53 protein-coding genes (2 of these 53 cut by a window edge) are annotated in these 57,671 nt (G+C 49.7%); 27 read left to right on the top strand and 26 right to left on the bottom strand.

The features are described 5' to 3' along the window. The 9 genes from ACNI29_RS09260 to ACNI29_RS09220 all read right to left on the bottom strand — a co-directional run. A protein-coding gene (locus ACNI29_RS09260; protein WP_419781924.1) for a methyl-accepting chemotaxis protein crosses the window boundary here: on the bottom strand, positions 1-1,824 show its 5' portion. Its footprint begins 411 nt before the window's first position; 1,824 of the gene's 2,235 nt are visible here — the first part of the coding sequence; its start codon is at positions 1,822-1,824; its stop codon lies beyond the left edge, outside the window. Between the two features lie 270 nt (positions 1,825-2,094). Next, a complete protein-coding gene (locus ACNI29_RS09255; protein WP_419781923.1) occupies positions 2,095-2,505 on the bottom strand; it encodes a MarR family winged helix-turn-helix transcriptional regulator in 411 nt (136 codons plus the stop codon). A 13-nt stretch (positions 2,506-2,518) separates the two neighbouring features. Then, complete coding sequence (locus tag ACNI29_RS09250; protein ID WP_419781922.1) at positions 2,519-3,247, bottom strand: sulfite exporter TauE/SafE family protein; 729 nt, start codon at positions 3,245-3,247, stop codon at positions 2,519-2,521. Positions 3,248-3,426: 179 nt separating this feature from the next. Further along, a complete protein-coding gene (gene ybaK / locus ACNI29_RS09245; RefSeq protein WP_419781921.1) occupies positions 3,427-3,891 on the bottom strand; it encodes a Cys-tRNA(Pro) deacylase in 465 nt (154 codons plus the stop codon). Positions 3,892-3,934: 43 nt separating this feature from the next. Next, positions 3,935-4,732, bottom strand: a complete 798-nt coding sequence (locus tag ACNI29_RS09240) for an energy-coupling factor ABC transporter ATP-binding protein (protein WP_419781920.1) — start codon at positions 4,730-4,732, stop codon at positions 3,935-3,937. Beyond that, positions 4,722-5,588: an energy-coupling factor ABC transporter ATP-binding protein gene (locus ACNI29_RS09235; RefSeq protein ID WP_419781919.1), complete on the bottom strand. Its 867-nt coding sequence runs from the start codon at positions 5,586-5,588 to the stop codon at positions 4,722-4,724. Before ACNI29_RS09235 ends, ACNI29_RS09240 begins: the two co-directional genes overlap by 11 nt. Next, positions 5,575-6,372, bottom strand: a complete 798-nt coding sequence (locus ACNI29_RS09230) for an energy-coupling factor transporter transmembrane component T family protein (protein ID WP_419781918.1) — start codon at positions 6,370-6,372, stop codon at positions 5,575-5,577. The genes ACNI29_RS09235 and ACNI29_RS09230 overlap by 14 nt, the downstream gene beginning before the upstream one ends. 12 nt (positions 6,373-6,384) lie before the next feature. Further along, positions 6,385-6,975 (bottom strand): ECF transporter S component, encoded by a 591-nt coding sequence (locus ACNI29_RS09225; protein WP_419781917.1) that lies wholly within the window; start codon positions 6,973-6,975, stop codon positions 6,385-6,387. Positions 6,976-6,998: 23 nt separating this feature from the next. After that, positions 6,999-7,391, bottom strand: a complete 393-nt coding sequence (locus ACNI29_RS09220) for a PPC domain-containing DNA-binding protein (protein ID WP_419781916.1) — start codon at positions 7,389-7,391, stop codon at positions 6,999-7,001. Positions 7,392-7,928: 537 nt separating this feature from the next. On the opposite strand from ACNI29_RS09220, the gene hpsG reads away from it, so the two are divergent. Next, positions 7,929-10,409 carry a (2S)-3-sulfopropanediol dehydratase gene (gene hpsG, locus ACNI29_RS09215; protein ID WP_419781915.1) on the top strand — a complete coding sequence of 827 codons (2,481 nt, stop codon included), beginning with the start codon at positions 7,929-7,931 and terminating at the stop codon, positions 10,407-10,409. 280 nt (positions 10,410-10,689) lie between these two features. Further along, positions 10,690-11,622, top strand: a complete 933-nt coding sequence (gene hpsH, locus ACNI29_RS09210; protein WP_419781914.1) for a (2S)-3-sulfopropanediol dehydratase activating enzyme — start codon at positions 10,690-10,692, stop codon at positions 11,620-11,622. Positions 11,623-12,006: 384 nt separating this feature from the next. Here hpsH and ACNI29_RS09205 read toward each other — a convergent pair whose 3' ends face one another. After that, entirely contained in the window at positions 12,007-13,188 is a 1,182-nt protein-coding gene (locus ACNI29_RS09205) for a mechanosensitive ion channel family protein (protein WP_419781913.1), read from the bottom strand. A 275-nt stretch (positions 13,189-13,463) separates the two neighbouring features. Between ACNI29_RS09205 and ACNI29_RS09200 the strand changes: the two genes are divergently transcribed. After that, positions 13,464-14,219 (top strand): HNH endonuclease, encoded by a 756-nt coding sequence (locus ACNI29_RS09200; RefSeq protein WP_419781912.1) that lies wholly within the window; start codon positions 13,464-13,466, stop codon positions 14,217-14,219. 58 nt (positions 14,220-14,277) lie between these two features. On the opposite strand, the gene ACNI29_RS09195 is transcribed toward ACNI29_RS09200, so the two are convergent. Together ACNI29_RS09195 and ACNI29_RS09190 are read right to left on the bottom strand one after the other, a co-directional pair. Beyond that, a complete protein-coding gene (locus ACNI29_RS09195; protein WP_419781911.1) occupies positions 14,278-15,717 on the bottom strand; it encodes a sigma-54 interaction domain-containing protein in 1,440 nt (479 codons plus the stop codon). Positions 15,718-15,735: 18 nt separating this feature from the next. After that, positions 15,736-16,461 (bottom strand): sulfite exporter TauE/SafE family protein, encoded by a 726-nt coding sequence (locus ACNI29_RS09190; protein WP_419781910.1) that lies wholly within the window; start codon positions 16,459-16,461, stop codon positions 15,736-15,738. 291 nt (positions 16,462-16,752) lie between these two features. On the opposite strand from ACNI29_RS09190, the gene ACNI29_RS09185 reads away from it, so the two are divergent. From ACNI29_RS09185 to ACNI29_RS09170, 4 genes are all read left to right on the top strand, one after another. Then, positions 16,753-17,589, top strand: a complete 837-nt coding sequence (locus ACNI29_RS09185) for an amidohydrolase family protein (protein ID WP_419781909.1) — start codon at positions 16,753-16,755, stop codon at positions 17,587-17,589. Between the two features lie 520 nt (positions 17,590-18,109). Then, positions 18,110-19,228, top strand: a complete 1,119-nt coding sequence (locus ACNI29_RS09180; protein WP_419781908.1) for a TRAP transporter substrate-binding protein — start codon at positions 18,110-18,112, stop codon at positions 19,226-19,228. Between the two features lie 81 nt (positions 19,229-19,309). Beyond that, positions 19,310-19,927, top strand: a complete 618-nt coding sequence (locus ACNI29_RS09175; protein ID WP_419781907.1) for a TRAP transporter small permease subunit — start codon at positions 19,310-19,312, stop codon at positions 19,925-19,927. 9 nt (positions 19,928-19,936) lie between these two features. Continuing rightward, positions 19,937-21,256 carry a TRAP transporter large permease gene (locus tag ACNI29_RS09170; protein ID WP_419781906.1) on the top strand — a complete coding sequence of 440 codons (1,320 nt, stop codon included), beginning with the start codon at positions 19,937-19,939 and terminating at the stop codon, positions 21,254-21,256. Positions 21,257-21,363: 107 nt separating this feature from the next. On the opposite strand, the gene ACNI29_RS09165 is transcribed toward ACNI29_RS09170, so the two are convergent. Then, entirely contained in the window at positions 21,364-22,227 is an 864-nt protein-coding gene (locus tag ACNI29_RS09165) for a YitT family protein (RefSeq protein WP_419781905.1), read from the bottom strand. Further along, positions 22,220-23,164: a DMT family transporter gene (locus ACNI29_RS09160; RefSeq protein WP_419781904.1), complete on the bottom strand. Its 945-nt coding sequence runs from the start codon at positions 23,162-23,164 to the stop codon at positions 22,220-22,222. The genes ACNI29_RS09165 and ACNI29_RS09160 overlap by 8 nt, the downstream gene beginning before the upstream one ends. A gap of 72 nt (positions 23,165-23,236) precedes the next feature. Between ACNI29_RS09160 and ACNI29_RS09155 the strand changes: the two genes are divergently transcribed. Then, positions 23,237-23,527 (top strand): hypothetical protein, encoded by a 291-nt coding sequence (locus ACNI29_RS09155; protein WP_419781903.1) that lies wholly within the window; start codon positions 23,237-23,239, stop codon positions 23,525-23,527. 235 nt (positions 23,528-23,762) lie between these two features. On the opposite strand, the gene ACNI29_RS09150 is transcribed toward ACNI29_RS09155, so the two are convergent. The 10 genes from ACNI29_RS09150 to ACNI29_RS09105 all read right to left on the bottom strand — a co-directional run bounded on the left by ACNI29_RS09150 (position 23,763) and on the right by ACNI29_RS09105 (position 32,829). Then, positions 23,763-25,232 carry a sigma 54-interacting transcriptional regulator gene (locus ACNI29_RS09150; protein ID WP_419781902.1) on the bottom strand — a complete coding sequence of 490 codons (1,470 nt, stop codon included), beginning with the start codon at positions 25,230-25,232 and terminating at the stop codon, positions 23,763-23,765. Positions 25,233-25,383: 151 nt separating this feature from the next. After that, complete coding sequence (locus tag ACNI29_RS09145) at positions 25,384-25,659, bottom strand: hypothetical protein (RefSeq protein ID WP_419781901.1); 276 nt, start codon at positions 25,657-25,659, stop codon at positions 25,384-25,386. Positions 25,660-25,671: 12 nt separating this feature from the next. Further along, positions 25,672-26,676 (bottom strand): DMT family transporter, encoded by a 1,005-nt coding sequence (locus ACNI29_RS09140; protein ID WP_419781900.1) that lies wholly within the window; start codon positions 26,674-26,676, stop codon positions 25,672-25,674. Between the two features lie 235 nt (positions 26,677-26,911). After that, positions 26,912-27,493: a hypothetical protein gene (locus tag ACNI29_RS09135; RefSeq protein ID WP_419781899.1), complete on the bottom strand. Its 582-nt coding sequence runs from the start codon at positions 27,491-27,493 to the stop codon at positions 26,912-26,914. Positions 27,494-27,574: 81 nt separating this feature from the next. After that, positions 27,575-28,006 carry an OsmC family protein gene (locus tag ACNI29_RS09130; RefSeq protein ID WP_419781898.1) on the bottom strand — a complete coding sequence of 144 codons (432 nt, stop codon included), beginning with the start codon at positions 28,004-28,006 and terminating at the stop codon, positions 27,575-27,577. Positions 28,007-28,026: 20 nt separating this feature from the next. Then, on the bottom strand, positions 28,027-28,359 hold the full coding sequence (locus ACNI29_RS09125) for a DsrH/TusB family sulfur metabolism protein (RefSeq protein WP_419781897.1): 333 nt from the start codon (positions 28,357-28,359) through the stop codon (positions 28,027-28,029). A gap of 10 nt (positions 28,360-28,369) precedes the next feature. Beyond that, positions 28,370-28,768, bottom strand: coding sequence for a DsrE family protein (locus ACNI29_RS09120; protein WP_419781896.1), 399 nt, complete (start codon positions 28,766-28,768; stop codon positions 28,370-28,372). A 12-nt stretch (positions 28,769-28,780) separates the two neighbouring features. Beyond that, positions 28,781-29,062 (bottom strand): DsrH/TusB family sulfur metabolism protein, encoded by a 282-nt coding sequence (locus tag ACNI29_RS09115; protein ID WP_419781895.1) that lies wholly within the window; start codon positions 29,060-29,062, stop codon positions 28,781-28,783. A gap of 220 nt (positions 29,063-29,282) precedes the next feature. Next, on the bottom strand, positions 29,283-31,163 hold the full coding sequence (locus tag ACNI29_RS09110) for an alkaline phosphatase family protein (RefSeq protein WP_419781894.1): 1,881 nt from the start codon (positions 31,161-31,163) through the stop codon (positions 29,283-29,285). A gap of 112 nt (positions 31,164-31,275) precedes the next feature. Continuing rightward, a complete protein-coding gene (locus ACNI29_RS09105) occupies positions 31,276-32,829 on the bottom strand; it encodes a BCCT family transporter (RefSeq protein WP_419781893.1) in 1,554 nt (517 codons plus the stop codon). A 709-nt stretch (positions 32,830-33,538) separates the two neighbouring features. On the opposite strand from ACNI29_RS09105, the gene ACNI29_RS09100 reads away from it, so the two are divergent. From ACNI29_RS09100 to ACNI29_RS09010, 19 genes are all read left to right on the top strand, one after another. Then, complete coding sequence (locus ACNI29_RS09100) at positions 33,539-33,772, top strand: hypothetical protein (RefSeq protein WP_419781892.1); 234 nt, start codon at positions 33,539-33,541, stop codon at positions 33,770-33,772. 126 nt (positions 33,773-33,898) lie between these two features. Next, positions 33,899-34,246, top strand: coding sequence for a PAS domain S-box protein (locus tag ACNI29_RS09095; RefSeq protein WP_419781891.1), 348 nt, complete (start codon positions 33,899-33,901; stop codon positions 34,244-34,246). An 11-nt stretch (positions 34,247-34,257) separates the two neighbouring features. Then, positions 34,258-36,708, top strand: a complete 2,451-nt coding sequence (locus ACNI29_RS09090; RefSeq protein ID WP_419781890.1) for a PAS domain S-box protein — start codon at positions 34,258-34,260, stop codon at positions 36,706-36,708. A gap of 171 nt (positions 36,709-36,879) precedes the next feature. Then, positions 36,880-38,031 (top strand): SpoIIE family protein phosphatase, encoded by a 1,152-nt coding sequence (locus ACNI29_RS09085; RefSeq protein WP_419781889.1) that lies wholly within the window; start codon positions 36,880-36,882, stop codon positions 38,029-38,031. After that, positions 38,028-38,999 (top strand): metallophosphoesterase, encoded by a 972-nt coding sequence (locus ACNI29_RS09080; RefSeq protein ID WP_419781888.1) that lies wholly within the window; start codon positions 38,028-38,030, stop codon positions 38,997-38,999. Before ACNI29_RS09085 ends, ACNI29_RS09080 begins: the two co-directional genes overlap by 4 nt. Then, complete coding sequence (locus ACNI29_RS09075; protein ID WP_419781887.1) at positions 38,996-39,418, top strand: ATP-binding protein; 423 nt, start codon at positions 38,996-38,998, stop codon at positions 39,416-39,418. Before ACNI29_RS09080 ends, ACNI29_RS09075 begins: the two co-directional genes overlap by 4 nt. Further along, positions 39,419-39,769 (top strand): EamA family transporter, encoded by a 351-nt coding sequence (locus ACNI29_RS09070; RefSeq protein WP_419781886.1) that lies wholly within the window; start codon positions 39,419-39,421, stop codon positions 39,767-39,769. A 3-nt stretch (positions 39,770-39,772) separates the two neighbouring features. Further along, positions 39,773-40,129: a DMT family transporter gene (locus ACNI29_RS09065; protein WP_419781885.1), complete on the top strand. Its 357-nt coding sequence runs from the start codon at positions 39,773-39,775 to the stop codon at positions 40,127-40,129. An 8-nt stretch (positions 40,130-40,137) separates the two neighbouring features. After that, complete coding sequence (locus ACNI29_RS09060; RefSeq protein ID WP_419781884.1) at positions 40,138-40,884, top strand: dolichyl-phosphate beta-glucosyltransferase; 747 nt, start codon at positions 40,138-40,140, stop codon at positions 40,882-40,884. 14 nt (positions 40,885-40,898) lie between these two features. Then, on the top strand, positions 40,899-41,234 hold the full coding sequence (locus ACNI29_RS09055; RefSeq protein ID WP_419781883.1) for an STAS domain-containing protein: 336 nt from the start codon (positions 40,899-40,901) through the stop codon (positions 41,232-41,234). Positions 41,235-41,397: 163 nt separating this feature from the next. Continuing rightward, complete coding sequence (locus ACNI29_RS09050; protein ID WP_419781882.1) at positions 41,398-43,209, top strand: glycosyltransferase; 1,812 nt, start codon at positions 41,398-41,400, stop codon at positions 43,207-43,209. Continuing rightward, entirely contained in the window at positions 43,206-44,561 is a 1,356-nt protein-coding gene (locus ACNI29_RS09045) for a DUF3131 domain-containing protein (RefSeq protein WP_419781881.1), read from the top strand. The genes ACNI29_RS09050 and ACNI29_RS09045 overlap by 4 nt, the downstream gene beginning before the upstream one ends. A 6-nt stretch (positions 44,562-44,567) precedes the next feature. Then, positions 44,568-45,608, top strand: a complete 1,041-nt coding sequence (locus ACNI29_RS09040; protein WP_419781880.1) for a hypothetical protein — start codon at positions 44,568-44,570, stop codon at positions 45,606-45,608. A gap of 7 nt (positions 45,609-45,615) precedes the next feature. Beyond that, a complete protein-coding gene (locus ACNI29_RS09035; protein ID WP_419781879.1) occupies positions 45,616-47,118 on the top strand; it encodes a DUF3131 domain-containing protein in 1,503 nt (500 codons plus the stop codon). Beyond that, positions 47,115-48,527: a DUF3131 domain-containing protein gene (locus ACNI29_RS09030; RefSeq protein WP_419781878.1), complete on the top strand. Its 1,413-nt coding sequence runs from the start codon at positions 47,115-47,117 to the stop codon at positions 48,525-48,527. The genes ACNI29_RS09035 and ACNI29_RS09030 overlap by 4 nt, the downstream gene beginning before the upstream one ends. Positions 48,528-48,768: 241 nt before the next feature. Continuing rightward, a complete protein-coding gene (locus ACNI29_RS09025) occupies positions 48,769-50,172 on the top strand; it encodes a DUF3131 domain-containing protein (protein ID WP_419781877.1) in 1,404 nt (467 codons plus the stop codon). Further along, positions 50,172-52,037 carry a DUF3131 domain-containing protein gene (locus tag ACNI29_RS09020; RefSeq protein ID WP_419781876.1) on the top strand — a complete coding sequence of 622 codons (1,866 nt, stop codon included), beginning with the start codon at positions 50,172-50,174 and terminating at the stop codon, positions 52,035-52,037. The genes ACNI29_RS09025 and ACNI29_RS09020 overlap by 1 nt, the downstream gene beginning before the upstream one ends. 94 nt (positions 52,038-52,131) lie before the next feature. Beyond that, a complete protein-coding gene (locus ACNI29_RS09015; RefSeq protein ID WP_419781875.1) occupies positions 52,132-53,400 on the top strand; it encodes an ABC transporter substrate-binding protein in 1,269 nt (422 codons plus the stop codon). 93 nt (positions 53,401-53,493) lie between these two features. Further along, positions 53,494-56,118 carry a LamG-like jellyroll fold domain-containing protein gene (locus ACNI29_RS09010; protein ID WP_419781874.1) on the top strand — a complete coding sequence of 875 codons (2,625 nt, stop codon included), beginning with the start codon at positions 53,494-53,496 and terminating at the stop codon, positions 56,116-56,118. A 20-nt stretch (positions 56,119-56,138) separates the two neighbouring features. Here the strand turns inward: ACNI29_RS09010 and ACNI29_RS09005 are convergent, their stop codons facing one another. After that, positions 56,139-56,858: a hypothetical protein gene (locus tag ACNI29_RS09005; protein WP_419781873.1), complete on the bottom strand. Its 720-nt coding sequence runs from the start codon at positions 56,856-56,858 to the stop codon at positions 56,139-56,141. A 10-nt stretch (positions 56,859-56,868) separates the two neighbouring features. After that, a protein-coding gene (locus ACNI29_RS09000) for a type VI secretion protein IcmF/TssM N-terminal domain-containing protein (RefSeq protein ID WP_419781872.1) crosses the window boundary here: on the bottom strand, positions 56,869-57,671 show its 3' end. It continues 2,704 nt past the right edge of the window; only the last 803 of its 3,507 coding nucleotides appear in the window; its start codon lies off the right edge, out of view; it ends in the stop codon at positions 56,869-56,871.

Genomic DNA, 57,671 nt, shown 5'->3' with positions numbered 1-57,671 from the left:
AGCCACCACGGCAAAACCACGTCCGGCATCCCCGGCACGGGCCGCCTCAATTGCCGCATTGAGTGCCAACAGGTTGGTCTGGTCCGCAATATCACTTACAACAGACATGATCCGCCCGATGTCCTCGACCCGGACATTCATATCATTAAGATTGTCTTTAAGTTTATCGCTTTGCTCTTTAACACTGAAGATAGACCGAATGGCCTCCCCAGTCATTTCAGCCCCGCGGTTGGCCGTATTCATGGCATCCCCGGCCCCGACCACAGCATCAGAGCAACTACGGGCAACATCCTGAATGGAGCAGGTCATCTGATCGAGGGCTGAAGTTGATTCCGAAAGATTTAATTGCTGCTCCCTTGCCCTTCTGCTGGAATCCGCCACATGGTTGCTGATTTCATCAGAAGCTACGGATAGCCCGCTGACAATCTGTTCAAGATTGCGCACAACATCAAGAACCCCCTGCCTGCGTGCACTTTCCGCTTCCTTCTGGGCCTCATTCAGTCCCTCCAAAGCATCATGGGCAGCCAAAGCTTCACGTTCAGCCGCCTCAGTGGCCTGCTCAACCTTGACCCGATCCTTCTCAATTACATGCATTAACCCGTTGAACGAATCCGCCAGATCCCCCAGTTCGCCATTTCCTTCCTGCCGCACCCTGAACGACAGGTCAGCAGTTCCCGCACCTATGTCACGGCTGGTGCGGGCAATTTCCCCGATAATTCGGCGAAGAGGGTTAATGATGATCCTGCGGCTGACAAGAATGAGCAACACGCCGATCAAAGCAGCCAACCCACTCAAGCCGCTGACGACATAAACAGCCCGCTCCTGCATAGCATTGTAGCTTACGACCTGAGCCGTGCGAATAGTGTACTCCTGTTCGATGAGCGCGATGCGGGCATTGTCCATGTCCTTCATGGATTTCTGCATCTTAAGGCTGAGGTTGTAGTAGGATTTAAAAATATCTAGATATTCACCGGTCAATCCAACAATTATATTGAACAGCTTAGCCTCGCGCCCCTTGGAAAACAGCGGGGCAAACTGTGGATAGGAAGCCCCCATGCTCGAATCCGGATCAATGCCCATCAGCTTTTCAATATCGACAATCAAACCGGAACCGCTGGCTGCATCTTTATAAAGAATAAAATCCTTAGCCATTTCCTGAAATCCAAGAGGCTTGTTGAGCATGATTGCTGAAACATGCCTCTTGGCTGCCAGTTCATTCAGATCATCTATGGATTTGGAAAGATTCTGTGCAAGCAAACCCGGATCGTCAACCGAAGACGAAAATACTTTTTCTTGCAGGACTGTATTTATCTTGCCCTGCTTTCTCGCTGAACGCTCGATACTTTTCTGCAGGGAAAGAGCCTGCCCCAAAATTTCTACCGAAATTTCACGCAGCCGTTTAACCTGCCCCACCCCGGAATTGAACTGGACCTGAAAATTGTTGAAACTGCGATCAAAAGAGTTAAATGACTCTTTGAGTTCGTAAAGAGCCACGCGGGCCTGTTCATCGACAGTTGCACCCATGGCAGTGTCCAACTCCCCATTCATGTGTCTGACTTTATCATTATATGCCTTAAGTAACTCTACTCCGCCTTTACCTGACTGATCCATGGAAAGCTCTTCGCGATGAACCAACCAGTCCATAGCTAAAGCCTGTGCTTCCGCTCCAAGGCTGATGATCTCATCAAGCTGGTTGCGGACTTCCATTTTTGCGGTCAACCCTTTAAGGGTCATGATTGAAGCTCCGCCCAGACACAAAGCACACAATAAGAAAAGAAGCATACCTGCCACTATTTTATGTGATAATTTAAAAGTGTATTTCATTCCCCCGCTCCTTCATTTATGAAAATGACTCTCGTTTTCAAATGAAAACTATAATTGACTTCATGAAAAGTACTTCCAGAGGGAATAATGAAAATGATAACTCTTTTCAACTGATTTCGGTATTAAACTCAAAATATGAACAAGTTGAAGCTCATACTCAAATTATTTTTATATAAAAAGGCAAAGCACCCCATACCTTACATAGATACAGGGTGCTTTTTGCACAAAAGTTTTCCACAGATGTTCTTTAAATGTTCAAAAGAACCTTTATCAAAACGCCCTGTTCATCTTTTCAACGCAGCCAAGCAGGATAACCTTCTCCTCTTCGGAAAATTCGGAAGTAATCTCTTCAATCAATCTCAGATGCAGACGGTCATGCTCTTCGAACATCTCCTGCCCGGTTTCAGTCAGTTCGACAATTATGGAGCGGCGGTCGGTCTGGTGCGGTTTGCGGCAGACAAACCCCTTATCTTCAAGCCGGTCAACCAGCACAGTCAAAGTCCCGGTGGTAATCCCCATGCGCTGAGCCAGCTCTTTCATGCGCATGGCCTCATGGATGCCCAACACCTCCAGAGTATGCATCTGGGGCAGGGTCAGCCCTTTTTCACGCACAACATCATGCTCCCAGGAAGAAAGCTTCTCATAAAATTCAATTACCGCATGGTTGAGCTTATCCAGCACAGGGACCTCCGCTTTATAATTTAATGTAACTGTAAACGGCGAAACCGATAGTCATCATCCCGGCAGTACGCATGACCAGAGGCTCGACCCAATCCTGTTCAAGAGCACGCACAAAGGATGCCGCCCGGTAAATGGCATAAATAACCGCCGCAAGAGCAATGGCTGTTCCCAATGCATAGCTTGCAAACACCGCAGTCCCTTTGAAAACACTTCCAGAATCAAGGGCGTATTTATACATTATCGCCACGGTGGGGCAAGGCACAATCATGTTCACAAATCCGATTGAGAACAGGCCCCAGAAAGTGACGCTGCGCAGGTTAAGTTTTCCGTGGCTGCACGAGCACCCGCAACCGTGGGCATGTTCATGTCCCGAATGGTCATGGCTGTGGTCATGATGTCCATGACTGTGGTCGTGGTCGTGGCTGTGCAGCAGTTCCGGTTTGACAATCAGTATTGCCCCCAGAAGCACCAGAATCACCACGGTGATGATGTCAACGATGTATGTCAACGAATCCGGGATGGTCAAGGAAATGGACCCCAAGGTCAGCCCGATAATAAGACAGGCCAGAGTGGTTCCCAGAATAAAGGCCGAGGTCAAAGAGAAAACACGCTTGCCGTTTTTCTCCCCATACACAAATGGGGCCAGAACCAACCATGAATGCCCGCAAGGGTTGATTCCATGGATCAAACCCAGAAACAGGCTGGACTGCATGGCAACCCAGAAGATTGAATCGAATTCCATTTTGAACTCCATATAGTTTGAGAATCAAATTAAACAGTTTTCAAAACACCTATTCCAAACTTAATTTGAATGTCAAACTATTTGTGAAGCGAAATAAATTCCACAGGCATCAAAAAGCCCGCCTGAAATTAATCGGGCGGGCTTAAAACTGACCAACAAATTAAAACATAATCACAAAATCAGCGCGCAATCTCCGCAAAACTCCCGCGCAGCAACCCGGCTAAATCCTGCGGACTGAGTTCAATATCAAGCCCGCGCTTGCCGCCGCTGACATAGATGGTTGCAAAATTTGCTGCGGATGAGTCGATTACAGTGGGCAGAAGCTTCTTCTGGCCCAACGGACTGACCCCGCCGACCACGTATCCGGTGGTGCGCTCCACCAGCTTCACGTCTGCCATGGAGATCTTTTTGACCTTCACGGCCTTGGCAAGGGATTTCAGGTCCAGCATTTTCATAACCGGAACCACGGCAACGAAGAGATCACGCCCGCTTCCGGCAACAAGTGTTTTGAAAACACGCTCCGGGTCTACGCCCAGCTTTTCAGCGGCTTCTTTGCCGTAGGCTTCGGCGGACGGGTCATGCTCGTATTCATGGACCTTGAACTTGATCTTTTTTTTCTTGGCGATATTAATTGCAGGTGTCATGGGGGCTTTTTACACAACAGGGCCAAGGGTTGGCAAGGGAGCACTAGGCCGGCAATTTATTTATAAAGCCCTGCGGGGTGATTTCATCCAGTGCCAAGCCGTAATGATCTGCCAGCTGCACTACCTGCGGAGCCAGCAATCCGCACCGCTTCATTAAATCCTTATCAATAAACAGCTCGGAAATATTGCCGTCAAACTGCTTGCTACCCTTTTCAAGGCAGATCGCCCGCGAACAATTCTCAGCCACAAAATCCATGTCGTGGCTGATGATCACCACAGTGCGGCCCTGCTGTCTCAGCTTTGAAATTTTGCACTCAAGCATGGCTATTTCACGGGGATCAAGCCCGGCTGTAGGCTCATCAAAAACGACAATCCCGGTATCCATAGCCAGCACCGAAGCCATGACCAGCCGCTTGCGCTCGCTGAATCCCAGATCATGGGGATTGCGCTCCTTCTGCTCCAGCAGACCGAAGGCTGAGAGGAGTTCCTCGGCAAGCCCGCTTATTCGCTCCGGTGCGTAGCCCAGATTTTTCGGCCCGAAAGCAATTTCATCCAGCACAGTTGCCTTGCAGATCTGGTCGTCAGGGTTCTGGAAAAGCATGGCTACCTTTCCTGCCAGCACCGATATTTTCTCATCGGCAGTTGAAACAGAATCTACGGCAACGGTTCCACTTGTCGGCTTGAGCAGCCCATTGAAATGGCGGACCAGAGTACTCTTGCCGGAACCGTTATGCCCAAGCAACGCGACAATTTCGCCCTGATTCAGGGTAATGGAAACATTATTAAGAGCCTGCACGCCGCCCGCATAGCAATAAGATAGATTAGAAACCTCAATAGTCATGCCTGCCTCCTGCGCTTGCATCCAGACCTTCGACAACTTCACCGAATGTTGCGGCCAGCTTCCTGTTTTCCGCCCAGCGTCCGTATTCACGGGCCAATGCAGCAACTTTGCTGAACCGGGTCCAATCCAGACCGATTTCCTTCATCACCGGCGAAACAAGAACTTCAGCAGGCGGACCGTCCAGCACAACCTTCCCCTTATGCAGGGCCAGCACACGGTCGGCATATAAAGCGATGCTCTCCATACGCTGTTCCGCCAGCACAATGGTTGTCCCGCTGCTGCGCAAACCGTCCAGAATCTCGAAAACCTGCTTTGCCGCCAAAGGATCAAGAAAAGTTGTCGGCTCATCAAGGACCAGCAAAGGCGTTTCACAGGCCAAAGCAGAAGCAAGGACGACTTTCTGCAACTGTCCGCCGGAAAGATGATGGGGGGAACGCTCCGCCAGATCAGAAAGCCCGGTAAGAGCCATCGCCTTTTCCACCCGGCCTATAATTTCACAGCGTTCAACGCCCCGGTTTTCAAGGCTGAAACCAACCTCTTCAGCGACGGTAAAACGGATGCCTGAAAGCTGCCGCTCCGGATTCTGCATGACAAGGAAAACCGATTCCGCCAGCTCTGCCAGCGGAGTTTCAGCGGTATCCTTTCCGCAAACACGGATACTGCCATCTGTCTGCCCATGATAAAGCCGGGGAACCGCCCCGCAAAGAGCATTGCAAAGGGTTGACCTGCCGCTATTGTCGGCTCCGATGAGAGCCACAAATTCACCTGCCCCGATTCTCAAATCCAGACCGCTCAGGGCCGGGAGAGCAGAAGCAGCGTAAGTGTATGAAAATTTTTTAATCTCAATAAGGGACATAGCGGTACAATATTGTTTTGTAGAGCAGTAGCAGCAGACAGACCGACAGCATCACACCCCTTGCAATTCGCTGCCCTGCGGAATCTTCAACCACACGCATGAATGTTCGCGGACCTGTGGCACTAAATCCGCGCAACTCAAGGGCAATGGCCCGTTGCTCAATCTCGGAAAAAGCCCCCAGAATCAGGGGGGAAATAAGCGGTCCAATGGATTTGGCCCTGTTAATGAATCTACCTTCGGAATCCAGCCCCCTGGCCCTTTGCGCATCCTGAATAGTCTTCACCCGTGCGCGCATGGCCGGGAGCATGAGCAGAGGGCTTCCGCAGACATAGGCCAGCGAAGACGGCAGTCCCGCCTGAATAAGGGAAGTAATCAAATCAGCCGGATCGGTTGTAAAAACAAACAGTAGTGACACACTCAGAATCGCCGCCAATTGCAAAAGCATGGTTCCAGCAAACTGCAGCCCTTCAATATATAAAGATATCCCGTGATAAGTAATCAGCACAGTCTGGTTGCCGGGATAGAGGAAGCCGTGAATAGGAACCATAAACAGGGCAATGGGCAGAAGCGTGCACCAGAGGAATTTCCAGACCCGCCCGGATACACCAGCCAGCACAGCCAGAACCGTATTCAGGATAAACAATCCTGCATCAGGCCAGATACCGCCGGGAGCACAATAAACCGCCACCCCCGTAAGCAGCACAAAGACAAGCTTGCTCAGGGGGTGGACGGAATGAACACATGATTTCCCTGCACAAAACAGGGATATATTTTCAGTCTGCAAAAGTCTTGGACCTTATGCTTTTGCCAGCATGGGGAAACGGGCTGCAGCCCTTTCGGGAAGGCCTTTAACAATACCCCAGACCAGAACGGCGGTGACAACTTTATCAATGACGTTGGAAGTAAATACGGTGACGACCACGGAACCGAAAAGATCACGGCCCAGCGCCAGCAGGTAAGCCATGGCGAAATCAGCGCCACTACCGGTAACGCCGCCGAACATGTAAAGACGGATGGGAACTGCAACGACAGAGTTAAAAACGGTAATAATCAGACCGGCGAGGATTGCGGTCCACCAGTTCTTGAACAGACCCATTCTTGCGCAGTAACCTGCTGCAATACCGATAACCATGGCAACAGGAGCAAAAGCCGCAGCAACCGGGGATGAAATAACGCCCCAGATAAGGTTGGTGATCAGTCCTGCAAGGCCGCCAGCCCATGGTCCGGCAAGAACAGCCACCAGAACTGTACCGATGGAATCAAGAAAAATAGGCAGCTTGAGTAGGGACACAAGCTGTCCCACGGCAATGTTAATAACGATCGCCACTGCGATCAGAACCCATGTAAATGTTGTAAAATCCTTTTTGAATTCTGCACTGATACCCATCCCACTCACTCCTTGCTGCTGGTTTATGATTTGATTTCCAGTTCCGGATACCCGGTCTCGGGGTCAAAAGTCCTCAGGAAAGAATACTCCGGTAAAACACCCAGCACTATTTCAGCGGTGGTGTAGACCCTGCTGCCCTCCATCAGGTGCGCTCCGATGGTTTTTCCTTCCCCGTCAGAAATGGCGACATGAAAATGGGAACCGTGCCGGGAAAGCACCCCGGTCAGGGAAACTATCTCGAAATGCCCGTTCAGCTCAGTGGTCTGCGGCTGGTTGGCAAAACGCAACACCGCGCGGGTCAGACTACCAACACAGGTAAGCATGCAGGCGGCTTCAATTCCCTGTTCCTGCACAACGTTTTCCAGCTCCAGCAGAAGATCCTGACCCGGCTTCAACCGGAGTGCCAATGGTTCCATGCAACTAACTCCATCCCTGATTAAGATTGACCTTTCCTTTTAAGGAGTTACAAATACATTACCATATCAGATACATCCAATCGGAAATAAAAATCTATCGAAGCTTCATATATTTAGAAAAGCTATATTTAAGATAAAAGACATGCCTCCAGAAGAATGAGCCTCTGTAATTGCTGTTAAAAGCCATACTCCCGTATAGCTAAACTAATTTGTGCCGATATTCTCATACCCTTTTGAGGCAGCAGAAGCACAGGTTGCAAAAATGAAACCGCTCCATTCCGGTTGCAAAACTGCACAAAGTGATTACTCCCCGTTTTACTTGGATAAACTGGTTTCGAGCCAGTGTTGTTTCCAAATTGCAACAAGCCCGTATTTCCAACCTCGATATCGGCCCAAAGCACACACTCGCAAAAACCCTTTGTTTTCAACATCCTAGAGAAGCAATCTATTTTGGCACACTCCATGCTTCAGGGAGAAGTAATTCGCCCACGATTGTGGACAAAATTTTTCCACAGTAAACATAGAAGGAGAATCCAAATGGAATGTTGTCGTTCACCTCATGAGCAGATGCTCGAAGATAAAATTGCCGGTAAAAACAATCCTTTCCGCGAAACACACAAACGTGTTTTCAAAATTCTTGATACCATCGAAGGCCTGAAACCCGCCATCGACGTAGAGCGTGCTCTTTACTTCACCAAATCCATGGAAAAAACCGAAGGCCAGCCCCTGATCCTGCGCTGGGCCAAGGCCATGAAGCACGTTGCTGAAAACATCACTGTATACATTGATGATGACAACCTGCTCTGCGGTCGCGCCGGATACCCCGGTCGTTACGGCATCCTTTACCCCGAACTCGACGGTGACTTCCTCGATATGGCTGTTGAAGAACTGCCTAAGCGTTCCGGTTCTCCCTTCTCCATCACTGAAGAAGACGCTAAAATCGTTATCGAAGAAATCGCTCCTTTCTGGAAAGGTAAAACCTACCACGAAGCCCTGAACCAGGCACTGCCCGAAGATGTTCACACCCTGACTTACGATGATCCCGAAGGCCTGATCTCCCGCTTCATCGTTAACGAAACCTCTTCCTTCCGTTCCTCCCTGCAGTGGGTTCACGACTACGAAAAGATCCTCAAGCGTGGTTTCGGCGGCATCCGTGCAGAAGCACAGGAAAGACTCGACAACATCGATACTTTCTCCCCCAAAGCCAACACCAAGGATATTCCTTTCCTTGAAGCTATCGTGATCATCTGCGACGCAGTTATCCTCTGGGCCAACCGCCACGCTGACCTCGCGGCAGAAAAAGCTGCTGCTGAGACCGATCCCGTACGCAAGGCAGAACTGGAAACCATGGCTGCAGTCTGCCGCAACGTTCCCGAAAAGCCCGCTACCAACTTTCACGAAGCAGTACAGTCCCAGTGGTTCACCCAGATGTTCTCCCGTCTCGAGCAGAAGACCGGTACCATCATCTCCAACGGCCGCATGGACCAGTACCTCTACCCTTACTACGAGCAGGACGTTGAAGCAGGTATCCTTGACGAAGACAAGGCTATCGAATTCATCGAGTGCATGTACGTAGGCATGGCCCAGTTCATCGACCTCTACATCTCCCCTCAGGGCGGCGCATTCAACGAAGGCTACGCGCACTGGGAAGCTGTTACTGTCGGTGGCCAGACCAGAGAAGGCATTGATGCTACCAACGACCTCACCTACCTCTTCCTGCGTTCCAAGCGTGAGTTCCCGCATCACTACCCTGACCTCGCTGCACGCATCCACGCACGTTCCCCCGAGCGTTTCCTTGCTGAAGTTGCAGAAACCATCAAAGAAGGTTCCGGTTTCCCGAAACTGATCAACGATGAAGAAGTAATTCCCCTGCACCTCTCCAAGGGCGCAAAATTCGACGAGATCTACGACTACGCTGTATCCGGCTGCGCAGAAATCAGAATGCCCAACCGCGACACCTACACTTCCGGTAACCCCTACATCAACTTTGCGGCAGCGGTTGAGATGGTCCTTTACAACGGAAAGATGCTCAAATACGGCGACAAGCAGCTCTCCATCGAAACCGGTGATCCCTGCTCCTTCAAGACCTGGGATGAGTTCTACGATGCATACAAAGCACAGCATAACAACTTCCTGAAAAACGCTTTCGTTCAGCAGGCCAACGTTATCCGTCTGCGCAAGAACCACTTCGCAACACCTTTCGGTTCCGCAATGCATGACCTGTGCATGGAAAGCTGCACCGACCTGCACCAGCCCGACGTACCCGGCGGAATCGACCTCGGTTACTTCGAATTCATGGGCCTCGGTACTGTAGTAGACTCCCTCGTTGCCATCAAAAAACTGGTCTTCGAAGATAAAGTTCTGACCATGGAACAGATCGTTGAAGCTTGTAAGGCAAACTTTGAAGGACACGAAGATGTCCGCGCTATGCTCCAGAACGTTCCCTGCTACGGCAACAACGATCCTTACCCGGATTCCATTGCTAAAGAACTGGACGAACTCTGCGTAGGTTTCGCAGAAAAGTACCAGATGGAACTCGGCGTACACCTCGACGTTCGTTACGTGCCTTTCACTTCCCACGTACCTTTCGGTAAAGTTGTATCCGCGACTCCTAACGGACGTTACGCATACACCCCGCTTTCCGACGGTTCCTCCGCATCCCACGGTGCAGACAAGAACGGTCCTACCGCGGTTATGCTCTCCAACTACACCACCAAGAACTTCAACTACCGTGAACGTGCAGCACGTCTGGTAAACATCAAGTTCACACCCAAGTGCGTAGAAGGAGAAGAAGGCACCAAGAAGCTGGTAGACTTCATCCGCACATACTGCGACCTGCGTCTCTGGCACATCCAGTTCAACGTAGTTAACGCAGACACCCTGAAAAAAGCTCAGGAAAATCCCGAGCAGTACCGCAACCTGATCGTTCGTATCGCCGGTTACTCCGCATACTTCTGCGACCTTTCCAAGGATCTGCAGGACGACCTGATCAGAAGAACCGCACACGAAACCATCTAGAGCTTAAAGACAATCAACACCCTTTAAGGCCTCATGCGTGAGCCCTGTCGGCGGGCTGATCCTCCTCAGCCCGCCGACTTTTTTTAAAGAATGCCTACCGGCGGTCCCTCCGGGACTTAAACCATTTTTGAAAAAAAGAGTTTAAGAATCCCAAAAACTTTTACCGGACTTCGCTATGTGTGGCAGCAAAACGTCGTTAATTTAGCAGCTTTCAATACCTATAAAAATTTTCATTTCGTCCGTCGCAGAGGCAACCTCGGGCAGAATAAGGCAATTAGACATGAGTTCTCTTCTTGATAAAAAGCAGACCGGCATAGTTTTCAGCGTCCAGAAATATTCCGTTCACGACGGTCCCGGAATCAGAACACTCGTATTCCTCAAGGGATGTCCCCTGCGCTGCGCATGGTGCTCCAACCCGGAATCCCAGATTTTCAAGCCTGAATTGGCCTACAACCGCAACAAGTGTCTGGGTATCGATAAATGTACCCGCTGCGTGGACCACTGTTCCTCCGGCGCGATCACCTTCGGTGCAGATGAAAAAATAGATATTGATCACGATCTCGCCAAAAACGAACTCCACCTAGCCAAGGCCTGCCCCAATGACGCAATCATCGTCTATGGAGAAGAGCAGACTGTAGATAAAGTACTCAAGCGTGTTGAAGAAGACGAAATGTTCTACGCCAGATCAGGCGGAGGCATGACCATCTCCGGAGGCGAACCTTTCGCACAGCCCGAATTCGCCCTTTCCCTGCTGCGTGAAGCACGCCGCAGACATATCAACACCGCTGTGGAAACCTGCGGTGCTGCAAAATGGGAAACCATTGAAGAATGCATGCCCTACATCAACACCCTCATGTTCGACATCAAGTCCATGGATAACGAAAAACACAAGGAATTCACCGGGCATTCCAACGAAGCCATCATAGAGAACCTGAAAAAAATCAGGGAACATTTCCCCAAAACCAAAATCAGGGTCCGCACCCCGGTAATCCCCGGCTTTAACGACACCGAAAAAGATATCCTGGATATCATCAATTTCATTTCCGAACTGCCCGGCGAAAAGTGCGAATACGAAGCACTCGAATACCACCGCATGGGCCAGCCCAAGTATGAAAACCTCGGCCGCGAATACCCCCTCGATGCCGGAGTAAAACTTGATAACGAAGTATTCATCAAAATCAAGATTCTGGTGGACAAGTACAATAAATTTTAACCCGTTAACATAACGGGGCGGATGTGAGTGATTTGTGGATTTGAGTGCAATCTGATCATCTTTGGCCACATCCGTTCCGTTTTAAGACCGGTACGCCGCCATGTCCGGTCATGAATACGGGTTAGTCTTTCTTTCACACTCTGCAGCACCACGGGATATCCCCGGTCAACACCCCTTCACGTTCCCCGTACCGGGGATATCCCGGCAGGGTTTTATTTTAAGAATGCATAACCAGCAGACTTAAAGGTCGGCATACCAAAATGGCCCCGCAGTTTAACCGCGGGGCCATTTTTTAAGCTACTGGTTGCTTATAAAAATTCCCCCGCAGATTTGTTTCTGCGGGGGAGTTTTGTTTGCTACAGGGATACTTTAATATCTTGAAAACTACTCATCCTCAGGCCGGACAAAATTCTCGGCAACAACTCCGGGGACGGTTTCCACATAAATAGATTGTGAGGGAAAAGCGAAGCCCGCTCCGGCCTCAACCTCAACAATTTCTTTAATGCGATAAGCCAAATCTTCTCTTATCTTCAGCCAATCCATCCAGTTAGTGGTATTGGTAAATGCATAAAGCTGGAAATCTATGGACGAATCGCCGAACTGAACCACGCGCATGAATGTGGAAACCTCAGGTGGGTGGGCATAATCATCATTTCCCAGAAGATACTCCATCACCCGCTCTTGTATAAGCTTAAGCTGCGCAGTAGTTGTGCGATATTCCACGCCGATAGTCCAAAGAATTCGACGGTGGGTCATCTTGCTGAAATTGATCAGACAATTATCTGAAAGAGTTGAATTAGGGACATATACCGGAGCCTTATCAAAACGGCGGATGCGGGTGGACCGGAAGCCGATAAATTCAACAGTACCATCAACCTTGCCGTCAACTGTCACCCAGTCACCCACATCAAATCTGCTTTCCGCAATGATGGAAATTCCGGCAATAATATTCTGGAAAAGATCCTTTGCACCCAAGGCAACAGCCACACTGAAAAGACCCAGACCAGTGAGAATCGGTCCGATATCAATACCGAAAAGCTCTAGGATGCTGGCCACCCCCATCAGGACGACAACAAACTTAATCAGTTTAATAAGCCACTCAACGAGAGACGGAGTCAGCACCTTCTCAAGTTTGCGGAAAATTTTGGTCGCCACGGAAACAAGATTAAAAATGGCCCAGAAAAGTACAAATAATATCAGAGCCTTAACAATAGTGTTTGTAAATTTCTCCACAGGAAGAGGTAAGTCAAGGCATTGATCCGCAAAGAACAGCCCCAGCACAACCGGAATAAAACGAATGGGTTCTGCAAGGGCCTTAAGAACACTCGCACCACCGCGCGTGTCATGCTTTTCCAGAATATTCTGCAAACGGTTCATGGTGAATTTCGTGATAAACCGCCGCAACATCAGGAAAAACAGAAACACAGCAACAGCCTGACCGATACTGATCAGACTTAATCCCGGTACCCCGTTCTGCCAGATATCCAGACCCAACTCTTTAAGATGCTCAAACCAGTCGAACACTGTTGAGTGCTCAACTTCAACAGCATCAGTTGCATTTTTCATGAGGAGCTCCCGCCTTAAGGTTTAGAAAGAAATTAATAGACCTTATCAAAGATGAACCACATATAAAAGCAACGTGTTTTTTTACCCGTTATCGAGGACTCTCTGGGAAAGGGCTTAATTTTAATGAATAGTACCTTCAGGATCAAAGGGCGACGCCCCAAAATGGGCCGCAGTTAAAATGCGGGGTGAGGTTGGGTAGATGTAAAAGTATTTAAATAGTAAATACTCTTAAAATGTACTATCAACCTCTTATTAAAATACAAAGAGGTTGATACATGATCGAAACAGTCCAAGAATTAGCCGTAAATATGGCAGAATTCTATAGCTACAAAGAATCTTCAAGTGATGATGATACTGCTTTTTTCACAGAGATATTGAAACGGGGTAGAATTTTTGTCTGCACTCGTGTGGGCAAAGAACTACACTTCTGTCCCAGCAGATTTATAGGATACAAATATAATACACGAAAAAAGCATGAACTTTCATTGAGAAAAAACGGAACGCAGACAACAAACCGAATCAACAAAATCCTTAAGCAGACAAATAAGTCTAACCCAGAATTGGAAGCTGAGTTTTCAAAATTTTGCAAGCAGTTAGCTATTGAACCGATCAAAATCGAACGAAAATTCTGGGAAATAGAACTACGAGAGCAAGCACCCGATAGGATCAAAATTACTGAGGGAGAAAACGGGCATGCAGGTGAAATAAATCAGCATATGGAAGGTTTGACCATACAGGTTCTGGTCAACAAGTACGAAAGGAATTCCAAAGCACGTAAGGAATGTCTTGCTCACTTCGGGTATAAATGTAGCATTTGTGACTTTGATTTCGAAAAAATGTACGGAGAAATAGGTAAACACTTTATCCATGTACACCACATAATCCCATTATCTGAACACAAAAAAGAGTACATAATTAATCCCAAACAAGACTTAAGACCTGTTTGTCCTAACTGTCATGCAATGCTCCACACAAGTAACCCTCCATTTTCAATTGATGAAATGAAGCTTGTTATTGCCAAAAACCAATAACAAAAAAAGGGCTTGCGATCACTCGCAAGCCCTTTCAAATTCACTGATAACTATTCAATTACTTCCCATCAACCTCAACCCCGGCCTTCTTCAATTTCCTGAAAACAGTGGTCCGGTTGACGTTCAAGGCCTTGGCTGCTTTGGGGATGGAACCGTGAATCTTGACCGCGTTGAGCAGAACCTGTGTTTCGAACTCGGCCATGATTTCCTTGAGATCCTTGCCGCCATAACCGTCCATGTTCAGCTCAAGGCCGTTCGAAACCTTGGCGACCGCGCTTTTCTCAATCATGGCTGTGGGCAGGTTCTCAATCTGGATCAGGTTGTTGTCACAGGTAACAACGAGACTGTGGATCAGGTTCTCAAGCTCACGGATATTGCCCGGCCAGCGGTAGTTGAGCATGACCTCCTCTGCATAGGCTGAAAGTCGGACACGCCTTTTATAACGGGTGTTGAACTGCTTGAGGAAGAAACCGATGATGGCGTGCAGATCCTCGCCCCGGTCGCGCAAAGGCGGGATATTGATAACCGCAACCTGCAAACGGTAGAACAGGTCGCTTCGAAAGTTACCGTTTTTGACCTCTTCCTCAAGGTTGCGGTTGGTAGCCGCAATGACCCGTACATCAATCTTGCGGGACTTGGTGGCCCCGACACGCTGAATATCGCCATCCTGCAACACACGCAGCAGCTTGCCCTGCATGGGCAGGGGCAATTCCCCGATTTCATCGAGGAACAGGGTTCCCTTGTCTGCCATTTCGAAAAGCCCAAGCTTACCCTTGGAATCCGCACCGGAAAAGGCTCCGGGCGCGTAACCGAAAAGCTCGGACTCGATCAGGTTTTCCGGGATACAGGTGCAGTCGACTTTGAAAAAAGAATTGCTGCTCCGCTTGCTGTTGTCGTGCATCTCGCGGGCCATAACATCCTTACCTACTCCGGTTTCACCGAGATAAAGGGCGGTCGCATCAGTCTTGGCCACCCTGTGCACCTGTGAAAAGAGTTCCTTCATGACCTTGCTCTGGGGGGCAAGATAGAGAGTCTCGGACTTTTGATTTATACCGTGCTGGTATTTATCAATGAGCTGTCTTTGTGCAGCCACCTGATCCTTCAGCTGGGAGATCAAGGCAATATCGCGCACATAGGTGACGACAAGCTCCACATCCTCATCATAATCGAAAATGGGATGGGCGGTGAGCACAACCTTGCGGCCCTTCCCGGTAACCTGCACGGTGGTGGCAGTCTTCTTGGCCTCAACTACTTCTGAGTTCAGGACAACATCAAAGACCCCTTCATCAACCAGATCCTTAACATTCCTGCCCAGCAGATTGCGAGCTTCAAGTCCGGTCAGGTTTTCATACATGGTATTAACGGCCAGTGTTTCCCCGTCTTTGTTGGAGATGTACAGACCGTCACTCATGGTATCGAAGACCTGACATAAGTAGTTTGAAATAATATACTTATATTTTTGTGAAATTCTTTTCGGATAAGCTTCTTCGTATTTCATGTCGCAATCTTCCTTTAATTACATGCAGGAATAAAGAATGGAACTGCCCGCAAACAGTATCAAAGCCAGCAAAACCTTACGGCTGGTTTCTTTCCTGAAATTACGGGAACAGCGGATACCCACCCAGCCGCCCAAAAGAGCGGCAGGGCATGCAGCCAGAAAATAGGCCAGAGTCTGCGCATTTTGCAACCCCGCAGCCAACTGCCCGGAAAGTATGGCAAAGCCTGTGAGGATAAAACAGGCGCCCAGTGTGCCCTTGGCTGCATCAGCAGTCCAGCCGGACATAGCCGTATAAACCCCGAGAGGCGGTCCGTTGAAACCGAAAGCGGAACCGAAAAATGTTGAAAGACTCCCGGCCAGCATTCCCCAGCGGGCATTAATCCCTCCCGCACCTCCCTTCTCGAAAAACAGGGCATACAAGGCGTAGCAGATCAAAAAAAGCGCCATGAGCATCTTCAGAGTCTCATTGGGCAATGAGCTGATCAGATAAACCCCGGCCACAGTGCCGACAACACCGCCCATAAAAATATAACGCAGGTCAATCCAGCTGATGTATTGCCGGAAATTCCAGCCCAATTGCAGATTCAGGCTGAGTACAATCAAGGTCGAGCTGGGAACCGCAACATTCATGGGAATAAACGGAACCACCATGGGCATGGCAACCATAGCCGCACCTAAGCCTGCGATATGATTAACGACTCCGGCGATAAACCACGCCACAACATATATAAGTATGTCTTCCAAAAAAATGCCTCCGGCGACGCATCGAGAAATCGTACATTTTTTTCAGTAAGGTCCACCGACACTTACTCTCCGGCCCATAATTTCAGGCACAATCAAATCCGATTTCATGTGCATTTGTGAAAAAAATCCCAGTACTCTATCTCAAAAACCCATTCTCAGGTCTTTGCCGCCTCGTTTTATTGATTGCACGAAATTTCTATAGCAATTTTTCTGCCATTGTCCGGGCTTGGCATCATGCTTGCTCAAGGGGGATCACATAATTTCGCATTAATATTTTTTAAGGAGTACCAAATGAACGTTATCGACTTCAGATTCAGACCCAATACCCCCGAAGTAATAAACGGCATTGCCAACAGCGCAATGTTCAAGGATCTCTGTGAAGCAATCGAATTTCACAAGCAGAAACCCGAGCCGTTCGAAGACATCATCAAAGGTCTGGACGAGAACAATGTAGTCAAAGCCGTAATCACCGGACGCGACTGCGAAACAACCTACGCATCCATGGCTAACGGCAACGGCGCAGTACTTGATTTCTGCAACAAATGCCCTGAAAAATTCATTGGATACTGGGGCATCGATCCTCACAAAGGCATGGACGCAATCCGTGATCTGCAGGAGGCGGTAACTGAAAATGACTCCATCCGCGGTGCTGCTGTTGACCCGTACCTTGCTAAAATCTACCCCAATGATGCCAAGTACTATCCGGTATACGCCAAATGCTGCGAACTTGAGATTCCCATCATTTTCACAACCGGAACCGCAAGCTTTGTTCCCGGCGCGGTTATCGACCACGTTGCTCCCCGCTACATCGACTTCGTAGCCCGCGATTTCCCTGAACTGAAGATCGTCATGAGCCACGGCGGCTACCCCTGGGTAAACGAAGCAATCATCGTTACCCAGCGCAACAAAAACGTATACATGGAAATTTCCGAATACGAACTCTGGCCCCAGGCAGAAGCATATACTCAGGCAGCAAACACCATCATCGGTGACAAGCTCATGTTCGCTTCCGCACACCCATTCATCGATTATCGTGAACAGCTCGAAAAGTACGCTAACCTGCCTTTTGAAAAGGATGTTTACGAGAACGTCATGTACAACAACGCAGCCAGACTCCTCGGACTTTAATTGTTCTGCTAAAGGACCTCACAACCTGCAACTGCTGTAAGCAGTTACCCTCAAAGGGATCTCTCTTTGGGGGTTTTTTATTTTATATCAACAACTTAGATGTCAGATGCAATTTTGCAACCCGGTGCATTTCTGCAACAAGTATACATTATCCCTCAGAAATTCAAGAACATATTGATGGTGGCCCTTACCATCAACCCTTTACGGTTTCCATTTTGCAACAAAGGTTTACAAATCAGTTCACGCCCGCTATCCAGATTCAACCTGACCGGATGTGAATTATTTCACCTTCTTTCTGCGCTCGGACCTCTAGGGCTTCGTATGTTAAGAACACGTGGCAAGCTCATTAGGCCGCTTCCTATTACCGCCTGACCTGCACAAGAGAAAAGAGCGGGCACTCATGGCACATCAATTGCTTAACAAGCTTAAATCGCTCGGTGTGCGCTACCGGGCGAGGTGACGGACCTCGAATGAGGGGGAAGGCTTTTTTACCGTAACTCTTAAAAGTAGGATTGAGGCAATGACAAAATTCAAATTTCTCGCCGCGGTAGTCCTGATGACTCTGTTGGCTGCCCCGGCTGCCTATGCTGCCAAGTATGAACTAAAGCTCCAGACTGCAGTTCCCAGTTCCAGCATGTACTTCAAGACCATGGAACGTCTAGGCGATCGTATCGAAACTCTCTCCAACGGTGAGATCAAAGTTGATGTTTACGCTGACGGTGCTATCGTTAAAGCATTCGAAATCATTGATGCTGTTTCCGAAGGTATCATCAACGGTGGTCAGGCTTGGACCCACTACTGGTCCGGCAAACACCCCGCAGGTCTCCTTTTCGCTGCTCCCACCGCAGGACTTGGTAAAGGCCTCGACCAGCGTTCTCTCCTTTCCTGGGCTTGGGAAGGCGACGGTAACAAGCTCCTGAACCAGTACTACCAGAAAGAACTCGGTTACGACATCGTTGCATGGCTTGCTATGCCCATGGGTCCCGAACCTTTCGGTTGGTTCCCCAAGCAGGTTAAAGACATGGCTGACCTCCGCACCATGAAATTCAGGGCCCCCCCCGGAATCCCCGCAGAGACCTTCAACTCCATCAAAATGCCTGTTGTATCCATGCCCGGTTCCGAAATCGTTCCTTCCGCACAGCGCGGCGTTATCGATGCAGCAGAGTGGATTTCTCCCGCTGACGATGCTCTCCTCGGCCTCGCTGACGTATGGAAGCACTACTACCTGCAGGGTCTCCACCAGGCTCTGTCCATCGGTGACATCTACATCAACAAAGACTGGTACGAAGCTCTGCCCAAGCACCTGAAGGCAGTAATCAACGTATCCATGAAGGCTACTGTTGCTGACCAGATCGTAATGAACGTTTCCCTGAACTCTCAGGCTCTGAAAGAACTCGTTACCGAAAAGGGCGTTGTTCTCGAAGAAACTCCTGACGAATACTTCGCAGAATACGGTGCAGCTGTACCCACAATTCTCGCTAAGTACGCTAAGAAAAACCCCTTCTTCAAACAGGTCCTTGATTCCCTCAATGATTGGGCTGACATGACCGTACCTTACACTGTAAAGGTCAACGGCCTCTACTACAAGATGGGTAAAACCGCTATGGAAAGCGGCGCTACCACCAACTTCAAGAAATAGTAGTAATACATCCGATACAGGGCCGTGGACGGCAATTTCCACGGCCCTTTTTAAATAACCATAAGTCTAAGCGAGGTCATCGTGCAGGCCAATACCTCTGCGCCCACAAACCTGACGCCTCCGCCGCGCGCGGATAAAATCGTCAAGACGCTCGACAAGATCAGCGATGTATGGGGCAAGCTCGCCTCTTATCTGGTCGCTCCCATGCTTGTCGCTCTCGTCTACGAAGTCGTCTCCAGATATTTTTTCAACGCTCCGACTATCTGGGCGGGTGACGTAGCACTCATCTGCTACGGCATCTACTTCATGATCGGTTCACCGTACTGCCTCAAGGAAGGCATGCACATCCGTACCGACTTTCTGTACTCCCGCTGGTCCATCAAGACCAAGGGTCTCGTGGATTTCATCACTTATCTGCTGCTGTATCTCCCGACCCATGCCGTCTTCCTCGAAATCGGCTGGAAGTACTTTTACAAGTCCTTCAAACACAACGAAGTTATTATCTCCAGCCCCTGGATGCCCATCATTTGGCCCATGAAGCTGGCAATCCCTGTAAGTCTCGCACTGATGATCATGCAGGGTGTATCCGAAACCATCAAAGCTTACTATGCATGGCGCGATGAAGCCTCCTACTGGGGCTCCTACGACGAGCACGATGAAGTGTCCGAGTGCCAGGCTGTAAACCTTGACGAAGCGTAGGTGATCGACATGGAATTTACTCAAATGCTTGGGATTATGTCCCTTTTCGGCTTGATCCTCGCTTTCTGTACCGGTTTCCCCATCACCTTTACAATGATGTTTATCGGTCTGGTCTTCGGTTACGCGGGCATGGGCAAGCTTGTTTTCTATCTCATGAACCTGCAGTTCTATCAGGTAATGAGCGACCCGGTTCTCGGCGCAATTCCGTTCTTCCTAGTAATGGGATATATACTAGAGGGAGCGGGGCTAATGGATGGATTGTTCCGGTCAATCCAGAAACTAATGGCTCCGATCCCGGGTTCCCTTTACGTAGCAATTATTATTACCGCGACTATCTTCGCAGCCGCAACCGGTATTGTCGGCTCCTCCATTACCCTGCTCTGTGTTATGGCTGCTCCGGCAATGGCCCGAAGTAACTACGACACGAGGATGGGGGCCGGTGCCATCGCCGCAGGTGGTACGCTGGGGATTCTAATTCCGCCCAGTATCATGCTGGTCGTCATGGGCCCGATCATCGGTGTTCCCGTAACCGACCTGTTCGCTGGTGCTGTTATCCCCGGTATGCTGCTCTCCGGTATCTACGTAGTATACGTGCTGGTCCGCTGCTTCCTGAACCCCAAACTTGGACCGCCGCTTCCGAAAGACCTGCGTGCTGAGTCCATCCCCGTACTGCTGATCGAAATCGTTAAGGGTGTTGTACCCCTTATCCTGCTCATCGGTGCTACTCTCGGTTCCATTCTCGCCGGTATGGCAACCCCCACTGAAGCATCCGCTTGCGGTGCCCTTGGTTCGCTGCTGCTGGTTATCGCATACGGCAAGTTCGACTTCGGCAAGCTGAAGGAAGCATCTTACTCTTCCATCAAGCTGTCCTCCATGATTCTGGTCATGATCGCTGCGTCCAACTTCTTCGGTTCAGTGTTCTCCCGCCTCGGCGGCGCAGACTGGCTCTCCAGCATGCTCATCAACATGAACCTCCCCCCGTACGCAATGATCGGTATGATCATGGCTATGGTCTTCCTGCTTGGCTGGGCCATGGAATGGGTACCTATCGTACTTATCGTACTGCCCATCGTTATGCCTACCGTTAAGGCTCTGGGCATCAACCCGCTCTGGTTCGCAATTATCTACGCAGTAACTCTGCAGACCTCCTGGCTCACACCTCCGGTCGCACTGTCCTGCTACTTTATTAAAGGCTGTATCCCGAGCTGGAAGCTGGGAGACATCTACCGCGGCATGTTCCAGTTCATCGCATGTCAGGTTGTCGGTATCGCCCTCATCCTGATGTTCCCCGAGCTGGTAACCTGGTTGCCTTCCGTCGTGAACAAATAATCACCATCCCCGTTGTCCGGGCTGAGTGAATCAGTTCCAAAGTTATAAAAAGCCCCGCAAATCTTCCGGATTTGCGGGGCTTTTTCATGACCAATGCCTGAATCTTTCTAATAGGCTTTGCGTTTATTAATATTTTGCCCAATCACGCTAAAGGTGTTTTCGACTACAAATATCGCTTCGGGGTCGATGTCGAAAACCGCCTGCTCCAGAGAACGCAGGCGCAGGTTATCGGTGATGGAATATACCATATCAATCGGCTCGCCGGAATAACCACCCTTGCCGGGAATAAGAGTGGCGTGCATTTTCCTTTCCCGGGTCAGTTCATGAACAATGATTTCCGCCTTGCGGGAAATGACCCGAACAGCTTTGCGCTGGTTGAAAAGGGAAAGCACATACTCGGTTACCACTGAACTGATGAAGAGCATCATCAACGAGGCAATAATCTTGTCCGGGGTATAGCGGCTAAGGGCAAAACTCATGACCACGGCATTTACCACAAAATAAAAAGCGCCGAACCTGATTCCGTAACGCTGGTTAAGAATAACCGCTACAACATCAAGACCGCCGCCACCGCCGTAGGTTCTAAGAATAATACCGCACCCGCCGCCCATAATCGCTCCAGAGGCAATGGCTGCGTATATCTCGTTTTGAATTCCAAGATCAATCTGAACATAGGAAGTCATCACCGTGACCAATCCCATGGTCCACATGTTCAGAAAAAAGAACCTGCGGCTGACTCCTTTCCAAGCCAGAATAAACAAAGGGATGTTCAAAAGGAAATACCACCGGGATAACGAGTATTCCGGTGATATCTTCTGCACTACAACGGAGAGGCCGTAGAGGGCTCCGGGTACAAAGTTGTGATGCGCGGCGATGCCGTTGTATCCGACAATGAAAACAAAGGCCCCCACTGCCATCAGGAAAATATTCCAAGCCAGTGAATCACTGATCTGCCTGATCTTCTTAACCATAGTTCTCCGCCCTTCGCCGTATGAATCTTGGGGAACCGCCGTAAAGGCCGAAGAGGATACCGGAAAGAATCACCAACCCACTGAAGACCTGATTCATATTTACCGGTTCGTGGATTACAAACCATGCAACTACCGCACTTGCGGGAGGCAGTGTGTAATAAAAAAGTGCTGCTTTGGATGCCCCGATTGCTTCCACCGCCATGTTCCAGAAGAGATAGCAGAGGATGGATGCGAAGACGGAAAGATAGATCAGAGAAAAAACGAGGTTGTAAGTAAACTCCGGCATGGCAACCTGTCCGCCGGTCTCCCAGAGATAGAGGGGAACTATGTACAAAGTACCAAACAGACAACAGGACATGAGCAAGGTTGTCTGACTGATCTTTCCGGCCACCTTATTTACCACAGTATTGTAAATGGCAGACATCATGGCAGTACACAGAATAAGCAGGTCTCCCTTGGCAAAACGCATATTCAGCAGGGAGCTGAGGCTGCCGTCAGTCACCAGCAGGGCAACTCCGCAAGTGCTGACGGCAATCCCGGCATACATGCTCGGTTTGAGCTTTTCCTTCATGAAGAACTGGGCAATCAACGCGGTCAACAGGGGAGACAGCGTTGAGATAAGGGACATGTTCAAAGCTTCAGAGGTCTGTCCGGCAATAAACACAAGGGTGTCGTAAAGGGAAATACCGCAAAGAGCGATGACGGAAAGCTCTTTCCAGTAACGAGCAACCAGATGACGTTCCCTCATGAACGCTTTAAGTCCGAAAGGCAGAAAAATCAGTGTGGCCAGCACCCAACGCAAAAGGTTAAGGGTCGCGGGATCAATAGTCCCGGCCAATCCGCGCGCGGCCACAAAGTTACCGCTCCAGTTAAGAATGCCCAGAAGGATAAACAGATATCCGGCTTTCTCAGTCTTTTTAAATTCACTCCACTTCATAATCCAGCTCCTGAAATATATAAATGGCCCGCCCACTGTTGCGGGCAGGCCTAAACCTCTTTGTTGGGAAATATGCCGATAGAAAATTTCCGCACTTCAAGGATGTCGGTTCAAATATCTCGGTTACCGGACAAGCTCATGGAAACCCGGATTCAGCCAGCGCTTCAGGCGGAATCCAGCTTTCATTGCGTGAAGAAAGCCGAACAGGAGGAAGCTGCAACCAAAGAGACTAATAAATCCTGCAGCGTCCCGAAGCTTAATTCTCCGGGGTCAGGAGAACTCGCAGCAACTGTCACCGGGCTTTCCAAGAGCTTTTTATTCGAAATTAAAGGCACTTGCCTCTATTCGATAAAAAACCGGTAGCACAATCAATCTGCGCAAAAGCATATGTTGTGCCACACTGTTAACATGTTGTTTTTTATAGTTTTTTATAAAGATAGAGAGAAACACACACCACTAAAAGCGACATACATGTCGCCCCTTTACGCAAAAACACCCACAACACTCTCATTTTACAATATAAAATAAAAAAGCGACAAAAGAGTCACAAGTGAAACTTTTGTCGCCTTAAATTGCGAGATATGATGGTTTTATCTTTTTACAAACCGTACTTTTTCAATTTTCGCTGCATGGTACGCATATTAAGCCCAAGCTCGTTAGCTGTGATTCCCTTCTTCCAATGATTGCGTTCAAGGGCCTTGAGAAGGACATGACGCTCAAAAGCTTCAACAGAGTCGGTAAAAGTAGCACCGGACTCGGCAATGCCCATGGCCTCACCGACATCAATTCCCCCTTCATGAGGGTGGATGCCCAGATCACTGAAAACCATCTCTCCGAAGGTCAGGTAACGTTCAAGCACGTTTTGCAACTCACGCACATTGCCGGGCCAATCGTGGCTGTCCATGGCTGCGCGAATCTTACCGGGAATTCGCGGCAGAGAATCAGTGCGCCCCAGATATCGGGAGACGAACTCATTCATAAGCAGAGGTAAATCCTCAATCCGCTCACGAAGAGGCGGAACGTGGATAGGCAAAACATGAAGACGGAAGAAAAAATCAGAGCGCATCAACCCCTGACGGACAAGTTCGCTCAGATCGCGGTTGGTCGCCGCAATCAACCTGAAATTTGAAGAGCGGGGTTCAGTGCCACCGACCGGAGTATAAAGCCGGCTCTCAAGAGCGCGCAGTAACTTGACCTGCAAAGCCAGATCAATCTCACCTACTTCATCGAGAAACAGGGTTCCACCGTCAGAAGCGGCCAGATATCCCTGCCGGTCAGAAGTAGCCCCGGAGAAGGCTCCTTTGACGTGCCCGAAAAATTCACTCTCCATCAGGTTGGAAGGAATGGCCCCGCAGTTGACCGGAACATAAGCCCCCTTCGAACCGCTCTGCTCGTGAATGGTCTGGGCTACAAGGTCCTTACCTGTACCTGTCTCACCAAAAATAATTACGTTGGAGTCACGCTTGGCAGCCTTCATGATCAGCTTAAAGACCTCACGCATGCCGTTACTCTTACCGATGATGCTACCGAACTTGAACCGATCCTCAAAAGTACCGCGCAAACGCTGGTTCTCCTGCAAAAGTTCGTATTCACGAAGCTTCTGGGCACTGACATCGACCATAATCCCTTCGAGGGAAGTTGGAGTGCCGTCCTCATCGTAAAGACACTCTCCCTGATCCCAGATCCATTTCTGGCGGTCGGAATCAAGACAGACGCGATAGAGGAGTTTATAAGGGCGTCGGTTCTGGATGGCAGCATTCTGTTCTATGCGCATGGAGTTGAGATCGTCAGGATGGGCCAATGTTTCCATTACGTTGGTTTCCTGATCTGTAAAAAACTCCGGGGCGACACCGAAAAGATCACTGCATCCCTTACTGACAAAATTCAAGGTAGGTTCACAGTTCTCATCCAGCTTGCAGCGGTAAACCATGCCCGGAAGATTGTTGAAAAGCCGGGTCAGCTGAAGCTTACTTTCCTGCAACTCTTTCTCAGTTACCTTGAAAGACGTGATCTGCTCCTCATATCTGCGGCATTTATCAAATAGATCATCATATGTGGGTTTGGACATACTCCCCTCCTCCTGCAAAGGCATGTGACATAAGTGTCACGACACCTATGTCCTCAAATGATTTAGAGCAAGAAAAAAAAGCATACAACAATGCACGTAATACATTGATCTCAAAAAAACGGCTGCCCTTATAAAAGGCAGCCGAATGTAACTATTGTGCTTTATGGAGTTTATCGAGTCCATATTCAGAGATACGGTAAACGGAAACCAGTTCACCGGCATCATCAAGGTAAGACCCTTCTTCATGAAGTATACCTACTGCTTTCAAGGACTTCAGATGCTCTGAAATAGTGCTTAACGAACAATACTTTTCGCCGGGATAGTAGGCGCTGACAAGTTCATGGATACCTTTTACATCAAGAGGCTCACCATTACCGAAAAGGTCGGCAATATAGAGTTTAAGGGGCTTCTGGGCCTGCATATTCATATCATATTCTCCTTAGTCAACGTTACGCAGGTTGACCATGTCTTTGGGGTTGCCCACAACCATGACCATACCGATGGTGATGATTGCTGCACCGATGAGCAGGGATGCGGTGATTTCGATCTCAGTGAGCAATGCACTAAAGAAAATGCCCCACAGGGAATAAGTGATATTGATTGCCATGGCGCGACTTACACCGGTCATGTTCATGGCCCGATACCAGCAGAGGTAGGACAGGGCCCCTGCAAAAGCGGCAACCGGAAAAACCCAGTCAACTTCACTGGTCAGGGCTGGCACTATCAGATCCCAGCCACCGGCAAGCGGCAGGACCACAGTCATAAAAATAATTGTTGAAGTAAGCTGGCGCACATTCAATGCAACAGCAGGGTCAAGAAAGTCCATACTGGAAGTTGCCAATACGCCTTCGACCCCCCAGCCGAAAGTTGCAACCAGAGCAAGCATAATCCCGAGGTAAAATTCAGATCCTACAGCACCTTCGGGCGGGGTGTAACCGATGACAATACCACCGACGATACACATAACCAAACCGACCCATGCACGTTTGCAGATGCGCTCTTTAAGAAAAATGGACGCGAAGACAGAAGCTACAGCCGGGTAAAGAGCAGTAATGGGCATAACATAAGCCGCTCCGGCAAATTTAGCTCCCAGAAAGTAGCAGGACATAGCCACGGGGCCACCAAAGATGGCGCCGAGCATAACCAGTCTCGCAGACTTGCTGCGAAGAGTACGGCCCAGTTCTTTCATTCGACCGGTAAAAATATTGTAAACCAGAAGCCAGAACGCGGAAAAACTGTCATGTAGACCGGCAACAGTCAGCGGAGCCAGCAGCCATAGGCTGTCATCGGCAAAAGCGGCAATACCGAACGCCATTGCCAGAATAACCCCGTCAAACCCCCAGGTAATACCTGAGATCAAAGCCCAGACAAGACCTTTTTTAGCAAATCCGAGGTCCTGCTTAAGCTTCAGGCCGTCAAGAGTTGCAGAGTTTACAGAACTCATAATTTACCCCTCATTCCCGTGTAACCACACCCCCGGTACACGGCAGCAATATAATTAGGAAAAGGGCCGAATCTCTCCGGCCCCGAATTTACCTGTAAAAACAGGTATTTTGTCTAAATAAACCAGCTCAAGACGTAAGGGAAAGGATGTAACCAAAGAGATCGCTTGAGCACATGGCTTCCATCCTCCTCCACTTGAACGCCTTAATGGAGGTCTTCAGACATACAGCTGACGACTATGCGCAGTCGTGCTTGTCCCAAGGCTCGCGGTTGTCACGCTGGAGAGCAACTTCCATACGTGCGAGAGCTTCTTTGAGCTTAGTTACTTCTTTGATTTTCATGTTGGGGTCTTTCAGGATCTGGTAGAGAACACCACCGGTGCAGTCTGCGGGAACGAGCAGGTCTGCAACGTAGCAGATGGTTGCGATGATATCGGCAGCAGTTGCGGAACGCTCAACTTTACCTGCCTTCTTGTTCACACCGAGACCTGCGAAGTAGAGACCTTCGTTGGCAGCGAGAACAATCATGGTGCGGCGGTCAGCAGCGCCGGAGATTTCAGCGATAGCAGCTTCGAGAGCAGCACCGTCTACATCACCGAGATCAACAACAGCGTAAGCACCGTCTTCTTCGAATACTTTTGCAATGCCTTCGGGAGCAACAACAGCAGCACCTTCGATTGCAGAAGCTGCTGCAACAACATCAGCGTTTTCGAAAGAAGCTACAGTTGCAGTCTTTTTCATGAATTTTTTGAGCGCTGCGCCGTCTGCGTCTACTGCTGCGGAACCACAAGCCACGAGGATTACTTTTTTATCTGCCATTTTATTTTCTCCTAAATAATATTTATATTTAACAAGGGTAATTCCGTTGGAATCCCTGATTATTCTGAGTGATTTATTTTATTAAACTGCAACCATGGACAGGTTGTAGTCCACTTCCATGCCTTCCTCGAGCGAGTAGGTCAGCAGGGAACCGTTGAGCATGTTATCTTTTACTCTTTCAAAAATTTCGCGGTCTTTTTCTTCCAGACCGACTTCAACATTAATTTCCAACTCGGTGTAACGTGTACGCATTACTTCGTCTTTGTCCTTAGTTGCTTCAGCGGAACCGGTCATGGACTTCACAACCGCCCCATTGCGCTCAAGAGCGTTAACGAAAGTATTGGTGTAGCAGGCAAGAGCAGCAACACAGAGAATACGGGAGCCCATGCTCTCCTGATTGCGTTCTTCGGGGGTGATGCTGGAGAAATCCATGATGATTTCAGGAACAGCTTTGGCACCTACTTTGAAGAGGTCACGATTTTCATCAAGACGTTCGAATTCTACTCTGGACATATTCCTTCCCTCAAATTCTTTTAGAAATAGTTTACAGTTTCGAAATCTTCACACATCTCGGCCACTTCACCGGCATCGATGACTTCAACGCCATCCACCAGCGAATCTTCGTCAATGCCGCGCTTTTCGAGATCTTCACGGACGCAAACGACTTCGCCGTCTTCACCTATGAAATCGTTGATCATGGAAGTGTGGTAACCGGGATTTTCAGTCAGACACCAGACGCCTTCTTCAGCGAAAACCAGCTTGCATTCAAAGCCGTTCTGGTGACAGGCCCAAGCAGTGCGGAGTCCGAGAGCGGAGAGTTCCACACCAAGGGGTTTGGATACGATCAGGCATGCGGAGTTAATCATTATCTTCTCCTTAGTGACCGATGGACAGCATTACGTCCGAAGTCATGAGATATTTGGTGAAAGAGCCGCCGACATCGCCCCATTTAACGCCCTCAACGTATTCCTTGGATTCAATGCCACGGGCATGTTCATTGGTATGGCAGGTGGAAATATCTGCACCTTTTTCGATCAGACGGGCCACACGTTCAAAATTCTTGGTAGGTTCAATATGCTCCACCAGTCTGGAAGCAATATGCAGGTCACCTTCGATGGCCACTTCCTGCTTGGAAATATTTACGGCATTACCGAAAAGATACATCTGAACTTTGTGGCCTTTATCAAGTGCGGCCTCAGCAAGCCTGGTAGCGAACTGCGAATCCTCGTTCTCTGCGGAACCGGACATAAGCATGATGGTCATGGTTTTGGACATCTCAAATTCTCCTTAAAGCGATACGACTTTTTCATCGCTACCGAGCAGCAGGTCGACCATTTCTGGGTAATCCACCACTTCGCAGTTGTCGCTGAGTTCAATGTTGCGGGCATCCACTGCGTCTTTAGCAACGTAGATATCTTCCACATCCATCCCTTCAAGCTTCTCTTCCCAGTACTCACTACCGAGCACCACGGCATCACCTACCAGAAGCAGAGCCTTGTCTTCATCACCACCAACCATGGCGATGCGCTCAAGAATTTTTTCTTCCGGTTTGTTTACGAAAAAGAGCATTATGCTTTCTCCATCTCTTTCCCACCTCCCCCTCACTGGAGATGCGGGCTGTTGTCTAACATTGCCCCACCCTGTTTACGGGCCGGACCGAATGAGTCGAAATTGCGTTGACTCCAGGCCCCGCCTGCGGTGCGGCCTATTCCAATCAGGGGGCTGAACGGAAAAGCCGCACCGCTTAAGCGGAATCAGGTGTGAATTGACCTTGGAGGGTCAAAGACTATTACTTATCGTCTTCGAAGATCTGGTAGCAGATTGCACCTTCGGTATCTGCGGGAACCGGGTTGCCGGTTGCGTGGCAGAAAGTAGGTACAACGTCAGCCAGCCAACGGGGACGGTCGTATACAAAGCCCTGCTTAACGCCGGGACCACGCCACATCATGACGTTCTTCAAGGAACCGCATCCGGACTCTCCGGTGGGGAAACCGTAACCGTGCTCAGCCATGTATTCAGGCTTGAGAACGTAAACAACGTCACCGGCCTGCTCGCCGCCCATACCGAAGACTTTTGCATCTTCTTTGGGGATTGCGCACATTACCGGACGCTCACCGGTTTCGGGGTGTTTGTAGTCGTAGAGTGCGTCGATGATTTCGTTACGTACTTTTTCGTAATCTTCGTCCTCAACGATACCACCGGGGTACTTGGACTTGAGGTTGACGTAGACGAACATGTAGCGCTGGGGAACAGCCTTGGATTTTTCAGGGATGAGTTCGTAGTTGAAGCCTTCGGACTCATCAAAGAAGTTACCGTCGCCTTCACGAGCTTCATAAGCGGTGAGGCCGGCCTGCTTCAGAGCTTCAGCAGTGTTGAGGATCGGTCCGATGGGGGTTGCACCGTGGTCGGAGATCAGACAGGTCAGGGCATCTGCTGGCATGATGTCCATCATGATGCCGAGGAATTTGTCTTCGATCTGGTAGATTGCACGCTCAAGATTCATTGCGTGTTCACGAACTGCTTCGTCATCGCTGTCCATCTGATCAAGGAAGCCATGATAGAACCAGTCGATGAGGTGTGTGTGCATGTAGACCAGATCCCAATCCGGATTATCCTTCATCAGGGTGGTCAAAACTTCGGTCAGCCACTCGGAGTGGAACTGAGCAAGTTCAATGATGGTTTCATCGTCGATAATGCCGTTAGCATGACCAACAAAACCCATGTCGTTAGCAACGATGTTTTTGGTGAAGTCAACGTTCTGCAGAGCATCAGCAGGAGCGCAGTAACCTTTGGTGCCGTTGATGCCGGAGATATAGAGTTTGAAATCTTCAGCGTCGTCGGAAAGTTCCATCAGCTTGCAGCGGAAGTAACCGGGTTCAATGCGGCCATCGGATTCGATGGGGAAATGAGCTTCAACAACATCGGACCACTCGCGCAGTTTGATGGTGAAGAAAGCTTTGGAAAAATCTTTTTCGGGGCAGAGAGCGAAGATGTCGTAACCGTCATCATCAGATTCCCAGGTCAGGCCGTACCATGTCTGAGGCTTGAGGGGGTCCATTGCATGGCCGAATTCCATGGGGATGACCATTTCGAGGGGTTCCTGATCTTCTACTTCTTCGGGAATGTTTTTCCAGCCTTCAGCTTCTTCGAAACGAGCCTGAACACCGATGGGGTAGAAGTCAGTAGCTACACAGGACTCAGCGCAAAGCCATTCTTTGTGCTCATAACCTTCGATCTGCCAGCGGTGTTCGGCAGCGGAGAGGCCTTCACCCTGAACCATGATGCCGTTTTCCATTTTGGAAGGCCAGGAGGTAGGGTAGTTGACAACGAGAGACTTTTTGCCGGCCTTGTCCCAAGCATCCCAGATGGTCTGGGCGGTGAGCATATCGGAACCGAAAGCCTGAACGCATTTGGAGAAGTGCAGGGACTCACCTTCATTGTAATAGTAGTAGTCCTCTACGCCATGGGTGCGGGGAAATGCGCCGGTGCAGATAGTAGCCCAGGACGGAGGGGTAACTGTGGGCATGTTGTACCCTTCAGTCATGTAAGACCCTTCAGCCTTGAACTTTTTAAAGTTGGGCAGTGCGCCTTCTTCGATAAGAGCTTCCAGTCTCTTGGGAATAGCGCAGTCAAATCCGAGTAATGCTACTCTTTTAGCTTGTTCTGCCATTTTAAATCTCCTTTTATTTCAACTACTTATAATTTTATCCTTGCGCAAGGAAAGACCCCCGGAGGGTTACCTGTAAGGCCCGGAGGCCCTTTCCTTTGCTACGCGAGGTTGTTTATTTTTTTGGTGTGCAGCACATCATCAGTGCGTTGTCTTCTTTGACCATCTTGAACCATGACGCTACAGCAAATCCTATGGGGATAAGCATGAGTGCCCCGGCAAAGTTGGCAAAGATTTTTACCGGTCCAAGACCTCCCATGGTGATTGCCGCAAGAGCCAGACCAGCCTGAACAGCAGCCCAGTAAAAACGGTGACCACGGGTGGGTTCGTATCCAGGAGCCAATCTGGTGGTTGCTGCGCAAGAGATAACGTATGCACAGGAGTCAACACTTGTAGCCAGAAAGATGGTTGAGAAGACACAGTAACCGATGAGGACCATAGATCCTGCGGGCAGGGTGCTGAGTACCGCAACCAGAGCAGCGGGGCCGCCGCTGGCCTTGAGCACACCCACAGCGTCAACAACACCGTTGAGCTGGGCCCACATGGTGTAACCGCCGAAGACCGCGTGGATCATGTATGAACCGGCAATACCGCCAGCCAGACCCATGCCGACTACGTTTCTCACAGTACGGCCACGGGAGATACGTGCAATGAACAGGCCCATGAAAGGACCGTAGGAAGCCATCCACAGTGCGTAAAAAATTGTCCAGTCCTGCGGGAAAGTTCCGTCGGTATAAGGATCGGTCCAGAAGATCATGGACCAGAAATTACCAACCATATTACCGAAAGAGTTAGTGAAGTTATCTACAATGAATACAGTAGGACCAGCCACGAGGCAGAAGAATACCATAGACAGGGCAATAACAACGTTGGTGTCGGAAAGGATTTTAATACCTTTCTTAAGCCCCATTGATACACTGGCAGTAAAAATCACAGCACTGACAGCAAGGATGATCATTTCCATGGTAAAGCTGGGCTCAATACCGAGAGTCTTGGCCAGCGCATGGTTAACGATGGGTACCGAAACGCCCATAACCGCGGCATTGGAGAACATGAGACCGATGATGAAGAAAATCTCGATTCCCTTGCCGATGCCGCCGTTGACTTTTTTACCGAGAATAGGCTCTGCAGCGGCACTGATACGAAGAACAGGCTTTTTACGCTTGTAGAACATGTAGCAGATGGGCAGTGCAGTAACCATGTACCACGGCCAGGTTACAGGTCCCCAGTGCAGCAGAACATATGACATAGCCCACTCGAAAGACTCCCTGCTCAGGGGTTCTGCAAACTTGGGGGGATAAGCAAGGTTGAACAGAGGTTCAACAATGGACCAGAACATAACCGCACCGGCAACACCGGAGCAGAACATCATTGCAATCCATGAAAAGTTATTGAATTCAGGCTTTTCATCTTCATCTCCGAACTTGATGTTGCCGTAGCTGGAGAACATGAAAAAAGCGCACAGAATCATCATACCTACGGTTACCCAGAGGTAGAGAGTGCCGGTGTTATGAGTGAATACAGAATATGCAGCCTTGAGAAATTTTTCACTGGCTTCAGTAAACAAAATTGAGCATGCGATGATACCGAAAAGCACCAAAGTTGCCGGGACTAAAATCTTTAAATCCGGTCGAAGGTCCGCCCCTTCGCCTTTACCACTTGTAGCCATACTTCCTCCCTTTAAGTAAGTACGCTTGCAACTCTTATATTTCTAACTTTCGATTAAAGAGCATAGGTTGATTGTGCTATTCGCAACTACCACCAAACGGCAGTCACCCCTTTAAGGCATGGATCCATTCTTATGCGTCTGCAGCCGCATTGGGTCTCACTTGAGCAATAAGTGGGCCAAAACGTAAAGAATCGTCAAAAGCTGCGCCGGCCTTGTGAAAGTTGGCTCAATGACTTGAACATACATTCCCCCGTGCATGCGACTATAGTGTCGCAAAATCCGCTTATTAGAGAGAATCCCCCCAAACCATAAGGCCGGAACAGCCCAGCGACAAACGTGTCGCCACAAAACAAAAATTGTCACCACTCGAAGCAAACCCGATAAATCCATACTTTAACGGTCGCTTTTTCCCCTTTGTAAAAGCAAAAAAGAACATAGTCCAATCGACAAGAGAGGCACAGAGATCATACACTATCCACCTTTACGAAAAAACATATTAATACTGAGTTAGTTTGTATTCTTCCTGGCATGCGCCCCCAATAATTACATTTCTATACCATTTGCTCCAATTAACCAGACCAACAAACGCCCCTTTCTAAAACAAACAATTCTGACACGATTAACAATTTGCCTGTGCTTCATTCCGACATTTGCCCATGCAGTCAATGACATAGGGGTAAAAGTTCAAAATGGCACAATCCTTCTTTCCATGAATGAGGCCGCCAGTTCAAAGAAATGGGAACCGACATCTGCTCCGTACAGCTTTCAGGCGGAGGTTTCGGTAACAGCCATCATCCGCCATTTTGCCAGCTGGAAGTTTTTTATCTCTGAAGCTGCAAGATTCATCGGGGTAGGTGCTTGCGCTGCCGTCGGAATATTCTTCGGCTTCTATCCGGACCGGCTGGCAGCGGCACTCAGCCCTATCGATGCTTTGCGGTCCTGAGAGACTCTCCCGTAAACCCATAATTAATAACTCGCGCATTCTGCTTTGCGGGTCTTGTCATAATTCCCTCTCCTGTGGCATGGTTAACGGAATTATAAAACCCATACCGTAGGTAGGCTCCCCGCTATGAATTTCGAAGAACTGATCGCGACAGAAGATAAACCGGTTATTGCAGCCGACATCAACGGAATCATCCTTAAAATCAACCAAGCCTTTAGTGACGCTTTCGGATGGCAACCAGATGACCTGATCGGAAAATCGCTCACAGCCATCATTCCGTCCGCACTTCGAGACGCACACCAGCTAGGTTTTTCAGCCTATATTTCAACCGGCAAAGCCTCTCTTCTGGGCCAGCATCTGGACTTGGAAATAGTGCACGGAGATGGAACAGTCAGTATTGCCAACCACTACATTTTAAGTGGGGAAATAAACGGTAACAAGCGTTTTGCCGCCTCCATTACCGCGCGCAGTTAAGGGCTTCCGCCATGAAAGGTAAAACCCAGCTTATTGCAGAGTTACGATCGGTCATAGGAAGGCTGGAAGCAGTACTAAGTTCCATTGATGAAGCCATTCTCTGGACAGATCACGAAGGTAGAGCCAAATGGTGTAATGACAGCTTTGCCAGACTGATCGACCTGAAACGTATTTTTATCATGACCAAGGAAGTCTCCTCCATCTTCCCGCTCAGCCAGCGCGGACAGGAGCTTCCGGCTGAAGCCCACCCGCTTTCCGTTGCCCTCCGCAACAAATCTTCTCAACAAGGTAATTATACCTTCGGACCGTCCGGAAAACCTTTCATGGTCAAAGTGCAATACCTTGAGACCGTGGACGGCCCGCCGACCACAATCATCATTGCCCGCGATTCTTCACGGGAAAAAGAACTGGCCGAATACCGTATTCAAGGGGCCGCCCTCTCTGCTGCTGCCGATGCCATTGTCATTCTGGATAATCTGGGACGCGTGCACTGGATCAATAAATCCTTTACCTCCATGACCGGCTATACTTTCAACGAAGTATACGGAAAGACTCTTAAAGTTCTAAAATCAGGCAGACAATCCCCTGCTTTCTATAAAAAACTATGGTCAACAATACTTTCCGGCAAACCATGGACTGGCGAACTCATAAACAAACGTAAAAACGGAAAAATATATTACGAAAAGCAAAGCATTACCCCGGTCCCGGACGCAGAAGGTAGAATCAGCAACTTCATTGCCATCAAAAGTGACATCACTGATAAAAAATTGGCCCAAAAATCTCTGGAAGACCGGGAAGCCAAACTCTCAGCACTTTTCAACGGTGTAATCGATGCCATTGTCACAGCTGATTCAAAAGGAGACATTCTCTCGGTAAACCCGGCTGCGGAAAAAATATTCGGATACGGGAGCGGAACACTTGTAGGGCAGAATGTCCGGATTCTTGTGCCGCCGGAATTCAGACCGAACCATGACAGCTTCATTAGAAGATACTTAAAAACAGGTGTCCCCAAAGTTATCGGGATAGGCCGTGAAATTGAAGCAGTCCGCAGTGACGGAACCCGCTTCCCCATAGACCTCTCCATAAATGAAATCCGTACTCCTGATGCGGTCATGTTCACGGCCATCGTTCGCGATATTTCCGAGCGCAAGGAGCAGGAAAGGCAATTACAGATGCTCAACGAGCAACTCGAACAGCTCGTTGATGAAAGGACCGCAGCCCTGACCAGAAGAACCGAGGAACTAACCAAGGAAGTGGCTGAACGCAAAAGGGCCGAGATGGAGACCCGTCAGAATCAAGAACTTCTTCGTTCACTGCTCGACGGAATCTCGGCAGCCTTTCTCATTATCGACGTTGAAAAACGGATAATAGCTGAAACAAATACTATTGCAGAAGAAATGTTCGGCATAAATAGAGGAAAAATGCTGGGCCGGAACTGCGACAGAACCTTTTCCAAACAAGGACAATATCTGCATGAGATATGCCCCAAGGGATACGAGGCGGACTCACCAAAAGAAACCATGATTATCGGCAGGGACGGCCACCCCGTTTCGGTTACCCGCCATGTGCTGCCCATCACCATCAAAGAACGTCCCCATCTTGCGGTTATTCTTTTCGATATCAGTGACCGCAAAAACCTTGAACGCAAACTAGAAATGGCCCGTAAACTCGAATCCATAGGCAGACTCGCTTCAGGCATCGCCCACGAAATCAATACTCCTATCCAGTATGTGGGTAACTCGGTCCACTTCCAGAAAGACGGTTTTGCCGATTTCATGAAAGTCCATAAGCTGGACAACCGCATTCTCGCAGAATGCCGCTCGGCAGGTCTCTTCCCGCAACTGCTGAAACAAAGGGATGAATTAGCCGAAGAGGAAGAGCTCGATTTCCTCATAGAAGAAATACCCAATTCATGTAACCGAGCGCAAAACGGAATCCAGCGTGTAGCCGGAATCGTACATGCAATGAAAAACTTTGCGCATCCCGGGCAAGAGGAAAAACAACCGGCAGACATAAATAAACTGATTGCCAACACTGTCACAGTTTCCCGCAATGAATGGAAATACCATGCGGATCTGGACATGCAGCTGGAGACACTTCCGCTGGTGAACTGTTTTCAAGGCAGCATCAATCAGGTCTTATTAAACATGATCGTAAACGCTGCCCATGCCATCAAATACAAATATGATGAAACAGGCGGAAAGGGCAAAATAGCCATCTCCACATATTGGAGCTACGATGACGTTTTCATTAATATTTCAGATGACGGCACAGGTATTCCTGACTCAATAAAAGACAAGATTTTCGAACCCTTTTTCACCACAAAACAAGTCGGGGAAGGAAGTGGACAGGGGTTGGCCATTGCACACGACATCGTGGTCAGCAAACATGGCGGAGCCATAGAGCTGGAATCCTTCCCGGGGGAAGGGACAACGTTCACTATCCGACTGCCTATCAAATAACAGGACAACACACTGTATTCTATGGCTATACAACTCAAATACTGACCGACAACCACTTTACAGGTATCTCTTTAAACCTAAAAAACCATTTATTTAATAGACCTTTTACTCTGATTTGTATTAATATCACACCAAAGCTTAAATTATACAGGTGTGTTGAGGTTTGTGCTGATGAAGCCGAAAATTCTCTTTGTAGACGACGATCCGAACATTCTCACTTCCTTTCGCAGCCTGCTTCGAAAGGAATTTAAAATTGATACTGCCGATCTCCCTGAAAAAGGTTTGCAGCTTTTTAAGGAAAACGGACCGTATCCTGTTGTTGTTTCCGACCTTAAAATGCCGGGAATGAACGGACTGGAGCTGCTTAACGAAATAGAGAAAATAAATAGCGATACAATCGGCATTATCCTGACCGGACATGCGGATATTCAGGCTGCAGTAACAGCCCTGAATCAAGGGCATGTTTTCCGCTTTCTGATGAAGCCCGCCGAACGTGAAACCATCAGCAGTGTGATAAATGCCGGACTGGAACAGCACAAACTCATCACCGACAACAGGGAAAAAGCGCGCATTATTCAAGAAGACCTGGCCGCTGCAGCATTCATCCAACACAGCTTCCTGCCTTCGAAAGCTTGTAATCTGGGGGAAATATGCCTGCACTGGCTGTTCAAGCCCAGCGACTATGTCGGCGGGGACATGTTCAACCTTGTGCAGCTGGATGAAGATCACAGCGCCTTTTACCTCATGGACATCAGCGGTCACGGTGTGTCCGCTGCCCTTGCCGCAATTTCTGTCTCCCGGCTGCTCTCCCGCTCTGACCATTTCACGGGCAGACAGGATACCATCATCTCACCCTCTGATATGCTCAGGCAACTGGAAGCGGACTTTCCTATAGAACGGATGAACAAGCATTTCACCATGTTCTATGGGCTGCTGAACAAAAAAGAGCAAACATTGACTTACAGCAGCGCCGGACATCTTCCGCCACTGCTGCTACGTGAGAACGGGCAGACAGAACTTCTTGAGAAAGGTGGAACCGTTATCGGATTAAACGTCGGTATTCCCTTTGAGCAGGAAACAGTCCCCTTCGCCGTCGGTGACCGCCTTCTCTGTTATACCGACGGCCTTTCCGAATATGAATCCCCGAGCGGAGAACAGTTCGGCGCCCCACGGCTGGAATCCTGCATTCTTAATAATTCATCAAAAGGATCTGACAGCCTGCTTGAGTGCATCTACAAAGAAATGCTGGAATTCGGCGGACACCGTCCCCTACAGGATGATGTAACCCTCTGCTGCCTAGAATTTACCGGGACGCAATCATGAACAGGTGTCCCCTGCCATATGACATATTCTCCGCGCTTGCACGGCGCATGGGAGAAAAAGCTGTCTCGCAACGGTTGCGGATGCAGGTTGAGCATGCAGCATCGTGGTTCGGTAAAGGATTCGGTAGAATACATCTCGAGAATCTGGATACTTTTGTAAATTTCGTGGACTGCTCCCTTCGCATCAGCCGAATGCGTGAACGCGGAAGACGCAACAGTCTTGATTTTCAAACAATCAAAAATGATGTCAGTGTTCCAGGACTCCCGCAAGAGCTTGATGGATTCAGGATACTGCACCTGAGTGACATCCATATCGACGGCTTCATCGACGGAGGAGAGACCCTTTTCTCCCTTGTTGCCCCCTTGCGATGCGATATCTGTGTACTGACCGGAGATTTTCGGCTGCTGACCCACCACAACCACAAACCTTCTGCCATAGGAATGTCCCGGCTGGTCACCAAAATATGCGCAAGGTACGGCATCTACGGCATTCTGGGCAATCATGACTTTCTTGAACAGGTCCCGGACCTTGAAGAAAGCGGGGTCCGCATGCTGCTCAACGAAGGGCAAATCCTCAAACACAATGGAGCGGAACTATTCATTGCCGGAGTTGACGACCCCCACTTTTACGGAACCCATGACTTAAAGCGGGCCTTTCGCTCCAGACAGAAGAACATCACGACGCTGCTGCTCAGCCACACACCGGAGATATATAAACAGGCAGCAGAACTCGCGGTTGATATCTATCTTTGCGGGCACACCCACGGCGGTCAGATCTGCCTGCCCGGAGGAATTCCGCTTATCACCCATGCCGTCTGTCCCCGCCAAATGACCAGCGGGAAATGGAACTACAAACAAATGAACGGATACACTTCTCGCGGGGCCGGATGTTCCGGCGTGCAGGCCCGGTTCAACTGCAGACCCGAGATCACTATCCATACACTGCACAAAACAAGGCCCCAGTCATGAAGCAACACCTTTTCATGAACCGAAGATTCAGTGCAGACTTAAAAAATCTGTCGATCAGCGCAAATATGGTTCGAGAGTGCCGCTCCGTCCTGTCCATGGATGAAAAAACAGGGCAGGAGGTTGATCTTGCAGTTTCCGAAGCAGTCTCCAACGCAATCCGCCACACAAGCCCTACGGAAAACTCAAGCGTCGTCCTGCGCTTAATTTCAGATAAACAAAAACTGATTATCGAAGTGGAGGACTATGGGCCGGGATTTGATTTCGAACTGATACAATCTCCTGATCTCGATATCCCTCAGGAAGGAGGCTACGGACTGTTCCTGATCAAACAGGTGATGAATGAGGTAAGATATGAACGCAGGCCGGACTGCAATGTTCTGACCATGGAAAAAGAACTTGCACCTCAAGGAGAAAAATAAATGGAATATCTGCTTGTTGTTCTCTCTGTAACCATGACCACACTGGGCCAGATTTTCCAGAAACTCGGAGCTATGCGCATCAAGGACGAGATGGAAACAGGAAAATCCATAATTGCCGCAGCAGCAAACATCCACATCATGCTGGGAATCGGTGCCCTCGGTCTGGGAGCATTCCTATGGCTCATGGTCCTCTCACGCATGGAGCTGAGCCTTGCCTACCCCATGATGAGTCTGGGTTATGTGCTGGTCACCGTCACCTCTAAATATTTCTTTAAAGAAGAAATCCCCATGCACCGCTACATCGGTATCGCAACCATCATACTGGGCATTGTCCTGATCTCAAGGAGCTAGACCATGAAGTCATATCTGCTTGTAGCCTGCTCAGTAATTCTCGGTGTTTTGGGACAACTTTTCATGAAGAAAGGTATGATGGCCCTAGGCCCGCTGGGAGAGCCGTCCATCATGACCGCCTTTGCAATTGTATTTCAGCCATGGGTTTTCGGAGGACTGGCCGCATACGGTATGGCAATGGTTATCTGGGTGGCAGTTCTCAGCCGTCTGGACCTCAGCTATGCCTATCCTCTGCTCAGTTCCGGATACGTCTTGGTGGCCCTTGGTTCATGGTGGATGTTCGGGGACCAGATTTCAGCTACACGTTGGGCCGGAATACTGGTAATTTCGGTTGGAGTAATACTCACGGCTAAAAAATGAGGATTCCCATGGTTGATGAAAATTTCGAATATTACCTCTCAGTGGTAATTCCTGCTTACAATGAGCAGGAACGCATTGCCGACACACTGTATACGGTCAAAGAATTCCTGGATGCGCAGCCGTACAGAAGTGAAATCATTATCGTTGATGACGGCAGCCGGGACTGGACCACCGAAGTGGTCAAGACCGTGGACATCTACAATCAGGAGATGAAAGAACAAAACGTAAGCGCCATTATGGAAAATGTAAAAAATGTGGGCAAAGGTTTTTCCGTTGCCCGCGGTATGCTACGGGCAAAAGGTAAATTCGTACTCTTCTCTGATGCCGATCTCTCCACACCCATCGGGGAAGTAAACAAGCTGCTGCCGGTCCTTGAAGCAGGATGCGACATTGCCATCGGCTCAAGACGGATGCCCGATTCCGAGGTGGAAAAGAAACCATTTTACCGTGACCTGATGAGCTTTGTTTTCAACTCGGTGGTCAGCCTTTTCGCGGTGCGTGGAATCAAAGACACTCAATGCGGATTCAAGGCATTCCGCAACGAAGTGGCTCACGAAATCGCGGACAAACAAAAACTATACGGATTCAGTTTTGATGTGGAGCAACTCTTTCTGGCCCGCAAGCTGGGACACTGCATCGAAGAAGTTCCTGTTAAATGGGAACATGCCGAGGGTTCCAAAGTGGACCCGCTTCGCGATTCCATCCGAATGTTTATGGATGTTATGCGTATCCGAATGCTTCACAAAGATATGTAAAAGGAGGAAAACCCATGCTGAAAGTTGATATTGAAACTATAAATGAAATTTGCATCGTCAGGCCGAAGACACACCGCCTTGACGCCAGCACCGCAGTTGATTTCAAAAACACCCTGCTAAAGCTGATAGAAGAGGGCAACCTGCGCCTGCTGCTTAATCTGGAAAAAGTTGATTTCATAGACAGTTCCGGACTCGGCGCAATCATCTCCGCTCTGCGTCAGGTGGGCGTAAAAGGCGACATCAAACTTTGCGACATTGCCGAACAAGTTGAAGAACTGCTGCGCTTAACCCGCTTGAACAAGGTTCTGGCAACTTTCCCCTGCGAGAAGGACGCGTTGGAAGGCTACTAGGCTTTTCGAATAAGCCTTTCGCATCAAGCATGGGACTTTTTATGTCACAGAAGCCAAGCTCGATAAAAAGTTTAGGAGAGTCCAGAGCACCCTGTCCAAAGAGTTCTCTGGACCTCGGAGAGGCTCCCGGCAGGGCGCCCCGCGAGGCTGCCGGAGGCATCCGTTGAAACAATTCTATTTCTCCGAATATGAACACAGAAAACCGTACCGCCCGGTTCCTTTCTCGGCTGGACGGCAGTTTCTATACCAGTATCTGGCAACCATCAATATTGCGATGGGTGTCTGGTATTTTCACTGGCGCTGGTTCTATTCATTGAACACGGAAGCTCTCTGGTTTTCCATCCCTCTGGCCCTTGCAGAGACCCTTGCGTTTTTGAGCACAACCCTGTTCATAGTAAACCTGTGGTCTCATAAAGACGAAACGGTCAAACCGCCGCCGGCCATGATCAGCGACATTATGGCTGAAAATGAAATGCCACCCGAAGACCGGAAAATCAGCATCGACATTTTTCTGCCGACCTACACGGAAGACCCGGAACTTGTGCGCTACTCCATCCGCGACACCAAAGCCGTGAGCTATCCGCATCCCGTGGATATAAAGATCCATGTGCTGGACGACGGCAAACGGGAAGAAATGCACGCCGTGGCCCTGGAGGAAGGAGTCAACTACATCACCCGTACGGATAACCGTGGATTTAAGGCAGGTAACCTGCGTAACGCCATGGAAATCACCCAAGGTGACATCATTATCATTCTTGATGCCGACACCCGCCCCTTCCCGGAATTTCTGGAACGGACCATGGGCTATTTCCGCAACCCGGATGTGGCATGGGTCCAAACCCCGCAATGGTTTTACGATCTGCCGGAGGGAGAAAGCCTTGAATCCCTTTTCAAACGGATACTCGGATCAAAGGCAGGTAAAATCGGAAACCTCATAGAACGTATCATCGGCAAGATTCACGTCGGCAAGGATATTTTCGGCAGTGATCCACGAATGTTCTACGACTGCATCCAGCGCAGACGCATGTTCTACAATGCATCATTCTGCTGCGGAGCCGGATCATTGCACCGCCGGGAAGCTGTTCAGAGGGGGGCTTTGCTGCGCTACGTCGATGAAATGGAAAACCATGCCCGCGAAGCCAGCAAAGACATGGAAGACCCGGAACTTGCCGAAGCTGTCCGTCTTGGGGCTGCCCGCGGTTTCATGACCGATACCGAGGTAACACCATACAAATACCACGTGTCCGAGGACATCTACACTTCCATGCTCCTGCACGCGGACCGCAGCCGGAAATGGAAATCCATCCACCATGCCGAAGTGCTTTCCAAGATGCTTTCCCCGCAGGACCTTGAAGCCTACCTGACCCAGAATTTCAAGTACGCGGGCGGAACACTGGATCTGTTGCGCCGGGATAACCCGGTGACATTGCCCGGCCTGGCTCTTGGACAACGACTGATGTATTTCGCTTCCACTTTTTCATATTTCGCGGCCTTCTGGATGATCGTATTCCTGATCACCCCGCCCATTTTTTATTTCACCGGACTGGTTCCGGTAAAGGGTTTCGACCTTGATTTTTTTATCCACATCCTCTCCTTCCAGCTGATCAGCCAGATTACGTTCATGCTGGGGACATGGGGAGTAAACACTCTCAGAAACGTCCAGTATTACGTGGCATTCTTTCCATTAAACATCAAAGCCATCTGGACGGTCATGAAAGGTAAAACCATTAAATTCAAAGTCACACCCAAAACAAGTTCCGATCAGGCAAGACTGGATCTGGTCAGGCCGCAACTGCTTATGATCGCGCTGAATGTAGCCGGAATCATCTGGTATCTGGGCCGCATGGCACTTGGCTATGAATACGACCTGATGGGTTTCATCATCGCCACCTTCTGGTCCTGCCTGAACATGTCCTCGCTGATGGTGATTGTCCGTGCCGCCACATGGAAAACTGACGAGAGTAGGTTGCTATGAGTCTCAAACAACAGATATTAGAAATGCGCAGTCAGATTGCGGTAATTCTGGGGTTGATAACCACCGGATTCATTATCTTTTTCCTGACCGACCTGAGTCACCTGCAGGAAAAAAGAGCCGTCATTGACCCAGACGAAAACGGACGGGCTGTGCTGGCAATGGAATTCAGCGACGATACCCCCAAACCGCCCATGCGCGATCTTTCCGCAGAAGAAATAGCAATGGCCCGCACGGCATGGAAATACTTTGAAACCAACTATAATAAAAATACCGGACTAGCTGATTCTGTAGCCGGATTCCATTTCACCACTCTTTGGGACACGGCGTCTTATCTGCTGGGGCTTATTTCGGTCCACCGTCTGGAAATAATCGATGACAGAGAATTTCATTCCCGCTTGGAAAAAGCTCTTGATGCCTTGGAACGTATCCCGCTCTATAACGGGGAACTGCCCAACAAGGCTTACGACACCAAGTCCCTGTCCATGACCGACTACCAGAACAAACCATCTGACACCGGAACCGGATGGAGTGCCATCGATATAGGAAGGCTCTTCGTTCCTTTGAATGTCATTCTTTATGAGTACAGCGAATACACCCCGCGGGTTCGCAAAATTATCTCACGCTGGAATTACACCCGCATGTTTAAAAACGGTGTGCTTTACGGGGTTACTTATAAAAACGGATCAGAACAGCTCAACCAGGAAGGACGCCTCGGGTATGAAGAATATGTTTCCAAATCCTTTGCACTGCTGGGTTTTGATATCAGCGATGCCTACAACTATCTGGACCATACCGGACTGGTCGAAATCGAAGGGGTCGAAGTACCGGTGGATGTAAGAACTTCCGCGCAATTCGGAGCGCATACCTATGCGCTCAGTGAACCATATATTCTGGACGGCATTGAATTTGGATTTGACCACTATTCCAGAGAATTCGCCTACCGCATCTACCTTGCGCAGGAAAAACGGTATGACAATGAAGGTATACTGACAGCCGTAACCGAGACTGCACTGAACGAAGACCCTTACTTTGTCTACAACACAGTCTACGGTGAAGGTAAAAAATGGGCCTGTATCACCTCCGAAGGCATGCAGTCTCCTGACTGGCGGACCCTATCCACCAAAGGGGCGTTGGGCTGGCACTCGCTGTATGAAACCGAATATACGCAAAAACTTGTGGATAAAGTTTCAACTTTAACAACTGAGGATAACGGCTTCTACGCCGGGATTTATGAGGATGACGGACGGGTCAATGCGGTTAACACCTGCAATACCAACGGGATTATCCTTGAAACCCTGTACTATAAAAAATTCGGCCCATTCCTGCGTATTCAGGGCAAGGGAGGGCTTTAAACACCGATGTCCAAAGGTTGTTTGTGGATGATTTTATGGGTGCTTTTTTTAAGCACCCCCTGCCACGCATCCGACCTTTATATGGATGACATCCCCGAACCGGGCCTGAAAAGGCTGTACAATGCAGATGAAAAGGACTGGAGTTTCTGGGATTTGCTGGAACGTTCTTTCAAAATTGATACGGAAAAATTCAACGGAAAAAGCTCGTTCGGAGAAATTCTGGCAAGGGAGGTTTCGGTCAACGTGGGCTACACAACTTCCATCAGAAGTGTGAAACAGTCCAACAAAGACGGTAACTCCCCCAAGGAAATCACCAAGCAGTCCTTTACCCAGACCATCGGGTTCAACGGCCTCTCGCCCTACTACGGCAGGTGGACTTTCTACGAATACGCGGACCCCAATTACCAGCAGGGGTACGAGCCGGATTTCAGCTACAGCTTCGGGGTGGCGAACTACGCTCCGGACACGTTGTCCATTGAATATTCCAACTATGGCGGAAACAGGCTCTCGCCAAAAGAGGGGGAAGATTTCACCGAACTGAACCACGGAACCATCACCACAACCTACAGATTCGAGGTTCCTGAAGGAATCGTCCGGGCACTGCACCCGGATGATGAAGCCCGGATACTCGGCTGGGCATCCTACAACCTGACCCCGGAATACCGGCAGGGCGAGTGGTGGAAACAATGGTTCGGACTGGGATTTTCAGTGCCCATCTGGGGTAACATAAGCGCCTGGGCGCAAGGCAACCTGTACCCGGATTCGTACCAGACAACTTCCGGGGACCCGGATTTCACTTACGGATTCGGCTATTATGACTGGTCACCGGGCGGCTTCATTCTGGCTTTTTCCAGCTATGCACCCAACGGCTTTCCATGGGGAGATCAGGATAAAGACGGAGACTTTCTGGATGGCTCGGTCTTCGTCGGCTACAACCTCGACCTTCAAGCCATCTGGGAATTTCTAACCGGCAGGGATAACGGAAGAAGAAGGGATAAACCAAGCAAAACAAGGCCCCCGTGGGGACCACGATATATGGAATGGTGAGTTGAGGATGAGAAATATTACCAAATTTGCTTTTATACTTATAATGCTGCTCTTTTGCTGCAGCTGCAAACTTTCCATGCTTAGCGGCAAAAATGATGCTTTTGCCTACCGTCCGGCAACATCAACAATTGACCCGCGCCGAGCACCGATAGAACCTTACACCACCGGAAACCAGACCATGCTGTTACCGGAAAAACAGCATGAAATGGCACGACACGCATGGCATTTCTTTACCCGCACGGTGTTCCCAGAAACAGGTTTGCCGCAAGGAGCTGTAGGCAGCGACACCCTGACCATGAACAACGTGGCCGGGTATTTTGCTGCACTAACCTGCGCCAAACGGGTCGGGGTGCTGGAAGATATCGAATTCCACGAGCGCATGACCAAACTGGTCACATGGCTGAACAAGATTAAACTGAATTCTCTGGGACTGCCGAACACATTTTACAATGCCCGGACCGGACAATCCATGAATGGTGCCAACCAACCCGGCGAAGACGGACACTCGGCCCTTGATATCGGTCGCTTGCTAATCTGGCTACGCATCGTGCGCAATGAATTCCCCACCCACGCCGCCGCCATCGACCGTGCGGTTATGCGCTGGAATTTCCGTAAAATCATCGATGCCGACGGTCTGCTTTACGGCTCCTATTACCGTGACGGCAAGCTTCATTCCTACCGCGAAGGGCGTTTCGGGGAATTGCAATACGCAGCCAAAGGTTTCGGGCTCTGGGGATTCAACATTGATGCTTCAATGCAGTCTACCAAGACCTCGCTGATCACCATTAACAAAATCCTGCTGCCTTTTGACAACCGCTATGCTGCCCAGCCGGTCATCCCCCGTCCGTATGGTGTACCGTTTCAACCCGGAGCAGTGACCACCGGTACTCCGTTCTTGGACGGCATGGTGTTTGACTGGAAAATACCCGAACCAACGGGCGCACTGAATGATTGGAATGTCGACCATAAAACCCGACAATTGTCCCGCGCTATCTATGAAGTTCAAAAGTCACGGTACACGATTCAGGGTAAACTGACCGCACGCACGGGACACAACCTTGACCGTCCGCCCTATTTCGTAATCGATTCAATTTTCGCACTCGGTGATCCGTTTGCAACCATGGACAAAGCCGGCAGCCCGCAGCCCAAGCAGGCCTGTATTTCCACGAGTGCCTCTTTTCAGCTCTGGACCATGTTTGAAAGTGACTACACAGACATGCTCATGGACAGTGTCGAGACCCTCTTTGACCAGTACGGCGGATGGTATGCCGGATTTTATGAAGAAGGAGGAACGACCAACAAAGCAATTTCCTTGAATGACAACGCCATTATCCTTGAATCCATAGCCTTTTTCCTTTCGGGACCGCTGTTCAAAGATAATCAGCAACCCGGCTACTGGGAATTGACCCTGCAAGACAAGTCATTCGAAAAACAAGGACTGCCTCCCGCAAAATACCAGCACCAGCTCCAGCCCATGCTGGACACCAGAAAAGCGGAGCCGCAGCCATGATCGCAAAGGCACTAAAACAGATACTATTCCTATGCGTTATCTTTACTCTGCTCGGTGCGCCTGTGCTTAACGCGGCGGGAATCAAACCGGCAACGCGTCAGATCCCGCGTCAGGGTCCGCTGACTGAACGGGAAATGGGCTGGGCCAGAACAGCATGGAGCTACTTTCAGAACAACGTCAACCCCGCCACCGGACTGGCCGGAGCACAGCCGAATTACTCCCCTTTCACCATGTGGGACCTTTCCGCACACATGGCAGCGATCCTTTCAGCCAATGAGCTGGGCCTGATAGATGATAAGGAATTCGATTCGCGCATACGCAAGATCATTTCATGGCTGAATGTCATGGAACTTTTCCGGGGCGACCTGCCCAACCAGTTTTATAGCGCGGACAATGGAGCCATGGTCGATTGGTCCAACCAGCCCGGTGCTCTCGGATGGTCCGCCCTAGACTTAGGGCGTCTGCTGATCTGGCTGCGCATCATCAAGGAACGGCATCCTGAATATGCCGAGCAGATCGACCGCTCGCTCATGCGTTGGAACTGGACAAAACTTCTGGACCGCACTGGGACCATGTTCGGTGCCAGTTATTACCAGCGAGATGAGAACAACCTCATCCACTACGCCGAGGGACGGCTGGGATACGAGGAATATGCCGCCCGTGGATTTCAGCTCTGGGGAGCAGACACCTCCGCCGCTTCCGCAATCCATCCATACTCAACCGTCACAGTCTACGGTGTTCCCATACCCTTCGATGCCCGTGACCCGGAAAACGAACACGCGCCCAACTTCGTTGTTACCGAGAACTTCGTACTCGACGGCATTGAGCATAACTGGGATCTGCCGGAAAACCGCAACACAAACGTGTACCGCCACACTGATCCCATGCAGGCCAAATTCGCGTGGGCAGTATACAAAGCACAGGAAGGCCGTTTCCTGAATACCGGGATTCTGACCGCTAAAACAGAGGATGCCGTGGATCAGGCCCCGTACTTTGTATACGACACTATTCTCGGGCACGGCAGACCTTATGCGACCCTGAGTCACGAAGGTAAGGCCATGCCGGAACTTGCCTGCCTGAACACCAAAGCGGCGCTCGGGCTGTGGGTTCTCTTCAAGTCCGATTACACCGACCTGTTGGCAGAAGTAGCTTCCACCATGTTTGAGCCGGGCAAAGGCTTCTACGTGGGCCGTTATGAAAAGACCGGAAAAATCAACCGGGCAATCACCATGAACGGTAACGGAGTCATCATGGAAATCCTGCTCTACAAGGCGCAGGGTAAACTGCTAAAATACAGCAACAAAAAAAGCTTCTGGGACAAATTTTTTGAAAACAATTCGCTGCCTTCCAAGGCCCTGCCGCCTTGGAAGTACCAGCCGTATATTACGATTCATAAGTATGATCCTTAGGGTGGCCTCCGGCGGCCCTGCCGGGAGCCTTAAACCCTTTTGCAAAAGGGTTTAAGAATCCCAAAACCTTTTACTAGGGCTTCGCCGGTTTTATTAAGGAAATGAACAGTAACATTTTTAATTAAACTAATAGGGATTCCAAAGGGGCTTAGCTCCTTTGGCCGCCGGAGGCGAAATGCGATTATTTAAGAGCGCGATAGCGCATCAAATTAATGCGTCGCAGATCCGCCGGAAGCATAATATGAGAATATACCTGACGACAATCTTAGTGATTTTACTGTTGCTGCTTTCTGGCTGCGGCGCTGTGTACGAGAAACTAAAATGCGGTTTCAGATTTGGAGATGACCGTGGCGATATTGTTTTGACCAATTGCCACCGTTTATCCGATCGCGGGCAATTGTTTGCCGAAGTTGCATGGACATATTTTGAGAAAAACTACAATCCGCAGACGGGGCTTGTTAATGCCGCAGAGAACTATCCATACACATCCATAGGGGAAATTGCAGGCTATCTTTCTGCGCTGATCTCCGCACATGAGATGGATATTCTTGACGAACGCCGTTTCTGCCAAAGGGTCGGAAAACTGGTGGAATGGCTCAATGCCATGGAGCTTTATGCCGGAGAACTACCCAATTTAATTTACAATTCACATACCGGGCGCATGGTCGGCTTTGATATGAAACCGGGAAAGGCCGGATTCTCTTCCATGGATATCGGTCGACTTTTGATCTGGCTGCGGGTGCTGAAAACCAAATATCCGCTCTTTGCGGAAGGCGTGGACCGGGCTGTGTTGCGCTGGAATTTCTGCATGGTCATCGACAAAGACGACACTTTGCGCAGCGGACGTTTTGTTAACGGCAGGACTGAATTTATCCACGAAGGACGGCTCGGCTGGGAAGGATATGCCGCTCGCGGTTACGAGATGTGGGGCGTAAATGTTAAATCCACCGTCCCCTCACCGCTGCGATACATTGAAATTTACGGTCACAAGATCCCTTACGACCCGCGTGATTCCATCACCACCGGAGTTCCGGTCTATCTCACCTCAACTCCTTTCCTGCTGGAAGGTATGGAATTCGGATATACGAAAATAGGTATGCCCGAAGAGCACCGCACCGGAAACGATGCTCTCGAACGCGGCAAACTGGCCCGTGGGATTTATGAAATTCAGGAAGAACGCTACCGTCGCGAAGGAATCATGACCGCCCGCAGTGAGAACGGAGTGGACAAGCCGCCGTATGCAGTCATCGGAACTATCACTGCCGAAGGAAAGCTCTGGCCGACGATATCCCGTGGCGGGGAGATGCATTACGATCTGGCCATGTTCTCCACCCGGGCAATCTTCGGTATGTGGGCAATCTGGAATACGGACTACACAAGATTTATCATGGCCGCGGCAGCCTGCTGCTTTTTTGAAGAAGGGCGCGGCTGGTTTGAAGGACGTTACGAAAAGAACTGGCGCATCAATAAAGTCATGGTTCTGGAAACAAACGCTGTAGTTCTTGAAGCCTTATTGCACAGACTGGACGGACCACTTGTCCGGGTTGCCAAGGAACCCAGCTATATCGATTTCTATCTGCGTAAAGAACTGCCGATGAGCGATTTTCCGCGCTGCCTGCCGGGCAGAGAAAGGGAGGACATATAATGTTAAGGTCCCTGCGCATAGCCATAATTATCCTGCTATTCACGGCCTCCGCAGCCAACGCTGCCTTCGACGGGCTTGGACAGCTGGTTTCAAGCCCAACTTTTGCCGAGGCCGTGGCGCTATATAAAAATGGCAAATATGACCCTGCGGCCCTGCTGCTGGATGATCTGGGCCGCAACATGCGCGGCATTTCACCGGAAGTCAGCGGACTGCTTTTCGTCATGGCGACCCGGTCCGCAGAAAATGCGGGTAATGCCAGAGCCTATGAATCATGGGGCATGGCTACCGCCCGTTTCGCAAGATCCGGCATGAGCTGGAAACAGGTGCGGTCCACTCTGGATCAACAGCTGGAAATGGCCCGTTTGGGCGCCAGCGGTTCCGCCGCTGTCGGCGCAGGACAATCTCCGGGCTTTGCCGGACCTGCCGCCAGCCTGCCCCCTGAAGCCGGACGCATTGCCACAGCTTGGAATCTTTTCGGCCTTAAACACTACGAACAGCCCGCTCCCGGACTACGCCGCGAAATGACTGCCGACCAGATATGGAATGATCTTGAAGACGGAGCACAGGCCCCGGTTACGGTTATCCCCTACTCCGAAGGTGTCTGGGGGCAGGCACAATCGTCGGGGAAATTGAATGAGCAGAATATTACCCCCAACCGGACTCCACAGCAGAAGAACTCAGCCACTCCTGCTCCTTCTGTTCCCAATGACCACAGCGCTGCTGCTGCAGCTGCCTCCTATGCTGCTTCAACACAGAAAGACAAGCCCGCAATTAACGAGCAATACATGCGCTCTGCACGCATCGCCTGGAAATATTTCCAGCGTAACTATCAACCAGCCACCGGCCTGTATAACGGTCTTGACCTTTATCCTATAACTACAGTCTGGGAAATAGGGACCTCACTTGCAGCTCTCAATGCAGCACATCATCTTGAAATTCTGACTGATGCGGAATTCAAACAACGCGCTGGTCTCATGCTCCAGACTGTTTCTTCCATGGATCTTTACAACAATGAACTCCCAAACAAACTTTATTTTGCCGACTCAGCCCGCATGGTCGGTGAAGACCAGAAACCGACATCAACAGGTATCGGCTGGAACGGGACAGATATTGCCCGACTGCTGCTCTGGCTGAAAAAAACAGCTGAACGACAGCCTGAATTCAAAGCCGCCACCGATAAAATTTTCCAACGATTACGAACCGAACGTCTTGTTAAAGACGGCAATATAACAAGCTTGTCCGTCTATCTGAATAAAGAACAGCTGCAGAAAGAATTAGGATTCGGCATGCCCTCATACGCAGCCGAAATATACAAGCTCTGGAATCTGGATGCATGGAAAGTCAGGGACTACGGTCCTCAGCTCGGCTTCAAGAAGATAATCGGCATTAATGTACCGTTCAACAAATCCGGTCCGGGTATTTCCTCGACCCCGTTCACCCTCATGCTTATGGAAATGGGCAGAAACGATAGCGAACAGGACCGCATGATCCGGTCCATTTACGAGGTACAGGCTGCCCGCTACCGGAAAACCGGCAAGCTAACTGCAGCCGGTATCGGACGTATCGACCGCAGCCCGTGGATAGCAGAAAGCACAATTGTCATCTCCGGCGGGAAAAAGGAATGGCAATGTGTCAGCAAGTATGCAGAGACCCCGTTACCGCTCTTCTGGGCATCCACCGCAACAGCATATTGCTGGGATGCTCTTTACAACACGGCCTACACCCGCAAACTGGTGCTGGAACTTTCTCCGCTGCATGACAAGGACAAAGGCTTCATGGCCGGGAAATATGATAACGGCGAAGTTAACAAAGCAATAACCCTTGAAACAAACGGATTAATTCTGGAAGCCGCAATGTATAAATAAATGGATATCGTCATATCGGACGGGTCTTTAAAATTATACACTTTTCAATGTACTTTTAACGAGTTGAGGACACCTCGTAGGTAGGAGATAAACCATGACATTCCGCTGTTTGTTTTTCGCATTCATTTTTGTTTTATTCTCCGGCTGCGCAAAATCACCAATGCCGGATACTCCGGTCACACTGACAATTTACGGAGACGTGAACCGCGTTTTCGAAACCAACAGTACAGACATAGGTTCCCTTAACGACTTCATGGAAATCCACCCGGAAATAAAGATTAAAGTTATCCCTGAATACAGTGAATGGACCATTCGCGAAGAATCTCTCCGCCTGCTGCGGGACCCCGAAGCGGAACAGCCTGACATCATTGAAATTCCCGGCAGTTGGGCATCTTCATTCGCTCAGGAAGGGCTGCTCATGCCCATAGGTAAATGGTTTAACGCTCTCCCGCGAAAAGAACGAATGGATTTTCTGCAACCCGCTGTTGTCGGCTACAAATACGGAGAGGAACTATACGGACTGCCCGCACTTATCGGGGTACAATACCTTTACGGCCGCAAAGACCTGCTCCCCGAATCAGGACTGCCCCAGACCCTTGAAGAACTGGTTGCCGCCACGCGCTACATCAATAAAAAACATAATATCCAAGGGCTGATCTTTCCTTCAAATGGCCTTAACCTCTATAAATTCTACTACACCCTACTCCAGATTGTGCTCGACGGTCAGGAAGAGGAAGACCGCCTTACTGCGCATATCGCCGCCTATAAAACATTCAAAATATTAATTCAGGAAAACCAACCGGACTATGAAAAATTCGACCATGTAGTAGCCGAAGGCGAATTCCGTTCCGGGCGTGCAGGCATGTCAATCAACGGGAACTACGTCTGGTATCTGCTCAGCCTTTCCAAAGGCGTAGGTTTCCCAGTTCACCCGGAACATGTCACTGTAGGGTTCCTGCCCATGCTCCAACCCGAAGCGCATAGGGTCAACCACATCTGGACCCGTGGCTACGCCATTAACAAACGAACCAAACACCCGCAGCAGGCCTTAGAGCTGCTTCACCATCTTACCTCGGAACGGGCTGATTTCATGCGGCTGAAAAATAAATACATCCTGCCCGCACGCAAATCCACCGAGCAATACGGTGAGAACCTGCCCGGCATGGCCCCGGAACCTGCACGGGCACTTTATAACCGAAGCAAAGGCGATCCCGGCGGACTGGAGCTGAACGAATCCCCGGAAAACTGGTATAATACAGCCAGCAGGATGCTTGATCTGATCAAATCAGCTCTTGCCGAAAACATGGAAACCCTGAAGTTCGCACGCAAAATGATGGAAATAGAAAAGGGAATACTCGACTAACTCCTGTTAATCAAACTACGCGGCGAAGCCCTATTAAAAAGTTTGGGAATCTTAAACCCTTTCCAAAGTGTTTAAGGCCGCCGGAGGCATCCAATGGCACAAGCTTCGAAGAACAACTACGCATTATGGTTAATCCTGCTCCTTGCAACAGTGCTGCGTGTGTACGGCATTGCAGATGAAAGCCTGTGGATCGACGAGGGGCAGACTGTCGCCTATGCCACCAAGAGTTTCGCGGAAATAGTCAAGTACTGCGCCCGCGATGTACACCCGCCGCTCTACCTGTTCATCATGCACATCTGGACCGAGATATTCGGTATATCAGAAACAGCACTGCGCATGATTTCAGCTATTTTCGGCATCATTTCAGTCCAACTGACCTATAAAATCGGGCTGCGCCTGATGAACCGCAACGGCGCGCTGCTCAGTGCTCTGTTCATGGCGGTATCCTACATGGGTATCAACTTCTCACAGGAAGCCCGCAGCTACACCATGTTGCTCTGCGCAATCCTCATGAGCAGTCATGGGTTACTGAAATTTATTGAACGGCAAGACAAATTCAATTTTGCATACTATGCCACAGCCGTAGCTTTGATGCTCTATACCCACACCTTCACCGTATTCATCATCCTCTTCCATCAAATCTACTACATTGTGGACTGGAGCTTCAGGCGCGGCGAAAGGATGAAACGCTTTACCAACTGGGTCGCGGTAAATATTGCAGCACTGGTCCTGTTCGGCCCGTGGATGTATTTCCTGCTGAAACAGGTACTGGCCAAGCTGGGCGGGGAAGGACCCGGATCATGGGTAATGGTTCCTGACCATATCACCGCCTATCGCACATTCATCCAGCTTGCGGGCGGAGTGTTTCCCCTCATGATCGCCGTACTGGCGGTGCTGGCTTTCGCGGCAGTCAAGCTTATTCCGGCCCTGCGCACTCGCTTCAGTACAGAGGATGAACAACCTCAAGAAGTGCGCAGCGCACTATTCCTTAGCCTGTGGTTCCTGTGTGCAGTAGTTACACCTTTTGCAGTCTCACTCATCCTTTCACCAATTTATGTGGAAAGGTACGCTATCCAGTTCCTGCCCGGATTCTGCATGTTTCTGGGCTTGATCATGTCCGGCTTTGCCCCACGTGGACTGCGCTATGCCGTTGCGGGCTTATTTATGCTCGCCACGGTTCACTCTCTATGGCTCTACTACACAACCTATGACAAGGAACAATGGCGGGAAGTGGCACATTTTATAGCTGAAAACGTCAAACCTGGTGATGCGGTAGTGCTTAGCGCACCGTGGATTTATGAACCTTTCACCTACTACCTGCCTGATGATGGCGACCCGAAAATCATTCAGGCCTTCAGCCACGTTGACCTGCGCGGGGAAACAGATAAATTCGGCACCATCTGGCTGGTTCAGGCCCATGAATTCTTTTCCGATCCCGGAGGAGAAATCCCGGCCATGCTTTCTGAAAACAGATTGATCAAGCAGCATAAAGACTTCAAAGAAGGGGTTAAGACCAATCCGATCCTAGTCCATTTCCAATCCATCAGGGCCACCAAATACGACGCCGGACGTATGCAGGAATACCTGCGCATCGGCAGTACTGAACCCGACGAAAAGAGCGGTGGCAAATCCCTTGTTTCCGGGCTTGCGGACAGCTTGATCGTCGACAGGCAAGACATCACCCCGACCGGTCAATTTTCATTTGCAACCGGTCCTGATTCACGCCTGCGCTACAGATTCGCCCTGAAGACAAAAGCCGGAGAAGGTGCTGTTTCATTCAGAATTCTTCCGGAATGGGAAAACAAAAAAACCAAACGAATGCTGTTCATGGGCAAAGGCCCCAAATGGGATAAGGGGTCCGTCTTCTTGGAACTGACCCCGGATAACCGCTTACAGGCGATATTCTTTAAAGACGGCTACAGCGGAATGGTTCAGGGACCGCCCATCGAGCTATCAAGGCAATGGCATTCACTAAGTATTGTCTGGGAACGTAAGAAAGCGATGATTTATGTTGATGGCAAAGAATACGCCATTGCCGGACTGCCGACACCGTTCCAGCCGGATTTCAAAACCCTGCATCTGGGCGCTGACCACCAAAACAACTTCCCGGCACAGGCTGAATTTGACGACCTGATGATTTTTCAGGCCCCGCTCAGCCCGGAAGCCACTGACGAGCTTCATGATACCGGTAAGGCTGCTCCGGTGTACTGGTACGACCTTGATCTGGCAGGGAAAAGGACTGCTGACATGCAGACAGAAGGATTGTCATCCGGCAAGAATCAATTCTTCACCGCTGTAACCCCGAATATAGATTCATCCGGCCCTGTTTCAGGTGAGATATCCTTCACCTTCATTCCCGAATGGTCCGGCGGAAATGGTAAGCAACGGGTTCTGCTGGCCTTCAACGGACAGGACTGGAACCGTGGTTCCATGTATCTGGAAAAGACCCCGCAGGACTTTCTCCAACTCATCCGCTGGGAAAAAGGCAAGCCCGCATGCGTAGTCGGTCTTGAAATCAAAGACTGGCAGAAAAGGGAACCGCACAAGATAAGCGTCTCCTGGAATACCGAGGGAATAGCGTTGACCATCGACGGCAAAGAACAAAGCGGAAAATGCAATCCGAAATCCATGTCCAAATTCAAATCACTTAGTATCGGTAACGATATTGGTGGCAACCTTCCGGCTGAAGGCAAGTTTGAAGAAGTGCGGATCAACTAAAAAGAAACGGGAAGCAGTTTCTACTGCTTCCCGTTGTTAAGAACAATGTCGATTCCCTCTGGAGTCCTTATCAACTCCGGATATGAAATGTTACCCGCCGTCTGATTTCTAAAATGGAAGACCAGCCTTAAACGATCCGTATGCTGTCCGATAACAACCTGCTCGATGAACCCGGAAACAAACTCCGTTTTTCTGGGCACTTCATAACGCCAGCGGCCCCGCAGGTCAGTAACCAGCCGTGCCGGTTTTTCCATACGGAAATATGTTACCCGGCCCACCTCGCGAGTAGTCCGCAGACGGGCCAAAAACTGCTCCCCGCTATGAGTAAACTCGATTTTATCCAGAAGTCCAACGCCGTCCGGTAATTCTTTGGCGGCAGTTGACTGCTTTGTGCTGTTCGCAGCCAGATCGGCCTGAATTTCCTCTTTAATTAACTCAGAGCTATTCGTCTGTTTCGTGGCATTATCCGCAAAGAACTGTTCCGCTTCGCGCTCTACCTTGTGCACTTCGCGCACAACTTCCCGGCGCACGGAGGCAATTTCTTCATCAGCCACCTGCATAAGACTCTGCGAGCCGTTTACCGCAATAGAATTATTCGCAAACATCCGCACCGGCTGTCTGAAATCGTAAATGAAGGAATCAAAATTACCCCAAACTGCCAGCACAAACATGCAGGACACTGCTCCCAGCCAGATCAGGAAAAGCAGGATGTAAAATCTTCTGTAAAAAACAGTCAGCACACCCGCCTCCTTACTGCTGCCAGCAATCGGTTATGAAGTTTGGAACATTCAAAGGCTTGATCTTGAGCAGCTCTATGACCGGGACTGCCCCGCTGAAGTTATAGCCGACCTTCACGTTGCTTACGCCCAGCCCCTGCAACCCTTTTTCCTGATCAGGGAAATCCTTGGGAGCAAAATTGACTTCGCCATTACGGAACTCGGACAGGAACTCGGCAAAACCGAGCTTGCCCTCGTAAGTCTTGACCAGATCAATACCCGGAAAACGAATGGTCAGGGTTGTTGTCCCGCATTCATCCGGCTTCCATTGGAAGGTCATCTTCTCGGAATAGTTGTAGTTAACAAGTTCCTGCTTACCGCTTCCGCACTCAAGGGAGAGGATGGTGGCGTAAGGCTCTTCAGTGGCGTTGGCATTCACCGAGGTGGGTATCGTGGACAGGCTGACCTTGTATTCAGGCTGTATCTCCTGCGCACCCTGCTCTCCGTCATTCAAGAAGACAAAGAAATCTTCACGGAACGGAAAAGGAATGCCCAGCCACTTCTGACTCTGCCATCCCTTTACTCCCTTGCTCAGGAAGGGCGCAGCACTACCGGAAGTAAACTTATCCACAATACCGCTCTTACCGAAGAGGGTGGTCCGCAATTTATCAGCAGGCACATGGGCTGTTTCAGCCAGAACCTTGCCTTCCCAAAGCTGCTGCAATTCGCAGGAAGCTTCCATGGTGATCACATAAACCATGAATTCCAACGGCCCGGCAACCAGATTCCAGAACATGCGCGTGCCCTGTCCACCGCCGCCCATGCGGGTCCGCAAAG

The sequence above is a fragment of the Maridesulfovibrio spiralis (SeqCode) genome (assembly GCF_048571135.1).
Classification (GTDB): domain Bacteria; phylum Desulfobacterota; class Desulfovibrionia; order Desulfovibrionales; family Desulfovibrionaceae; genus Maridesulfovibrio; species Maridesulfovibrio spiralis.
Note: the sequence above shows the minus strand (reverse complement) of the source record. Positions and strands in the feature narration are given on the sequence as shown.

What these genes read in the sequence shown, in the direction of transcription:
- ACNI29_RS09060 (WP_419781884.1), top strand. Translation starts at nt 40,138, where the DNA reads ATGGTTGATGAAAATTTCGAATATTACCTCTCAGTGGTAATTCCTGCT.
- ACNI29_RS09195 (WP_419781911.1), bottom strand. Translation starts at nt 15,717, where the DNA reads ATGAAATACGAAGAAGCTTATCCGAAAAGAATTTCACAAAAATATAAG.
- ACNI29_RS09085 (WP_419781889.1), top strand. Translation starts at nt 36,880, where the DNA reads ATGAAGCCGAAAATTCTCTTTGTAGACGACGATCCGAACATTCTCACT.
- ACNI29_RS09140 (WP_419781900.1), bottom strand. Translation starts at nt 26,676, where the DNA reads ATGAGTTCTGTAAACTCTGCAACTCTTGACGGCCTGAAGCTTAAGCAG.
- ACNI29_RS09015 (WP_419781875.1), top strand. Translation starts at nt 52,132, where the DNA reads ATGACATTCCGCTGTTTGTTTTTCGCATTCATTTTTGTTTTATTCTCC.
- hpsH (WP_419781914.1), top strand. Translation starts at nt 10,690, where the DNA reads ATGAGTTCTCTTCTTGATAAAAAGCAGACCGGCATAGTTTTCAGCGTC.
- ACNI29_RS09185 (WP_419781909.1), top strand. Translation starts at nt 16,753, where the DNA reads ATGAACGTTATCGACTTCAGATTCAGACCCAATACCCCCGAAGTAATA.
- ACNI29_RS09220 (WP_419781916.1), bottom strand. Translation starts at nt 7,391, where the DNA reads ATGGAACCATTGGCACTCCGGTTGAAGCCGGGTCAGGATCTTCTGCTG.
- ACNI29_RS09080 (WP_419781888.1), top strand. Translation starts at nt 38,028, where the DNA reads ATGAACAGGTGTCCCCTGCCATATGACATATTCTCCGCGCTTGCACGG.
- ACNI29_RS09010 (WP_419781874.1), top strand. Translation starts at nt 53,494, where the DNA reads ATGGCACAAGCTTCGAAGAACAACTACGCATTATGGTTAATCCTGCTC.
- ACNI29_RS09035 (WP_419781879.1), top strand. Translation starts at nt 45,616, where the DNA reads ATGAGAAATATTACCAAATTTGCTTTTATACTTATAATGCTGCTCTTT.
- ACNI29_RS09235 (WP_419781919.1), bottom strand. Translation starts at nt 5,588, where the DNA reads ATGTCCCTTATTGAGATTAAAAAATTTTCATACACTTACGCTGCTTCT.
- ACNI29_RS09030 (WP_419781878.1), top strand. Translation starts at nt 47,115, where the DNA reads ATGATCGCAAAGGCACTAAAACAGATACTATTCCTATGCGTTATCTTT.
- ACNI29_RS09115 (WP_419781895.1), bottom strand. Translation starts at nt 29,062, where the DNA reads ATGCTCTTTTTCGTAAACAAACCGGAAGAAAAAATTCTTGAGCGCATC.
- ACNI29_RS09070 (WP_419781886.1), top strand. Translation starts at nt 39,419, where the DNA reads ATGGAATATCTGCTTGTTGTTCTCTCTGTAACCATGACCACACTGGGC.
- ACNI29_RS09225 (WP_419781917.1), bottom strand. Translation starts at nt 6,975, where the DNA reads ATGGGTATCAGTGCAGAATTCAAAAAGGATTTTACAACATTTACATGG.
- hpsG (WP_419781915.1), top strand. Translation starts at nt 7,929, where the DNA reads ATGGAATGTTGTCGTTCACCTCATGAGCAGATGCTCGAAGATAAAATT.
- ACNI29_RS09205 (WP_419781913.1), bottom strand. Translation starts at nt 13,188, where the DNA reads ATGAAAAATGCAACTGATGCTGTTGAAGTTGAGCACTCAACAGTGTTC.
- ACNI29_RS09020 (WP_419781876.1), top strand. Translation starts at nt 50,172, where the DNA reads ATGTTAAGGTCCCTGCGCATAGCCATAATTATCCTGCTATTCACGGCC.
- ACNI29_RS09155 (WP_419781903.1), top strand. Translation starts at nt 23,237, where the DNA reads ATGCCGATAGAAAATTTCCGCACTTCAAGGATGTCGGTTCAAATATCT.
- ACNI29_RS09045 (WP_419781881.1), top strand. Translation starts at nt 43,206, where the DNA reads ATGAGTCTCAAACAACAGATATTAGAAATGCGCAGTCAGATTGCGGTA.
- ACNI29_RS09090 (WP_419781890.1), top strand. Translation starts at nt 34,258, where the DNA reads ATGAAAGGTAAAACCCAGCTTATTGCAGAGTTACGATCGGTCATAGGA.
- ACNI29_RS09200 (WP_419781912.1), top strand. Translation starts at nt 13,464, where the DNA reads ATGATCGAAACAGTCCAAGAATTAGCCGTAAATATGGCAGAATTCTAT.
- ACNI29_RS09040 (WP_419781880.1), top strand. Translation starts at nt 44,568, where the DNA reads ATGTCCAAAGGTTGTTTGTGGATGATTTTATGGGTGCTTTTTTTAAGC.
- ACNI29_RS09150 (WP_419781902.1), bottom strand. Translation starts at nt 25,232, where the DNA reads ATGTCCAAACCCACATATGATGATCTATTTGATAAATGCCGCAGATAT.
- ACNI29_RS09170 (WP_419781906.1), top strand. Translation starts at nt 19,937, where the DNA reads ATGGAATTTACTCAAATGCTTGGGATTATGTCCCTTTTCGGCTTGATC.
- ACNI29_RS09135 (WP_419781899.1), bottom strand. Translation starts at nt 27,493, where the DNA reads ATGGCAGATAAAAAAGTAATCCTCGTGGCTTGTGGTTCCGCAGCAGTA.
- ACNI29_RS09055 (WP_419781883.1), top strand. Translation starts at nt 40,899, where the DNA reads ATGCTGAAAGTTGATATTGAAACTATAAATGAAATTTGCATCGTCAGG.
- ACNI29_RS09165 (WP_419781905.1), bottom strand. Translation starts at nt 22,227, where the DNA reads ATGGTTAAGAAGATCAGGCAGATCAGTGATTCACTGGCTTGGAATATT.
- ACNI29_RS09240 (WP_419781920.1), bottom strand. Translation starts at nt 4,732, where the DNA reads ATGACTATTGAGGTTTCTAATCTATCTTATTGCTATGCGGGCGGCGTG.
- ACNI29_RS09065 (WP_419781885.1), top strand. Translation starts at nt 39,773, where the DNA reads ATGAAGTCATATCTGCTTGTAGCCTGCTCAGTAATTCTCGGTGTTTTG.
- ybaK (WP_419781921.1), bottom strand. Translation starts at nt 3,891, where the DNA reads ATGACACCTGCAATTAATATCGCCAAGAAAAAAAAGATCAAGTTCAAG.
- ACNI29_RS09250 (WP_419781922.1), bottom strand. Translation starts at nt 3,247, where the DNA reads ATGGAATTCGATTCAATCTTCTGGGTTGCCATGCAGTCCAGCCTGTTT.
- ACNI29_RS09105 (WP_419781893.1), bottom strand. Translation starts at nt 32,829, where the DNA reads ATGGCTACAAGTGGTAAAGGCGAAGGGGCGGACCTTCGACCGGATTTA.
- ACNI29_RS09160 (WP_419781904.1), bottom strand. Translation starts at nt 23,164, where the DNA reads ATGAAGTGGAGTGAATTTAAAAAGACTGAGAAAGCCGGATATCTGTTT.
- ACNI29_RS09145 (WP_419781901.1), bottom strand. Translation starts at nt 25,659, where the DNA reads ATGAATATGCAGGCCCAGAAGCCCCTTAAACTCTATATTGCCGACCTT.
- ACNI29_RS09100 (WP_419781892.1), top strand. Translation starts at nt 33,539, where the DNA reads ATGAATGAGGCCGCCAGTTCAAAGAAATGGGAACCGACATCTGCTCCG.
- ACNI29_RS09095 (WP_419781891.1), top strand. Translation starts at nt 33,899, where the DNA reads ATGAATTTCGAAGAACTGATCGCGACAGAAGATAAACCGGTTATTGCA.
- ACNI29_RS09025 (WP_419781877.1), top strand. Translation starts at nt 48,769, where the DNA reads ATGAGAATATACCTGACGACAATCTTAGTGATTTTACTGTTGCTGCTT.
- ACNI29_RS09075 (WP_419781887.1), top strand. Translation starts at nt 38,996, where the DNA reads ATGAAGCAACACCTTTTCATGAACCGAAGATTCAGTGCAGACTTAAAA.
- ACNI29_RS09120 (WP_419781896.1), bottom strand. Translation starts at nt 28,768, where the DNA reads ATGTCCAAAACCATGACCATCATGCTTATGTCCGGTTCCGCAGAGAAC.
- ACNI29_RS09130 (WP_419781898.1), bottom strand. Translation starts at nt 28,006, where the DNA reads ATGTCCAGAGTAGAATTCGAACGTCTTGATGAAAATCGTGACCTCTTC.
- ACNI29_RS09180 (WP_419781908.1), top strand. Translation starts at nt 18,110, where the DNA reads ATGACAAAATTCAAATTTCTCGCCGCGGTAGTCCTGATGACTCTGTTG.
- ACNI29_RS09110 (WP_419781894.1), bottom strand. Translation starts at nt 31,163, where the DNA reads ATGGCAGAACAAGCTAAAAGAGTAGCATTACTCGGATTTGACTGCGCT.
- ACNI29_RS09125 (WP_419781897.1), bottom strand. Translation starts at nt 28,359, where the DNA reads ATGATTAACTCCGCATGCCTGATCGTATCCAAACCCCTTGGTGTGGAA.